38 protein-coding genes and 1 riboswitch are annotated in these 49,317 nt (G+C 61.1%); of the genes, 18 read left to right on the top strand and 20 right to left on the bottom strand.

Annotation, left to right across the window (positions count from 1 at the left end; genetic code table 11):
- Positions 1-1,842: 1,842 nt before the first annotated feature.
- Together P0D70_RS26325 and P0D70_RS26320 are read right to left on the bottom strand one after the other, a co-directional pair.
- A complete protein-coding gene (locus P0D70_RS26325; RefSeq protein WP_408186612.1) occupies positions 1,843-2,574 on the bottom strand; it encodes a CbtA family protein in 732 nt (243 codons plus the stop codon).
- An 11-nt stretch (positions 2,575-2,585) separates the two neighbouring features.
- Positions 2,586-2,840 carry a CbtB domain-containing protein gene (locus P0D70_RS26320; RefSeq protein ID WP_408186611.1) on the bottom strand — a complete coding sequence of 85 codons (255 nt, stop codon included), beginning with the start codon at positions 2,838-2,840 and terminating at the stop codon, positions 2,586-2,588.
- Between the two features lie 2 nt (positions 2,841-2,842).
- Positions 2,843-2,995: riboswitch (adenosylcobalamin (AdoCbl) riboswitch) on the bottom strand.
- A gap of 88 nt (positions 2,996-3,083) precedes the next feature.
- On the opposite strand from P0D70_RS26320, the gene P0D70_RS26315 reads away from it, so the two are divergent.
- Positions 3,084-3,677 (top strand): histidine phosphatase family protein, encoded by a 594-nt coding sequence (locus P0D70_RS26315; RefSeq protein ID WP_408186615.1) that lies wholly within the window; start codon positions 3,084-3,086, stop codon positions 3,675-3,677.
- A 23-nt stretch (positions 3,678-3,700) separates the two neighbouring features.
- Here the strand turns inward: P0D70_RS26315 and P0D70_RS26310 are convergent, their stop codons facing one another.
- The 4 genes from P0D70_RS26310 to P0D70_RS26295 form a co-directional block, all read right to left on the bottom strand.
- Complete coding sequence (locus P0D70_RS26310; RefSeq protein WP_408186610.1) at positions 3,701-4,141, bottom strand: hypothetical protein; 441 nt, start codon at positions 4,139-4,141, stop codon at positions 3,701-3,703.
- Positions 4,142-4,245: 104 nt separating this feature from the next.
- The gene (locus P0D70_RS26305) at positions 4,246-5,259 is read right to left on the bottom strand and encodes an alpha/beta hydrolase (protein WP_408186609.1); all 1,014 of its coding nucleotides are present in this window, start codon (positions 5,257-5,259) and stop codon (positions 4,246-4,248) included.
- A 19-nt stretch (positions 5,260-5,278) separates the two neighbouring features.
- Positions 5,279-6,637: an MFS transporter gene (locus tag P0D70_RS26300; protein WP_408186608.1), complete on the bottom strand. Its 1,359-nt coding sequence runs from the start codon at positions 6,635-6,637 to the stop codon at positions 5,279-5,281.
- Positions 6,634-7,710 carry an alpha/beta hydrolase gene (locus tag P0D70_RS26295; protein WP_408186607.1) on the bottom strand — a complete coding sequence of 359 codons (1,077 nt, stop codon included), beginning with the start codon at positions 7,708-7,710 and terminating at the stop codon, positions 6,634-6,636. Before P0D70_RS26295 ends, P0D70_RS26300 begins: the two co-directional genes overlap by 4 nt.
- A gap of 186 nt (positions 7,711-7,896) precedes the next feature.
- Between P0D70_RS26295 and P0D70_RS26290 the strand changes: the two genes are divergently transcribed.
- The 8 genes from P0D70_RS26290 to P0D70_RS26255 all read left to right on the top strand — a co-directional run bounded on the left by P0D70_RS26290 (position 7,897) and on the right by P0D70_RS26255 (position 17,732).
- Positions 7,897-8,799 carry a LysR family transcriptional regulator gene (locus P0D70_RS26290; RefSeq protein WP_408186606.1) on the top strand — a complete coding sequence of 301 codons (903 nt, stop codon included), beginning with the start codon at positions 7,897-7,899 and terminating at the stop codon, positions 8,797-8,799.
- Between the two features lie 85 nt (positions 8,800-8,884).
- Positions 8,885-10,402, top strand: coding sequence for an ATPase domain-containing protein (locus tag P0D70_RS26285; protein ID WP_091804312.1), 1,518 nt, complete (start codon positions 8,885-8,887; stop codon positions 10,400-10,402).
- Positions 10,403-10,406: 4 nt separating this feature from the next.
- Positions 10,407-12,065 carry an ATP-binding protein gene (locus tag P0D70_RS26280; RefSeq protein ID WP_091804316.1) on the top strand — a complete coding sequence of 553 codons (1,659 nt, stop codon included), beginning with the start codon at positions 10,407-10,409 and terminating at the stop codon, positions 12,063-12,065.
- Positions 12,066-12,150: 85 nt separating this feature from the next.
- Positions 12,151-12,771 carry a MarR family winged helix-turn-helix transcriptional regulator gene (locus tag P0D70_RS26275; RefSeq protein WP_408186605.1) on the top strand — a complete coding sequence of 207 codons (621 nt, stop codon included), beginning with the start codon at positions 12,151-12,153 and terminating at the stop codon, positions 12,769-12,771.
- A gap of 6 nt (positions 12,772-12,777) precedes the next feature.
- Positions 12,778-14,880, top strand: a complete 2,103-nt coding sequence (locus P0D70_RS26270) for an FUSC family protein (protein ID WP_408186604.1) — start codon at positions 12,778-12,780, stop codon at positions 14,878-14,880.
- A 55-nt stretch (positions 14,881-14,935) separates the two neighbouring features.
- Positions 14,936-15,145 carry a DUF1656 domain-containing protein gene (locus P0D70_RS26265; protein WP_007176114.1) on the top strand — a complete coding sequence of 70 codons (210 nt, stop codon included), beginning with the start codon at positions 14,936-14,938 and terminating at the stop codon, positions 15,143-15,145.
- Positions 15,142-16,209: an efflux RND transporter periplasmic adaptor subunit gene (locus P0D70_RS26260; RefSeq protein WP_408186603.1), complete on the top strand. Its 1,068-nt coding sequence runs from the start codon at positions 15,142-15,144 to the stop codon at positions 16,207-16,209. Before P0D70_RS26265 ends, P0D70_RS26260 begins: the two co-directional genes overlap by 4 nt.
- Positions 16,206-17,732: an efflux transporter outer membrane subunit gene (locus P0D70_RS26255; RefSeq protein WP_091804328.1), complete on the top strand. Its 1,527-nt coding sequence runs from the start codon at positions 16,206-16,208 to the stop codon at positions 17,730-17,732. The genes P0D70_RS26260 and P0D70_RS26255 overlap by 4 nt, the downstream gene beginning before the upstream one ends.
- A gap of 343 nt (positions 17,733-18,075) precedes the next feature.
- Here the strand turns inward: P0D70_RS26255 and P0D70_RS26250 are convergent, their stop codons facing one another.
- Both P0D70_RS26250 and P0D70_RS26245 read right to left on the bottom strand, forming a co-directional pair.
- Complete coding sequence (locus P0D70_RS26250; RefSeq protein ID WP_091804331.1) at positions 18,076-18,537, bottom strand: (2Fe-2S)-binding protein; 462 nt, start codon at positions 18,535-18,537, stop codon at positions 18,076-18,078.
- Between the two features lie 43 nt (positions 18,538-18,580).
- Positions 18,581-20,851, bottom strand: a complete 2,271-nt coding sequence (locus P0D70_RS26245; protein ID WP_408186602.1) for a xanthine dehydrogenase family protein molybdopterin-binding subunit — start codon at positions 20,849-20,851, stop codon at positions 18,581-18,583.
- A gap of 614 nt (positions 20,852-21,465) precedes the next feature.
- Here P0D70_RS26245 and P0D70_RS26240 point away from each other — a divergent pair.
- Both P0D70_RS26240 and P0D70_RS26235 read left to right on the top strand, forming a co-directional pair.
- Positions 21,466-23,514 carry a S8 family serine peptidase gene (locus P0D70_RS26240; protein ID WP_408186601.1) on the top strand — a complete coding sequence of 683 codons (2,049 nt, stop codon included), beginning with the start codon at positions 21,466-21,468 and terminating at the stop codon, positions 23,512-23,514.
- Between the two features lie 91 nt (positions 23,515-23,605).
- Positions 23,606-25,426: a tetratricopeptide repeat protein gene (locus tag P0D70_RS26235; protein WP_408186614.1), complete on the top strand. Its 1,821-nt coding sequence runs from the start codon at positions 23,606-23,608 to the stop codon at positions 25,424-25,426.
- A 27-nt stretch (positions 25,427-25,453) separates the two neighbouring features.
- Here the strand turns inward: P0D70_RS26235 and P0D70_RS26230 are convergent, their stop codons facing one another.
- The 4 genes from P0D70_RS26230 to xylA form a co-directional block, all read right to left on the bottom strand.
- Positions 25,454-26,653 carry a sugar ABC transporter permease gene (locus P0D70_RS26230; RefSeq protein ID WP_408186600.1) on the bottom strand — a complete coding sequence of 400 codons (1,200 nt, stop codon included), beginning with the start codon at positions 26,651-26,653 and terminating at the stop codon, positions 25,454-25,456.
- A complete protein-coding gene (gene xylG, locus P0D70_RS26225; protein ID WP_091804340.1) occupies positions 26,650-28,209 on the bottom strand; it encodes a D-xylose ABC transporter ATP-binding protein in 1,560 nt (519 codons plus the stop codon). Before xylG ends, P0D70_RS26230 begins: the two co-directional genes overlap by 4 nt.
- A gap of 79 nt (positions 28,210-28,288) precedes the next feature.
- Complete coding sequence (gene xylF / locus P0D70_RS26220) at positions 28,289-29,317, bottom strand: D-xylose ABC transporter substrate-binding protein (protein WP_091804343.1); 1,029 nt, start codon at positions 29,315-29,317, stop codon at positions 28,289-28,291.
- 169 nt (positions 29,318-29,486) lie between these two features.
- Positions 29,487-30,809: a xylose isomerase gene (gene xylA / locus P0D70_RS26215; RefSeq protein WP_408186599.1), complete on the bottom strand. Its 1,323-nt coding sequence runs from the start codon at positions 30,807-30,809 to the stop codon at positions 29,487-29,489.
- 235 nt (positions 30,810-31,044) lie between these two features.
- Here xylA and P0D70_RS26210 point away from each other — a divergent pair, with 235 nt between their 5' ends.
- The 6 genes from P0D70_RS26210 (at position 31,045) to P0D70_RS26185 (ending at position 36,174) form a co-directional block, all read left to right on the top strand.
- The gene (locus P0D70_RS26210; RefSeq protein WP_408186598.1) at positions 31,045-32,262 is read left to right on the top strand and encodes a XylR family transcriptional regulator; all 1,218 of its coding nucleotides are present in this window, start codon (positions 31,045-31,047) and stop codon (positions 32,260-32,262) included.
- A 33-nt stretch (positions 32,263-32,295) separates the two neighbouring features.
- The gene (locus tag P0D70_RS26205; protein WP_408186597.1) at positions 32,296-33,381 is read left to right on the top strand and encodes an aldose epimerase family protein; all 1,086 of its coding nucleotides are present in this window, start codon (positions 32,296-32,298) and stop codon (positions 33,379-33,381) included.
- Between the two features lie 170 nt (positions 33,382-33,551).
- The gene (locus P0D70_RS26200; RefSeq protein WP_408186596.1) at positions 33,552-33,854 is read left to right on the top strand and encodes a DUF4148 domain-containing protein; all 303 of its coding nucleotides are present in this window, start codon (positions 33,552-33,554) and stop codon (positions 33,852-33,854) included.
- A gap of 197 nt (positions 33,855-34,051) precedes the next feature.
- Complete coding sequence (locus P0D70_RS26195) at positions 34,052-34,273, top strand: hypothetical protein (protein ID WP_091808973.1); 222 nt, start codon at positions 34,052-34,054, stop codon at positions 34,271-34,273.
- A gap of 314 nt (positions 34,274-34,587) precedes the next feature.
- Positions 34,588-35,664: a polyamine ABC transporter substrate-binding protein gene (locus tag P0D70_RS26190; protein ID WP_408186613.1), complete on the top strand. Its 1,077-nt coding sequence runs from the start codon at positions 34,588-34,590 to the stop codon at positions 35,662-35,664.
- A gap of 147 nt (positions 35,665-35,811) precedes the next feature.
- Positions 35,812-36,174, top strand: a complete 363-nt coding sequence (locus P0D70_RS26185; RefSeq protein ID WP_408186595.1) for a cupin domain-containing protein — start codon at positions 35,812-35,814, stop codon at positions 36,172-36,174.
- A gap of 60 nt (positions 36,175-36,234) precedes the next feature.
- Here the strand turns inward: P0D70_RS26185 and P0D70_RS26180 are convergent, their stop codons facing one another.
- The 3 genes from P0D70_RS26180 to P0D70_RS26170 form a co-directional block, all read right to left on the bottom strand.
- A complete protein-coding gene (locus P0D70_RS26180; protein WP_408186594.1) occupies positions 36,235-38,085 on the bottom strand; it encodes a GGDEF domain-containing protein in 1,851 nt (616 codons plus the stop codon).
- 40 nt (positions 38,086-38,125) lie between these two features.
- Complete coding sequence (locus tag P0D70_RS26175) at positions 38,126-40,297, bottom strand: EAL domain-containing protein (RefSeq protein WP_408186593.1); 2,172 nt, start codon at positions 40,295-40,297, stop codon at positions 38,126-38,128.
- A gap of 161 nt (positions 40,298-40,458) precedes the next feature.
- Positions 40,459-42,006 carry a methyl-accepting chemotaxis protein gene (locus P0D70_RS26170; protein WP_408186592.1) on the bottom strand — a complete coding sequence of 516 codons (1,548 nt, stop codon included), beginning with the start codon at positions 42,004-42,006 and terminating at the stop codon, positions 40,459-40,461.
- Between the two features lie 1,107 nt (positions 42,007-43,113).
- Here P0D70_RS26170 and P0D70_RS26165 point away from each other — a divergent pair.
- Positions 43,114-43,863, top strand: coding sequence for a Crp/Fnr family transcriptional regulator (locus P0D70_RS26165; protein ID WP_408186591.1), 750 nt, complete (start codon positions 43,114-43,116; stop codon positions 43,861-43,863).
- A 38-nt stretch (positions 43,864-43,901) separates the two neighbouring features.
- Here P0D70_RS26165 and P0D70_RS26160 read toward each other — a convergent pair whose 3' ends face one another.
- From P0D70_RS26160 to P0D70_RS26140, 5 genes are all read right to left on the bottom strand, one after another.
- Entirely contained in the window at positions 43,902-44,903 is a 1,002-nt protein-coding gene (locus P0D70_RS26160; RefSeq protein WP_408186590.1) for a transketolase family protein, read from the bottom strand.
- Complete coding sequence (locus P0D70_RS26155; RefSeq protein WP_408186589.1) at positions 44,900-45,742, bottom strand: transketolase; 843 nt, start codon at positions 45,740-45,742, stop codon at positions 44,900-44,902. Before P0D70_RS26155 ends, P0D70_RS26160 begins: the two co-directional genes overlap by 4 nt.
- A gap of 45 nt (positions 45,743-45,787) precedes the next feature.
- The gene (locus tag P0D70_RS26150) at positions 45,788-47,116 is read right to left on the bottom strand and encodes an MFS transporter (protein WP_091804387.1); all 1,329 of its coding nucleotides are present in this window, start codon (positions 47,114-47,116) and stop codon (positions 45,788-45,790) included.
- 137 nt (positions 47,117-47,253) lie between these two features.
- Entirely contained in the window at positions 47,254-48,003 is a 750-nt protein-coding gene (locus P0D70_RS26145) for an SDR family NAD(P)-dependent oxidoreductase (RefSeq protein ID WP_408186588.1), read from the bottom strand.
- Between the two features lie 163 nt (positions 48,004-48,166).
- Positions 48,167-49,057, bottom strand: coding sequence for a LysR substrate-binding domain-containing protein (locus P0D70_RS26140; protein WP_091804393.1), 891 nt, complete (start codon positions 49,055-49,057; stop codon positions 48,167-48,169).
- Between the last annotated feature and the right edge of the window lie 260 nt (positions 49,058-49,317).

The following is a 49,317-nucleotide window of genomic DNA, read 5'->3' as shown; positions in this document are numbered from 1 at the left end:
GCCCGGCGTGGCGCCGGACTTTGCGTACAGTGAGAAGCAGTCGTCTGCGTTCGCGGTGAACACAAGAACCAATAACGTGAAGGCAACCACCAGGCGGCCTAAAAATCCGGTCGCCTCTCCGTACAGTCTGTGTCTTCTCATTCTTATTCCTATAGGTTATTTGCTTGACGCACAGGTAACCTATAGGGATCACGATTACCGCAGAATGCGATAACTCCTAAAATCACGCTCTCCGTGCATTCACATAAACCATGGCTTGGGAATATCGACACGAGGCGTAGGAATTTATAACGACAACCGTCAGATACCGCGAACTGCAATTAGTGAAATGGCGAACGCAAGACGAATGGAGGTACAGCGTAGTCCCTCGCACCACGAACCTCGGTAGCGATTAGCATCACTCGCGAATACGTTTCGCCCCGACAGGGACATGTCACTTCTTTGCCAGTTGACGCATAGGGCTCTAGGTCCGATTTTCCTTGATAGCCACCAACTTCAGGATATAAACGCCCCATGGGCCAGTCGCCTCATGGACACGAAGCCGGCCGTAGGCTCGATTGCCCGGAATATTCGAGGCCGGTCCGCATACCCTGATTGTGTCCCGGATGAAATCATCCCTAAACTCAACGCCAAACCGGCATCCCTTCCTGCCGCCGATTCGCTCGTATGTGACATCGAAAGTTCGTGAAGACTGCGCGGTGAAGCGTGGCAGGGCCAATATGCATTGCCATACGGCGGCACACACAAGCAGTCCCATGGCTACCGAAGTTACTGTGATGTGAGCAGCGATGTTTCTCAGCGGCTCGCGAAGTCTCTTGAATGTGTAGGCCCAAAGCAGACCAAGCACCACCGAGAAATCGCCTAGATACACGTCCCGGATTACCCACACGCCAACGTGGCAGTTGACGGACAGCACTACTCCGGTGAACCACACGAGAATAGGCAGGATAAATAGGCGCAAAGGCGTTCGAGTGGAACCGTTCTCTGATTTGCTTTCCTCACTGAATGTCATTTGCTCGCTTAGCTATGCGTCAAAGCCGTATTCTTTCACCTTGCGTCGTAGGGCTATCTCACATTTGAAATGCGGGGCGGTTTGTCGATGAGAGGGGGCAGTGCCTTGCATCGGTACTTCGGTCAGCAGTAGCGGTGGGTAATCAGTTTGACCTCCAGTCAGCGAATACCCGCACACCTTCCAGCAAGACGCGTGGGGTTAGCGCGAGCCAGTAGCTAAAGTCCGGTACCCCGCATTCGATGGGCTCCGCCTGTCGGTTCCTCGGCGATCGCGTTCGACCGCATTCCCGCGCCCATGCGGGCGGGCTCGAATCGGCTAAGCGCAAGTGGTCTGAACCTGGCAAGTACTGTCGCGGACGTGCTGAATACCATTGGAGCGGTAATTGCGAGTGTCGCCGATGCGTTGGCCCGGTTCAGGCGCAGGTGGCGGCGCCCTGGGCAAATACGACGGCCCTCCGTTGGACTCAACCAGCCCATTAGTTCTTGACCTGACCGGCTCAGGAATAAACCTGCCCCCCGAACACCAGCGCGACTTATTTCGACCTGAACAACAACGGCTTTGCCCGACAAACCGGCTGGATTGGCGCGGGCATAGGATTGCTCTGCTTTGCCCCCGACGACCGGGCCGCGAAGCTGGGACGTCTCACTGCTGGAACTTTATCCACAGATTCTGTGCTCAAGCCTGTGGATAACCACCCCACAACAGCCCCAACTCCTTGACGCACAAACCTTCTCGACCCCTGCGCGCAAACAGCGACGAGCCAGGCAGAGAACGCCGGGCACAACCACCGAGGCGGTTGCGCCCATCGCCTCCACCAACCATCAAGCCGACTACACCGCCGGCCGACCGCCCAACCGCATAAACGCGCCGCGCTCAACGAGCGCGCCGAACAGCAGTCCAATCGTCGTCCACATGATCGCCTGCATACCCAGCGCCGCCACACGGAACTTCCACAGCAGCGCCGCCGGAAAACCCTCCGGCACTTCATTGAAAGTCGGCATCGACAGTTGTACCGCCGCGATAATCACGACAAACACCAACCCCGCCACGATCGAGCCATTCCACGCGCCGAGTTTCGCGCCCACACGGCGCCGCACCTTGAGCGAAAACACCATCGCGGCCAGCGAGATCGCAATCATCAGAAAGAACAGGCCCGTGCGCGTCCCGATCGTCTCCGGGTCGCCGACCGCAGGCGGGTTCGCCGGATACTTCAGGTTGGGAACGACCGCCAGCACAATGAACGCACCGAGCGCCAGCCACGCGGACAACGCGCGTGCGCTCAATCCCCCCGCGCGCCCATACGCGTAAGCGAACACCAACGAGAACAACCCGCCAAACGCCGCGCCGTACACCACCACCCCGGTCAACAGGCCGAGTCCTTGTTGCGTCTCGCGGCTCACCATCGCGGGTTCGGGCGCCTCGTCTTTCGCGGCATCCGCCCTTTCTTCGAATGAGATCGCCTGATTGACTTGCGGCTCGCCCGCGACCCGGGCGAAGCCGAACGTGAGCAGTCCCGCGGCGATGCCTGCCAGCATCCCGCGCACCAACAATTTACCGACCATGTCCGACTCCGTTAGTGGCAGGGAAAGCCGAGCAGATGGCGACCGTCGTGCACGAACTCATGCACGTACATGCCGGGCACCAGCGATGTGGCACCCTGTTCCGCTCCCACGAAGTAAAGCGCAAGCAACAGCAGCAGCCCCCCGAACACGACCCACGGCAGCAACTCGCGCAGCGGAATCGGCGTGGGTTCAAAAACGGGCTGAGAAGCGGGCTGAGAAGCGGCCTGAGAAGCAGGCTGCGAAGCGGGATCGAAAACAGCTGTCATGATGGACATCTCCTGGGGTTACGCGCCCCGATAGTCGTTGCAGAGGAATGATGCGAAGCTCAGGTCTGGCTTTCGGCATGTGCTGCCGATTACAGTGGCGCGACCGCGCCGGGTTTTCACCGGCTTCCGTGCTTCGCAGTCCGGCTATTCTACGCGCTAAACTCCGGCACCCGGCAACGCAAAGCGGACGCACCCTTTCCGCCAACGCCAAGTTTCGGCGCAGCCTCACAGGAAATGAACAGAGTGGACATACGGCTATTACTTATCAGCCACGCATCGACCGCAGCCCAACGTGCAGGCCGTTTCCCCGCCGATGACCCGCTCGACGCCCGCGCTATCGCAGAAGCCCGCGCCCACGCCACGAACACACGGCTGGCGATCGCGGAAAGCGCGTCAGCCTATGTGAGCCCTTCCGTCTGCGCGCAAGAAACGGCGGCGGCCCTCGGCCTGGCCGCGTCGGTCGATGTCGCGCTGGCGGACATGAACTATGGCAATTGGCGAGGGCGGCGGCTTGCCGATCTCGAAGCCGAAGCGCCGCAAGATCTCGCCGCATGGACACGCGATCCCGACGCCGCGCCGCACGGCGGCGAGTCGTTCAGTCAGCTCGTAAAGCGGGTAGGAGAATGGCTCGCTGCGCTAGGCGGCACGCCCGACCTTGCATCGGCCGATATGTGCAACGTGGTCGCCGTCACGCACGCGCCGCTTCTCAGAGCAGCGATCGTGTATGCGCTGGGGGCATCGCCCGTGGTGTTTTCGCGCATTGAAATCGCACCGCTTTCGATGATCGAGTTGCGGCGCTCATCACGCGGCTGGTCGTGGTGGCCGGCGACGCATTAGCCGCTTTCACGCCGCAGCCCGATTCACTTGCCCGACACCACCAGGCGCAACTTGTTCGAACCCGTCGGCGTTACGGTAATGTCGGTCCGCTTGCCCTTCGCGCCGAGATAAAAGTGCTGCCGTCCCGGCGAATTCTGGTCGTGTGTCGCGTCGGGCAAACACGACGCGACGTCCGCCGCGACCGCTTGCAGCGCGTCCGCATTTGAACCGGCGTCGTGATGCGGCGTCCACGTGCATTGATAGCTGCCGTGGCTCGCCGAACATTGCGCGTCGTCGCCGTAGGGTTGCGCGACGCCTTTGCCATCGTCCGGCGTCAACGACGCGAGGCCGCCAGGCGCCGCCGCTACGATGCGTTTCAGTGATGCACAGGGGCTAGGCGCGTCGTCGGCATTGGCGCTGCACGGCAGCAACGCGCCGAATGATGCAGCGGCAAGCGCGGAGGCAAGCAATCGGGTTCTGTTCATGTCGGCGCGGTGCTCTAAGTGGCTCACAGGTAACATGAAGCGAAGTAGCACGCTTCGTGCCCATGCGCGCCGAGCGCCTCACGCACGCTCTCGCGCAACGCGCATCACAGACCCGCGCCGAACAAAGCAGCCAGTCCTTGAGGCGAAGAGAAAATCCCTTTGGCATCGTGCCCGACACCATCGATCACGAATGTCCGATGCGTCGCCAATCCTTCCGCATGCCGCGCCGCCATATAACGCGCATAAGCGAGTCCTCGCCCGAGACGGTGGCTTCCTTGCGTTTGCGCGGCGCATGAACGGTCGAGCGCCGGATGCTGCGGATCGCAATCCGCGCCGCCGAGCAGCACGGTGACGTCGCGTTGCGCGTAGCGCGCTTCGAGCGCCGCCGCGGAACCAGCGTCGCCGGACTCGCGCGCGTAAGCCGGCAAATCTTCGAGCCCGTACTTCCAGCGATTGAACGACGGGCACATCGCCCTATCGAACTCCGCGAACTCGCTAGAGGCTGTAGGCCGCAGCGCATCGAAATACACATACGACGAAGGATTCGCCACCACGTAGCGCAGCACAATGCCGCGTGCGGTGAGCGGTGCCTCGCTGCGCGCGACCACCGCATAGCGCTGCACGACCTGCCCGCCGCCCGAGTGCCCGGCGACCACCACCTCGGCGAGCGACGCGAACTGCTCGCGTGATGCGAGCGTGTGCACAATGGCGTCGAGTACATCGAATGAACTGATCGGCGCGGGACCTTCGGCGTTTTCGCCGCCCATCCAGCTCGTCCAGTCCCAATGCAACGTGGACGGCGGCAACGCATGCGCTTCGACATCCGCGGTCGCGAGAAACTGCGGCACGATCAGCAGCGTATCGGCCGCGCTGCCGCCGGCAAGTGCGCACGACCGCTCGGCGAGATCGAAGTAAGTGTCGCCGTTGCGCAGGCGGCCGTGAATCAGAATCACTGCGCGTCGAACTTCGCGCGTCGGCGCCAGCCAGTCGCCATTCGCGAACACGGGCACAGTGCCGCTGCCGGCTCTCGTCGCGACGCTCAGATGCCGGCTCGCGACCACCGCCACCGGACGTTCATTCGGCGCTCGCTCGTCGTCTGTCATCAAGTACTGGGTCATGCAATACGCTCGTGGTTGATCAATGAGTGGCGGGCCTCGGCGCCGCGTCACCCGCCATACGTCCGGCACGCGTGGAGTACACCATCGCGAGCGACACAAAACCGGCAAAAATCAGGTAAAACGCGGGCGTAAGACTACTGCCTGTCACGCGCGTCAAGCCGGTAATGGTGAGCGGCGCCATGCCGCCGAACAGCGTCACCGCAATGTTGTACGACAGCGCCACGCCCGCCGACCGGCTGCGCACCGGAAACAAGGTGGCGAGCATGCCGGGATGCGCACCGGACATCGCGGCGAGAAACACCGTCGCGACCATCTGCGCGATGAAGAGATGCCCCGGCGTCGGATTCGTCACGACGAAGTGATAAAGCGGGTACACGCAAACCATCCACGCAATCACGATCGGATAGAACAGCTTGTACGCGCCATAACGATCGGCGAGCTTGCCCGATAGCGGAAACAGAAACAGATTGAGCACACCCGACACGAACGCGCCGAGCAACGCGGTAGAGAGCGGCAGATGCAATTGCCGCTCGACATACACCGACAGATACGAGTGCCACACGTAATTGGTCGCCGCGCCGATGATGATCACGCCCATCGCGCAGACCGCCGCATCGCCGTTGTCACGGAAGAACTGGCGGATCGTGACGCGCGGCGGCTTGTCCTTGTGGTCGAGCAGGCGCTCGAACTCCGGCGACTCGGCCACGCGATGGCGAATATAAAACCCGAACGGCCCGGCCAACGCACCAAACAGAAACGGCAGACGCCAGCCCCACGCCACGAGTTGCTCATGCGTGAGCTGCGTGGTCAGCAGATAACCGACCCCGGAAGACAACAGCAGCGCAAACGCCTGCGCCGACATGTTGAAGCTGCCATAGAACATCTTCTTGTGCGGCGGCGCATACTCGACCAACATCGCCGATGCGGTCGCGAATTGTCCGCCCACGGAGAGCCCTTGCAGCAGGCGAGCGAGCACGACCAGCATCGGCGCCGCGACGCCGATGCGCGCATAACCCGGCGTGAGGCCCATTAGCAACGTGCTGGCCGCCATCGAAATGATCAGCAGCGACAGCGCTTTACGGCGCCCTGCCCGGTCCGCATAAATGCCTAGCAGAATGCCGCCGATCGGCCGCACGATGAAACCGACCGCGAACGTGGCAAGCGTCAGCATGATCGAGACGAAACCACTACCGCCGGGAAAGAACACTTGCGCGATGATCTTCGCGAAGTAGCCGTAAATCAGAAAGTCGAACCACTCGAGCCCGTTGCCGAGTACGGAGGCGAAGATCGCGCGCCGCACCATCGCGGGACTCAATGCGTTCGAGGCCCCGGCGCCGGACGCCCCACCTTCACGCTGATTGAAGGTCGCTTCGCTCATTGTTCGCATCCCTGAGTGTCGAACATCGCCGCCAGCGCGCACACCGAGGTCAGCATGCGCGAACCGTCGTGCCCCACGCCGGGCACGATGTGAAAGCTCTGCTTCAAGCCGTCCGGGTGGCGCGACTGGATATAGCGGTAGTACGCCTGCGCACGCGCGACGCGCTGTGGCCCTTGCGCTTCGGCCGCGCAGGTCTTGTCGAGCGCGCTCTGCTGCGGATCATCGTCCGCGCCGCCGACGAGGTAGTCGATCCGCCGCGCCGCATAGGCCGCTTCGAGTTGCGCGGGTGTACGGTTGTCGAGATACGGCGGCCGGTTGTCCATGCCGTATTTCCACTGATTGAAGTCGGGGCATTGCGCGGCATCGAACGGCGCAGCCACGCCTTGCGCGTTGGGCCGTTGCGCGTCGAAATACGCATAGGTTGAAGGACTTGCCACCACGTAGCGCACATCGATACCCTCGCCAGTCAGCGCAGCGATGTTGTGCCCCGCGACAGCGTAGCGCTGCACGACTTGTCCACCACCCGAATGCCCGGCGAACACCACGTGCCGTAAATTGGGAAACAGCTTGCGATCGGCGAGCCGCGCGACGATCGCGTCCAGCACCTCGTAGGAACTGATGGGCAGCGGCGCGCGAGCCGCCTCGCCGCCCATCCAGGCGTCGCCTGTCCAGCGCAGCAAATCGGCAGGTTCGTCGTGAACGCGCGTATCGAGCGTGGCGAGGAATTGCGGCGCGATCAGCAACGTGGCGTCGGGGTCTGCATGCGCGGCATCGCGGGCGTTCTGCGCGGTGCGAAAGTACACGTCCGCATTGCGCAGTTTGCCGTGAATCACGATCACCGCTCGCGTCACCTGCGGTTGCGCGACACGCCAGTCCTTCGACAGATACAGCGGAAATTCCGCGTGCCCTTGCGGCGTGTCGAGCGTGAAGCGCGTATCCGAGATTGTCGCCACCGGCTTCATATGCGGCTCGTAAGGATGGACCGCGAGCGCGGGTTGCGCGAGCGTCATCAGCAGTGCAGCGCCTGTCAACGCGCAGCGCATACCGAAACGTCGTGAGAGATTGACCGTCATGTAGCTTGCTCCTGATTACCGTGCACTGTCTTGAACGCGGTGCATCGTCAAATCTGTCGTTGAAAAACTCGACTACGATCGTAGGGTCGGCTGTGGCAAATGTAAAATACCTGTTTTACGCACAACCCATATTTTATGAATATGGCAGTGGGCAGGCGTTCGAATGCAGCCGGGAGACGAAACACCATGGAATTGCGGCATCTGCGTTACTTCCTGGCAGTCGCTGAAGAAGGCCAGTTCACGCGTGCGGCTGAGCGCCTTGCCATGCAGCAGCCCCCGCTCTCGCAGCAGATCCGAACGCTCGAAGAAGAGATCGGCTTCGAACTCTTCGTGCGCATGCCACGAGGCGTCACCCTGACACCGGCCGGGCAGGCCTTTGCGGAAGACGCGCAACGCTTGCTGCAGAACCTGCAGCAGTCGGTGGACAAGGCGAGCCGGATTGCGCGCGGCGAACTCGGCACGATGTCGATCGGGTTGACGAGTTCCGCGGCGTTTCATCCGTTCACGACCGAGGCGATCCGCGCGTTTCGCAAGGTGTGTCCCGAAGTCGCCGTGGAGCTTGCCGAACTCAATGCGGCGGAGATCATCGAGCGCCTGGCTGCGGGGCAGATTCAGGCGGCGTTTCTGCGCAAGCCCGTCGAAGCGCGCGAGGGCGTAGCCTTCGAGTTGCTCCTCGACGAGCCGATGGTCGTGGTGTTGCCGGTCGGCCATCCCTTGCTCAAGGGCAAGAAGCAGCCGCGCGTGTCGCTGAAGGCGCTGGCGCACGAAGATTTCATTCTGGTCCGCCGCCCGGGCGCGCCCGGCATGTATGCCGACATCCTCGCGGCCTGCCGGCAAGCGGGTTTCGTCCCGCGGATCGCGCGTGAAGTGCCGCGCATGCTGTCAGGCATCAACCTCGTTGCCGCGGGTCTCGGCGTGACGCTGGTGCCTGCTTCCATGCAACGTTACGACCCGGTAGGCACCGTGTATTGCACGCTCGCGAATCCGTCGAAACTGAGCGCGCCGTTGCATCTGGCCTATCCGGCGGCATTGCATAACAGCGCTGCCACGCGCTTCATTCAACTGGTGATGGCACGCGCCGGCGCGTAAGGCCGGCGTCGACGGGCACGCAAATTGCATTCTCGGCGTACCGGCTGGAAATGATCAGCCACTCATTCACGCGAAACGCCACGCCATGTCAAACAGACACGTCGCCAACACACCGGCCCGCCTGTCATCCGGAATCGATGGAATCGACGACATCCTCGGAGGCGGTCTGACAGCGCACCGCATGTACCTGGTGGAGGGCGCGCCCGGAACAGGTAAAACTACCCTGGCCTTGCAGTTCTTACTCAAGGGTGTAGAAGAAGGTCAGGGAGGTTTGTACATCACCCTCTCCGAAACCCGCTCCGAATTGATCGCGGTGGCCGACAGTCACGGCTGGGACATCAGCCGGTTCACGGTGCTGGAACTGCTCTCCGACGAAGGCCTCGACCCCCAGTACGAGCAGACCGTATTGCACCCGGCCGAAGTGGAACTCGGCGAAACCGTGCGCAACGTGATCCAGCAGGTCGACGAACTCAAACCCGCGCGCATCGTGCTCGACAGCCTCTCCGAGTTGCGTCTGCTGTCGCAGAACCCGCTGCGTTACCGGCGACAGATTCTGGCGCTCAAGCGCTATTTCGCCACCCGCGAATGCACGGTGCTGCTACTCGACGACAATACGTCCGACCCGGGCGACGTGCAGTTGCACAGCATCGCGCACGGCGTGATCAGCCTCGACAATCTGGTACACGACTATGGCGGCAATCGCCGCCGCGCGCGCGTCGCCAAGATGCGCGGCATCAAGTTTCGCGAGGGGTACCACGACTTTACGCTCGACACCGGCGGCATCCATGTCTATCCGCGCCTCGTCGCCGCCGAGCACCACACGGAGTTCAACGCCGAGGTGGTGAGCACCGGAACGCAAGGCCTCGACGCGCTGCTTGGCGGCGGACTGATCCCAGGCACCAACGCGCTGCTGATCGGCCCCTCGGGCGTCGGCAAGACCACCACGGTGGTGTCGTGCCTGATCGCGGCGCTCGAGCGCGGCGAACGTTGCGTCTATTACGTATTCGACGAAACGCTGACCACGCTGATGATCCGCTGTGCGGCGCTCGGCATGTATCTCGCCCCGCACGTCGAGAGCGGTTTGTTGACGTTGCGCCAGATCGATCCGGCGGAAATCTCGCCGGGCGAGTTCGCCAGCGACGTGCGCAAGTCGGTCGAACACAGAGGCGTCCGGTACGTTGCGATCGACAGCCTGAACGCCTATCTCCAGGCCATGCCCGGCGAGCGCTATCTGCTGCTGCAAATGCACGAACTGCTTGGCTATCTCAATCAGCAAGGCGTCATCACGATGCTCGTGCTGGGGCAGCACGGCATTATCGGCGAGGTGCAGAACGATATCGACATCAGCTATCTGAGCGACGTGGTCGTGCTGTTCCGCTATTTCGAGCACCACGGCGAAGTGCTCACCGCCGTGACTGCCGTGAAGAGCCGCGCCAACGCCCACGAACGCTCGATCCGCCAGTTCCGTCTCGGTAGCGGCGGCGTGGAAGTCGGCGAGGCGCTGCGCGACTTCGAAGGCGTGCTGTCCGGATTGCCGGCTTATCGTGGCAGTACCGCCCTGCTCGGGGCAACGAACCGCGTCATCGAAACGCCCGGGAAGTGAGTTCATGGAGCAACGCGTCCTTATCCTGGCACCGTTTGGCCGCGACGCCGATGTGATCGCCGAAGTACTGCAAAAGGACCACCGCATCTGCATGGCATGCCGCGATGCCGACGCGCTCACCGAGGCGCTCGACGCCGGCGCGGGCGCGGCGTTGATCGCCGAAGAAGCGCTCGCGGGCGACCACGCCATGCGCCTGTTCAACTGGCTCGAAAAACAGCCGGCCTGGTCCGACTTCCCGTTCACCCTGCTCGCCGCCTCACGCGTCGGGCATCGCTCAGAACGCGGGCTGCAAGTGCTGGAACGGCTCGGCAACGTGGTCGTGCTCGAACGTCCGCTGAACTCGGAAACACTGCGGCGCGCAGTGGCGTCGTCATTGCGGGCACGGGCGCGGCAATACGAGTCGCGCCGCCATCTGGCCGAACGGATCCAGGCGCAGGAGGCGTTGGTGCAACTGAACGACTCGCTGGAGAGTCGCATTGCCGAACGCACCCACGAACTGGCTTCCGCCAACAACCGGTTGATGATGGAGATTCACGAGCGCGCCAAAGTGCAGGCCGTGCTCGTGCAATCGCAGAAAATGGAAGCCCTCGGGCAACTCACCGGCGGCATTGCGCACGACTTCAACAATCTGTTGAACGTGATCATGGTCAACGCGGAGTTGATCGCACGCGTGAGCAGCGATGAGCGTCTTCGTGGCATGGCCGCCACCGTCAAGCGGGCGACCGAACGCGGCGCGAAACTGACGGGTCAGTTGCTCACATTCTCACGCAACAGTAACCTCGATCTGAAAGCCGTGGACGTGGTGACGTTGCTGCAAGGCATGCGCGACATCATCACGGTGTCGCTCGGGTCGAGCATCCGTTATACCAACGACTTCGACGGCGAAGAGATGTGGACCGAGGCCGACGCCAATCAGCTCGAACTGGCCATTCTCAATCTCGCCATCAACGCACGCGATGCGATGCCGGCCGGCGGCCAGCTCGGCATTCGCGTGAAAGAGCGCGAAGCGCCGGATCAGACACTCGAAGGTGGCCCCTACGTGGTCATCGAAGTAGCCGATACCGGTTCAGGCGTGCCACCCGATGTCGTGTCGCGCGTGTTCGATCCGTTCTTCACCACCAAGCCGATCGGCAAGGGAACGGGACTCGGCTTGAGCCAGGTCTACGGCATCGCGACGCAAGCCGGCGGCACTGCGCGTCTGTTCAGCGAGGAAGGCGTCGGCACCACTGTGGAGATCTGGCTGCCATTGCGCGAACGCGTGACGCCGCAGGCCGAAGCCGCAGCGAACGCGGAAGCGAACGTGGTGGGCGAAAAACGCGTGCTGGTGGTTGAAGACGATGGCGAGGTGCGCGCCATGCTGGTCGAGTCGCTGCGAATGCTCGGCTACACCGTGACCGAAGCCGCCGACGGACGCGCCGGTCTGAACCGTTTGCAGGACGACAAGCCGGACCTGCTGATGGTGGATTTCGCCATGCCCGGCATGAACGGCATCGACGTGATCGCCGAGGCGCGCAAGCTGCGCGAGGATTTACCGGTGATCCTCGCCACCGGCTATGCGGATGTGGATATTTCCGGGCTGGCGGTGAAGCGCTGCACGATCTTGCGCAAACCGTTTCAACTCGATGACCTGGCGCGTACGGTACGGCTCGGGCTCGCGGCGTGAGCGCGATTCTAATGATGAGCCCGAGTCACGAGAAGGTCGATTCAATAGTTTGCTAACGAATTTTTAAAGAAATACAATAGCGGCCATGTCGAATCTCGATACCTTGCGCCGCACGGTCAGCAGCACACTGGTCGTCGCCGCCCGAAAATGGCGGCGCACGAGCCATGGCGTGCTGGCGGCCTTCAATGTCTCCGAGGCATGCGCCACACCGCTGCTGACCGCGAGCCGGCTCGGCTCGGCGGTGCGTCAGGTCACACTCGCCGATCATATCGGCATCGAAGGGCCGTCGCTCGTGCGGCTGCTCGATCAGCTGTGCGCTGCGGGTTTGATGCGCCGCGACGAAGACCCCGAAGACCGTCGAGCAAAAACCGTGGTGCTCACCGAAGAAGGCCGCGCCGTCACCGCGAAAATGGAAGAAGAACTGGTCACGCTGCGCGCGCAGGCATTGAAAGACGTCTCGCGCAGCGATCTCGAAGCGACCTTGCGCGTGCTGGCCGCTTTCACGGGAGAGGTCAGCGAACCTGCTGATGAGAGCAGCAACCCCGGCAACGAACCAGGCAACCAAGGCCGGGAAGAACCCGATGAGCGCGCCTCGCGCGCACGGGCGCCGGCCGGCGGCCGGGTCCGTCACGCAGCCAAAGCGAACAAGTCGAACAAAGGCAAAGCGGACACCGCCGCGCCGCAAGAGGCCGGCGATCCGGCGTAACGGTCTATGGTCTACCCATCCCTTCGCGACTGGCTGTTTTCAGTCAAGACTTTTGCCGCGGCGATGATCGCGCTCTACATCGGTCTCGCGCTCGAACTGCCGAGGCCGTATTGGGCGATGGCGACCGTCTACATCGTATCGAACCCGTTTGTCGGCGCGACCCGTTCCAAGGCGCTCTATCGCGCGCTCGGCACCATGCTCGGCGCCTCGGCCGCGGTACTGCTGGTGCCGCCCTTCGTCGAATCGCCTTATCTGTTCAGCGTGATCGTGGCGCTATGGACCGGCACACTGCTGTATCTGGCTGTGTCCGACCGCACCGCGCGCAGCTACGTGTTCCTGCTGGCCGGCTATACGATGCCGATCATCGCGCTGCCTTCGGTGACCAATCCGACCGGCGTGTTCGATCTCGCGATCAGCCGCACCGAGGAGATTACGCTCGGCATCGTGTGCGCGAGCATTGTCGGCAGCGCGCTGTTTCCGAGCCGGCTTGCGCCGACCATCATCGAACGCACCGACGCATGGTTTCGCGACGCCGCGTTCTATGCGACCGAAACCTTGTCCGGCCGCATTGCCGGCTCGGCGATTTCGGGCGCGCGGCAGCGTATCGCCGCCACCATCAATGGTCTGGAATTGCTGCTGAGCCAGCTTGCGTACGATCACACGCGGCCCGACGTGCTGGCACGCGCGCATGAACTGCGCGGGCGCATGCAATTGCTGCTGCCGATCATGTCGGCGCTCGCCGATCCGCTGATCGCGCTCTATAACAGCGGCCGCCAGACGTGGCCCGACGGTCTGGAAAGCCTGCTCGCCGATCTCATCAAATGGTTCAATGAGCCGATGCCCGCCGTGAGCGAGGGCTATCATCCCGACCCGACAGCCGACGCGTTGCGAGAGCGGATCGCGGCCATGCAGCCGCCGCCGGCCGCGCTCGCGGGTTGGGACGGCGCGTTGCTCTCAAACGCGCTCTGGCGTATGAAACAGGTGATCGACGTCTGGCAGGACTGCCGCTCGCTGCGCGTCATCATCACACGCGAAGAAGGCTACTGGCGGCCGCGCTTTCGCCATTGGCGGCTGGGCGGCACCGAGCGCTTCTACGATCACGGCATCATGCTGTTCTCGACCGGCTCAGCGGCGGCGGCCGTGATTCTCGCGTGCAGTTTGTGGATCGGTTCAGGCTGGAACGACGGTGCCAGCGCGGTCACGCTCGCGGCCGTGGCGTGCTGTTTCTTCGCCGCGCTCGACGAGCCAGCGCCGTTCGTGTTCCGCTTTTTCGTGGCGACCGCGATCAGCGTGGTGGCAGCGGGCGTGTATTTGTTCGCCGTGCTGCCGCACGTGCATGACTTTCCGATGCTGGTGGTCCTGTTCGCCGCGCCGTTCATCTTTGTCGGCACGCTGATTCCGCGTCCACAGTTCAATCTGGCCACGGTACTGGTCGCCGTGAACACGGCCACCTTCATCAGCATTCAGGACGCGTACGACGCCAACTTTCTGGTGTTCATGAACAGCAATCTCGCGGGCCTCGCCGGCTTGCTCTACGCGTATGTGTGGACTCGCGTCACGCGCCCGTTCGGCGCCGAACTCGCGGCGGCCCGCCTGCTGCGTTCGAGCTGGGCCGACGTGGCGCTCACCGCGTCCACGCGGCCGATCGAGGATCCGCGCAATCTCGCCGCGCGCATGGTCGACCGCCTGATGCAGTTGATCCCGCGCCTTGGCGCGACGGACGACCATCGCCATCCGTCGATCGAGAGCTTTCGCGACCTGCGCATCGCCTTCAACGCGCTCGATCTGCGCCGCCTGACCCGCAAGCTGGGTGGCGAAGCGCCGGCCGCGATCGAGCACGTGCTCGACGACGTGCGCCAATACTACGAAAGCTGTGTCGCCCGCCGCAAGCGAGAGCCGGTACCCGCGAGCCTGATGTCGTCGATCGACGCCGCCGTGGCACGCGTGACGGCACAGGGACTCGCCAACGCCGGCGCGCCGAGCGCGACCTCGCAAACGTCGGCGCGCCAGTTGCGTGACGCGCTGCATGCGCTAGTCGGCTTGCGTCTTTCGCTGTTTCCAGCCACGTTGCTGATACCCACGCCGCCGGAGCCGGAGGCCGCTGCCTGATGCGCACCGTCCATTTCCGGTTTCAGGCCGTTTCCAACCCTTTCCACTTTCCGCGATGATCGGTGAAATCGATATTTTCGGCGTGTTCGTGCCAGCCGTGCTCGTGCTGATGTTGATCGCGTATCTGATCAACCTGGCCATTCGCACGGTGCTCGCGCGCGTCGGCTTTTACCGCTTCGTCTGGCATCGCTCCATCTTCGATCTCGGCATCTATGTGCTGGTGCTGGGCCTTGTCGTTGTCGTTTCGCACAGACTAATAACGTGAAAAAAACCTGGTTCTCCGTCGGTCAGATTCTGCTGACCCTGATCGTCGTCGCGGCCGCGGCCCTCGTGCTGTGGAAACTGGTCGACTACTACATGTTCGCCCCGTGGACGCGCGACGGACACGTACGCGCCGACGTAATCCAGGTCGCGCCGGATATCTCGGGGCTGATTTCGTCGGTCGAAGTGGTGGACAACCAGCAGGTCAAGCAAGGCCAGGTGCTGTTCGTGATCGATCAGGCGCGCTATACGCTCGCGCTGCGCCAGGCGCAGGCCACCGCGCAGCAACGCCGCGCCACGCTCGATCAGGCGCGCCGCGAAGATGCGCGCAACCGCAAGCTCGGCAACCTCGTCGCGGCGGAAGTGTCGGAAGAAAGCCGCTCGCGCGTCGAACAGGGCGAAGCCGCGCTCGCCGATGCAAACGTCGCCATCGACACCGCGCGGCTGAATCTGCAACGCGCCACGATCGTGAGCCCGGTCGACGGTTATCTGAACGACCGCGCGCCGCGCGCCGGCGAATTCGTCGCGGCGGGGCGGGCGGTGGTCGCGGTGGTCGATATGCATTCGTTCCGCGTCGATGGTTACTTCGAGGAGACCAAGCTGCGTGGCATCGACATCGGCCAGCCGGTCGATATCAAGGTGATGGGCGAGCCGAACGCGCTGCGCGGACACGTGCAAAGTATCGTCGCGGGTATCGAGGATCGTGACCGCACGCAAGGCTCGAATCTGCTGCCGAACGTGAACCCGGCGTTCAGTTGGGTGCGGCTCGCGCAACGGATTCCGGTGCGCGTCGCACTCGACGAAGTGCCCGCCGATTTCCGCATGATCGCGGGACGCACCGCGACGGTGTCGGTGCGCGATCTCGAGCCGGCAGGCAGGAAGCATCCGGATGCGGGCGCATCGGGCGCGGTGGCTGCGTCGGAGGGTACGGCTTCGGCTTCTAACTCCGCAGCGGTATCTTCTGCTTCGGTATCGTCTTCCGCTTCGTCTTCGGCTACCTCCGCTGTTCCGGCTGCTTCCGCTGCCAGGCCGGCGTCGGCCGCGGTCACCTCGGGCGCGTCGCAATGAAGCTGTCGCGCGCCCTGCCCTTATTGCCTCTGTTGCCGTTGGCTGTTGCGCTCGACGGCTGCATGAACGTCGGCCCCAACTATGCGTTGCCGCAACAGGCGCTCGTCAACGCGCCGCTGGCCAACGCGCCGATCGAAGGTGCCGACACGGCCCTGACGACGCGCCGGAACGTGCCGCCCGTGTGGTGGAAGCTCTACGACGATCCGGTGCTGAACGGACTCGTCGATCAGGCGCTGCAATCGAACACCGACTTGCGCGTCGCGGCGGCGAATCTTGCGCGCTCGCGTGAAGCGCTGGGCGTGGCGCAGGCGCAGGGCGGATTCTCCGGCAAGGCCTCGGCCGTGATCGAACGGGCCCAGGAATCCGCCGAACAATACCTCCTCACCGAGAAGCTACCGGTCGTCAATGAAGGCGACATCGGCATCAACGTCTCGTATGAAATCGATCTGTTCGGCAAGCTGCGACGCGGCGTGGAAGCGGCGCAAGCCGACAGCGAGTCCGTGCAGGCCGCCGCCGATCTCGCACGGATCACCGTGGTGGCGGACGTGGTGCGCTCTTACGTCGAACAATGTTCCGCTGCGGAAGAACTCAGGATTGCACAACAATCGCTGACCCTGCAGAAACAGCGCGTGGACGTCTCGCGCCGCCTGCGCGACGCGGGCCGTGGCAATCAGCCCGACGTGACGCGCGGGCAGACCCAGGTCGATACCTTGTCGGCGGATATTCCGCGCTATACGGCACGCCGCAAGATTGCGCAGTACCGCCTCGCGGCGCTGCTCGCCCGCGCGCCATCCGACTTGCCGCCGGCCGTGCTCGCTTGCGACAGGCTGCCGCAAATCCGCCAGCCGATTCCGATCGGCGACGGCGCCGCGCTGCTCAAGCGCCGCCCGGATGTGCGCGAGGCCGAGCGTCAACTGGCGGCGTCCACCGCGCGTATCGGCGTCGCCACCGGGGCGCTATATCCGACGGTGAGCATCGGTGCCTCGGCGGGTTTGACCGGGATTCTCGAAGATTTGGGCACCTCGCCCACGGCGCGCTGGGGCTTCGGCCCGCTGATCAGCTGGACCTTCCCGGCGAACGGCGCGCGTGGCCGCGTGCGTGAAGCGCAGGCGTCGAGCCAGGTGGCGTTGGCGAAGTTCGACGGCGTGGTGCTGACCGCGCTGCGCGAGACCGAAACCAGTCTCGCAACGTATGCGTCGGACTACGCCCGCGCCGACGCTTTGCGCGCCGCCGTGAAGTCGGCGGCCGAGTCGGCGGATGAAACGCATCGGCTCTATCTGGCCGGGCGTGAATCGTTCATTTCGGACCTGGATGCAACGCGCACACTGACCTCGACGAAATCTCAGGCAGCCGCCGCGGAAGGCCAGGTGGCGATCGATCAGGTCAACCTGTTCCTCGCGCTGGGCGGTGGATGGGAGATCGATCCGCAGAGCGCGTCCGGCGGCTCGACGCCCGCCGTTGCGGCATCGGTCAAAGCTGCGCCGGCTCCGGCGCCAACGGCGGCTGCGGCAAAAGCGCCTTGAGGCGACTTCTGATTTTGCACGTCTAAAGCGAGCCTCTCGTTGCGGCTCGCTTGCCTCAGCTTTGCGGGCCCGCCGTCGCGGCAGAGCAGCGCCACCCGCACGCTCTGCCCCTCCCCGCAAAGCTTACGAATTATTTTTGATAATCTTTCTTTTGCCTTTCATTTCGGGTTAAATACGTCCCATCAACCACTCATTACGGGGACACGTATGTCGCAATTCATGAAGAGCGCGGTCGCGCTGGGCGGCTGCATCGGCGTTTTCACGGCCGTCGTCGCCGTGGTCGAAATGCTGGCAGGTTGAACGCTCGCGGCTTCTCGCGTTGGGGCGAAAAGCGTCGGCGGCGCTAGGCGGGCCGACGTTTTGCCGCCGCCTGGTGAATCGCCGCCCGAACCCGCGGATACGTGCCGCAACGGCACACGATGTGCCACATGGCCGCGTCGATGTCGGCGTCGGTCGGCTTGGGGTTGTGCTTGAGCAGCGCGCAGGCCGCCATGAGTTGCGCGCTTTGACAATAGCCGCACTGCACCACGTCGAGATCGATCCACGCGGCTTTCAGCGCCTGCGCTTCGGGGCCCTGCAAGCCTTCGATGGTCGTAATCTTCTGCGTGTGGAGGCTCGACATGAGCGTCTGGCACGCGAAGCTTGCTTCGCCGTCCACATGGACCATGCACGCGCCGCAAATCCCCACGCCACAGCCGAACTTGGTGCCCGTCATGCCGAGTTCACAACGCAGCACCCACAGAAGCGGCATGTCGGGGTCGGCCTGCACCGCCACCGCCCGCCCGTTGATGTTCAACGATCCCATCGCCAGCCTCCGTGAGTTCCTGAGTTTTCGAATTCGCCGTGCTTCACGCGAGCCTCAACGGCAGTGAGCGCAAGCGCTGGCCCGTCAATGCGAACACGGCATTCGCCACCGCCGGTGCGACCGGTGGCACACCCGGTTCACCCACGCCTTGCGGATGCATCTGACTCGGCATGATGTCCGTGTCGATTGCCGGGCAATCGTTGATTCGCACGACCGGGAAATCCCTGAAGTTCTTCTGCTGCACCTGACCGTTGATGAGCGTGATTTCATCCTGCAACGCGGTGGAGAGACCAAACACAATCGCGCTCTCCATCTGCTGACGAATCAGATTCGGATTCACCGGCATGCCGCAATCGATCACGCAGACCACCCGATGCACGCGAATCCGCTTATCCGGCCCGATCGACACCTCCACGACCTGCGCGACCACACTGCCGAACGCCTCGTGCAACGCCACGCCGCGCGCGCGGCGCGCGCCGTCGGCGGCATGCGTCAACGGGTGTCCCCAGTCCGATAAAACCGCCGCACGCTTTAACACCGCCAGATGCCGCGGATGCTGCGCGAGCAGCGCCGCGCGAAACGCAATCGGGTCCTGGCCGGTGGCCGCGGCAAGTTCGTCGGTGAAGCCCTCGGTGAAGAACGCCTGATGTGAATGGCCCACCGAGCGCCAAAATCCGACCGGCACCGGCAGGTCGACAATCTTGTGCGCCACGCGCGCTGCGGGCCATTCGTAGGGCTGATCGAAGGCGCCTTCGCAGGTCGTCTTGTCGATCGGAATGCGCGGCACGCCGTAATAGCGCGCGAGGGACTCCGGCACGATCGCCTGACTTGCCGACGTGGCTTGCCACGCCAGCAGTTTGCCGTTGTTGTCGATACCGGCTTTGAGGCGCGACACGCATGCCGGACGATAGAAATCGTGAGTGAAGTCCTCCGCGCGCGACCAGAGGGTTTGCACCGGACGGCCGCCGCCTTGGCGCGCAATCGCCGCGGCTTGGGCGATGAAATCGAGTTCCAGACGCCGCCCGAATGCGCCGCCCAATAGAAGCGTTTGCACGTCGACCTTGTCGGGATCGATGTCCAGCACTTTTGCGACGTGATGCCGGGCGAGCGCGGGCATTTGCGTCGAGACCCAGACCGTGGCCGAGCCGTCCGTGACCTGCACGGTGCAGTTGGGCGGCTCGACCGCGCCGTGCGCCAGATACGGCGCGCGATACTCGGCGCTGATGGTGCGAGCCGCGCGACTCAACGCGGCGTCCACGTCGCCCAGATGGTAGTAGGCGTGGCCGTCGCCGTCGTCCAGTGCTTGTGCGAGGCGACGGTCCACCTCCGCGTTCGACAGCTTTGCCGCTGGGCCGTCGTGCCAATCCACGTTGATGGCGGTGACCGCGTTCATCGCCCGAAACGGGTTGTCCGCGATCACCGCGACGCCGCCGGTTCCTCCGTTGTAGGGCGCGACGGCAAACGCCTTGATGAAGCCCGGCATGCTGGCCGCCGGCGTTGCATCAAACTTCGCGACCGTGCCGCCCAGCGTCGGGCACATGACGACGCTCGCGTAGAGCAGACCGTCGGGAAGCGCGTCGATACCGAAGCGCGCCGTGCCGTTGATCTTCGACGCCGCTTCGATACGACGTAACGGTTTGCCGATCAGCTTGAAGTCGGCGGGATCTTTGAGCGCCACGTGGCGCGGCAGCGGTTGCTGCGCCGCCGTCAACGACAATTCGCCGAAGCTCGCCTTATGCCCCGAGGGGTGCAGCACCTGACCGCTTTCGACGCGACATTCGCCGGCAGGCACTTTCCATTGCGCTGCCGCGGCGCCGATCAGCATGGCGCGGGCCGAGGCGCCGGCCTCGCGCATCGGCGTCCAAAGGTCGTTGATGCTGGACGAACCACCCGTCATCATCGTGCCGGCTTCGCGCACCACCTTGCGGGTCATCCAGACGATGGTGCGTTTAATGGCGCTATCGTCGTCGGGGCGAAACGGCAGGTCGTCGATGATGTTCTGCACACTGTTGTAGATCTTGTCGATAGGCGAGTTTTCGACCCGCACCTGCGACCAGTCGGCGTCCAGTTCTTCGGCAAGCAACATGGCGAGGCCAGTGTGAATGCCCTGTCCCATTTCCGCCTTGCACATCATGATCGTCACGCTGTTGTCCGCGGCGATCTTGACCCAGCCGTTGAGCGCGACCTGCGTGCCTTGCGCCGGCAGCGGCATGGACGTAGTCAAACGCTGCCCCGGCGGCAGCACCGACCAGCCGACCAGCAGCGCGCCGACAGCGCTGGCGCCGCCGAGCAGGAAGGTTCTGCGCTTTAACATGGCATGGCTCGATCAGCTCGCACGATGGCTGGGAAGCTGTGAAGCGCGGGTCCGCGCCTGGCGTTGGTCCTCCGAATAGTAATAAGACGGGGGAGTGGATGTGGGACTTAAATGCATGCATTTAAGTCAGGAGGGCTTGGGGCGGGGGATGGGGAGGATGGCGGTGTTGGGGGGAAGCCGTGGGGTGTTTCATTAAATGAGGCGGGAACGGCTTGGTGAGGGCGGCTCGTTGCGGGCAGAAGGCCGGCGCTCGTGCGAGTATGCCATCGTGGCTGTGCCTGCGAAAACGACTCGGCGGAGGTCGCGTCAAACCGCGTTAGGACGTTTCACTCGCCGCTTAGCGCAAATTGCAATCGATGCGTAGTTATTCCTGACATCGCACGGGAATTCTCCTTCACATAAAACAGCGCTTTCCGCTGCCTCACACTTTTCCGAGCGATTACCCTTCCATTACGAACGGGCACCGGTCTTTGTATGGCTTTCCGATCGCAAGAACGAACGATCAACGAAAAATCTGCGAGATCCAAACGTTGAAAAAAGAGAGAACGAAAAGCGGCAGGATCGACTTTCAACACACAGTCAACCGGGCGGATGCGATCCGATCGAGATTACCAATGCGCCGCATCATTACCAGCGTTGCAAACCTCACTCTAGCGCTGGCCTTGGCCGCGTGTAGCGGGAACGGCGCGAGCGACACCGCATCGCGTTCGGCACCCAGCGCTCCGGAGACGGCAGAGGTGGCGGCCGCAGCGAGCGCTGCGAGTTCCAGTTCAGTTCCGCTCACCATGTCGTTGAAGATGAACACAACTGGCATGACGTCAGAGTCGCAAACCGACCGTTTCATCATCAAGTACAGACCCGGTACTGCTGAACGCGGCTCTTCCTCTGCCGTGCAAACGAAACTTGACAAGCTTGCCAGCACGCTCCCCGCGAGAGCACATCATCTGCGTCGGATGGGTATCGGCGCAGACGTGGTGACGACTGAGCGAAAACTCTCTAGCGCGCAGGCGAAAGCATTCATGCGCGCCATCGCAGCCGACCCGAACGTGCAATACGTTGAGCCGGACATTGCGGTCTCAGGTGGTGCTGTACCTAACGACCCATACTTTAACGACCAATGGGGCCTTCTTTCAAATCTCGACCCTGGGCAGCCCTATGCGGGTATCCGCGTGGCGAACGCATGGAATACAGGCACGGGCGCGGGCGTGACCATCGCGCTCGTCGACAATGGGGTAACGAGCCATAGCGATCTGAATGCAAACATATCTCCCGGTGGGTTGGACTTTACGTTTCTGCCCGGACCAAGCGACGGCACAAACCCTGGTCGTACTGTCGAGAATCCGAATTGCCAGGTGACCTGGCACGGCACTCACGTTGCCGGCATATTGAGCGCGGTGGCAAACAATGGCCTCGGCGTCGCAGGCGTCGCGCCGTCCGCGAAAGTACTTTCAGTTCGCGCGCTCAGCGCCTGCAACATCGGCACAATGTCGAGCGTCGTGGAAGCTATGGTATGGTCCGCGGGCGGATCTGTTCCAGGTTTTTCAGTCAATCCCCATCCCGCAAAGGTCATCAACGCGAGCCTTGGATCGGCTGGCCAGTGTTCGCAGGCGTATCAGGATGCAATCGACACCGTGAACAGTTTAGGCGGTACGCTCGTAGTAGCCGCAATGAACGATAACGAAGACGCATCAAACACCCAACCAGCCAACTGTCACGGCGTTATCGCTGTCGGCAACACACAACGCGATGGTTTGCGAGGGTACTTGTCCAACTACGGGCCCACGGTTGATATTTCCGCGCCGGGAACCGATATCTTATCGACCTATAACGATGGAAGCTCGGCGCTTGGCAGCGAGAGTTATGCCGCTATGACCGGAACGTCCATGGCAGCGCCAATGGTTAGCGGTGTAGTTGCTCTCGTACGTTCTGTCGCACCGAAGCCGCTAAGTACGGCCGAGATGCGCACACTAATCACACAGCACGCCCAGCAATTCCCAAAACAGCCGGATCATTCGATGGGATCGGGTATCCTCGATGCGGCGGCAACAGTTGCGGCGGCAAAGGCTGGCGAGATTCCAGCCGCAGCGGATTTCAAATGTTCCCAGAGTATGTCCGCAATGTTGGTGACGTGTACAGACCTGTCGACCGCGAGAGGCTCTGCGTCGATCAAGTCGTGGACGTGGACTCTCGGCTCCGGCAATGCGGTTGATGTGTTAAGCGCACAATCAGTCAACCCGATCTACAACTACGAATATCCGGGCACTTACAACATCACATTAACGACGACTGACAGCACAGGCGCAGTTAGCAGGGTAACTCGGCCCTTTACGGTCGCCGCCCCTGAGTCAACCGATCTGAGTTTCGACGTCAATCTCATGATTGCCGCGAAATCGAACGTCATGAAGTTCTTCAAGCTGGACGTCCCGGCTGGTGCATCGATCCTCAGGGTAGCCCTCTCAAATAGATCTAGTCTTGAATCGGGAACAATGTATCTGAGGGCCGGCTCGCCCACTACGGTAAACGCACCTTGCGTTAGAAAATTTGCATCAGGCAGCGGTGCCCAATGCATCATATCGCGCCCGGCAGCAGGCGTTTATTACGTCACGCTAAGCCCTGATACCGACCTCAATGATGATGTGATTTTCGCTACCTATATGCAGTGACGTTCATAGCGTGCGAGCAGGCCCCCTGCGTTTCCATCACGGAGCGCAGAAACACAACTTTTCGCATAAGCAAAGCCCACTATCTTTGAAAATGCAAAAGGCCATTACCCACCACTCCGATTCAATGGACGTGCACACGCTGATTGCTCGTGCAGACGCCGACTACTCCGCCTTCCGCATGAAAGACGCGGAAAGCGGATACCAACGGGCGTTGGCCTCGAACCCGTACAATGTCCATGCACTACACCGTATGGGGTTGGTATGCGTGCACCTGGAAAAAATCCCAGAAGCAGACGCGTATCTGGAACGCGCTCTAAAGGCCGACCCAGCGCGTGCCGATCTGTGGGAACACGCCGGCCTGATCGCCGCGATGAAAGGCGACTACCCACGTTCGGAAGCGTTCTACCGTCATGCGATTGATCTCTCTGGAAGCACCGCAACCTTGCATCGCAATCTGGCGGATTGCCTGCGACTCGGCGGCCGCCTCGCCGAAGCGAAAGCGCAATACAAAGCGGCTCTTTCCATAGAGACGGACCTTCATCATGCGACGCGTGCCATCGCGCGCATAAGCGCCGAACTCGGGGAGGCTGACGATGCCGCCGACTATTGGCTAGCCGCATGGGCGCTCGACTCATCTTCCCTGCAAGACGGGTTCGATTTAATCGCAGCACTAGCCAAAGCCAGGCGTACGGCACAGGCAAGCCGTGCGATCGCACAGATCAGAACACGGGAAGCGGACAATCCCGAAACATTGCAGGCGCTGTGTCTCGCGTTATATAGAGCGGATCGTTTCGCCGATATGCTGAGTGTCGCCCGCCAGGGACTCGAGATCGATCCGCGACGCGTCACGCTGCACCACTACGCGGCACATGCGCTGAGCGTCCGCGGCAGAGTTGCGGAAGCGCTGGCCTACAGCAGGGAAGCGGTCCGACTCACACCTGATGATCCTGTCATGCAGTGCCAACTTGCATGCCTCGAACTGAGTCAGGGCGATTTTAAGAGCGGATGGGCGCGTCGCAATGCCGCTTACGCCATGCCCCTAACACGTGCCACTTTGGTCTTTCCAGATTTTCAGGTGTGGAATGGCGAACCAGTTTGCGGATGTCGTTTCCTACTCGTCGGCGAACAAGGACGGGGCGACGAAATCCAGTTCATCCGGTTTGCCGAATGGCTACACCGGCAGGGTGCTATTGTCGATGTGCTGGTCAGCCAACCTGTCGCCAAAATCGCAGCAAGCATGAGGAGCGTACGGTCGGTTTTTACAACAACACCCGCCGGCCCTTACGACTATTGGAGCCATATGCTGAGAATGCCAGCGCATATGAACCTTGATCTCTCCATGTTGCCTATTGCCATGCCATACGTTTCGGCCGCGCCACTCCATATTGACCAATGGCGGCAAAAGCTCGATGTCATCTCACCATTAGCGGCGCATAAGAAACGCACGAGAATCGGTGTAGTGTGGGCGGGCGGTGCGCACACCGCTCTAGATCGGTTCCGATCGATCGGTATCGAAACGCTGAAACCCCTTCTTTCCCATCCGGGAACGACCTGGTTTTCCGTACAGAAAGGGGAGCATGAATGCGACGGCGTACCGCTGGCAGACCAATTTGATTTACACACGCTCGGACCCATCATTGAAGACTTCACCGACACGCTCGCCATTCTTGAAACGCTTGACCTGCTCATTACCGTCGATACTGCCGCTGCACATCTCGCCGGTGCGGCAAACCTTCCAGTCTGGGTACTTTTGCCCGCGTACTCGGAGTTGCGCTGGCTAACCGCCAGAACAGATAGCCCCTGGTACCCATCAATGCGGCTATTCCGCCAGCGCGAACTCGGAGATTGGAACCCCGTTATCGAAGAAATGGGGGAAGCTCTGACGGATTGGTGCGGCACCGGACCAAAGTAGCCGCCGCACCTCTCCCGCCTTTTCATCTCACCGCCTATTCGACCCCGACACCACATCGATCCAAACGGCCAGCACGAGAATGCTGCCCTTCACGATCATCTGCCAATACGCATCCACGTCCAGCATCGACATGCCGTTATCGAGGCTCGCCATGACGAGCGCGCCGATCAGCGCGCCGTAGACCGTGCCGGACCCTCCGCGCATCGACGTCCCGCCGATAAAACACGCGGCAATCGCATCGAGTTCGCCCATCGATCCGGCCGAAGGCGATCCCGCCGCAAGCCGCGCCGTATTGACGATGCCGCCGAACGCGCACATCAGCCCCATCAGCGCGAAGATCGCCAGTTTCACGCGGTTAGTGTTGACGCCTGAGAGCCGGGTCGCTTCGAGGTTCGAACCGACCGCGTAGATGCGCCGCCCGAACACCGTCTGCGTGGCGATCCACGTAAAGATGCCCAGCAGCGCGAGCAGCAACAGCACCGGCACGGGAATGCCACCGTAACGGTCAAGTGTGGCGACGAAGCCGGCGAGAATCACACCCGCGCCGACCAACTTCACGACGTCCTGCCAGAACGGCACCACCCGCAGTTGATAGCGCTCGCGGTTGCGCCGCTGGCGTATCGTCAGAAACGCCAGCAACAGAAACAGCACCACCGCAAGCGTATCGCCCGCGAGTCTCGGCAGATACCCTTGGCCGACGAACACGAAACCATCCGACACCGGTGCAATCGTCGATCCGCCTGTCACACCGAGCAGAATGCCGCGATAGGCAAGCATGCCGCCGAGCCCGACAATGAACGAAGGCACGCGCCGGTAAGTCGACCACCATCCGTTGAACATGCCGATCAGTACCCCAAGCAGCATGACCACCGGCAACGTGACGCCGAGCGGCCAGTGTCGGTTGACGTCGAGTATCGCCGCCACGCCGCCGAGCAAACCGAGCAGCGAGCCGACCGACAGATCGATCTCGCCGGCAATGATCACGAACACCATGCCGCACGCGAGCATGCCGGTAATCGACATCTGCCGCAGCAGGTTCGACAGATTGCGCGGCGTAACGAATGCGCCGTGCGTGAGCACCGAAAAGAAAATCCAGATCGCGGCCACGGCGATCAGCAGCGCGAGAATCTTGTAGCGCGCGAACAGTTGCTGAAGGCGCTGCGGACCGCCGAATGCGCCTCGCGGCACGGCTTCATCGGCGCGGTGGGAAGTAACGTCGGGCGTCATGCGGCACTCGCTACGGTTGGGTTCGGGGATCGTGGCACGGGACGGATCGCAGCGCTGAGTATGTCCTCCTGAGTCAGACCGTCATTGACGAAATCGCCGCGCAACTCGCCTTCGCCGATCACCAGCACACGATCGCTGATACCGAGCACTTCGGGCAATTCGGAGGACACCATCACGATCGACATGCCGCGCTGCGCCAGTTGAAAAATCAGTTTGTAGATTTCGTATTTCGCGCCGACATCCACGCCACGCGTGGGTTCGTCGAGAATCAGCACTTTCGGGTCGGTCAGCAGCATGCGTGTCAGCACGGCCTTCTGTTGATTGCCGCCGGACAGACTCGCAATCGATAACATGGGATGCGCGGCGCGCACCGAAAGCCGCTTCATCTCCGTGTGAATCGTATCGAGTTCGGCCGCGGAATCAATCCGGCCAGCCGAGGCAAAGCGCGCCAACACCGCGAGCGTGATGTTGTGGCCGACGCTCAGCCCAGGCACGATGCCGTGGCGTTTGCGATCTTCCGGCACCATGGCGATGCCCGCGCGAATCGCGTCAACGGGCGCGCGAATCCTGAGCGGCTTGCCGTCCATCACCACGGTCGCTTCGCTTACGCCGGGATACGCGCCGAAGATTGCCTGCATCAACTCTGTGCGGCCCGCGCCGACCAGGCCGGCCACGCCAAGAATCTCGCCACGCCGCAGCGCGAACGACACGTCGTTGACCCGCTTGCGACGCGAATTGGTCACGTCGAAACAGGTGACATGACGCGCTTCGAAGATCACCTCGCCGATCGGATGCGGCTCGCGCGGAAACAGGTTCTTGATCTCGCGGCCCACCATCAGCGAAATGATGCGGTCGGTCGTAAGCGCGCGCATCGGCTCCGTCGCGACGTGACGGCCGTCGCGAATCACGCTGATCGTGTCGCAGACGGCCGCCACTTCGTCGAGCTTGTGCGAAATGTACACACAGGCCACGCCGCGCCGCTTCAGATCGCGCACGATGTCGAGCAGAATACGGATCTCGGATGCGGTCAGCGAAGAAGACGGTTCATCGAGAATCAGCAGTTTGGCGCGCTTGTTTAGCGCCTTGGCAATCTCGATCAACTGCTGGTGCCCCCCGCCATAGTTCATCACCGGCTGTGCGGCATTGATTCCGCTGATACCGAGTTCGCGCAGCAGTTCGTCGGCGCGCTGGTACATCGCCGCGTAATTCATGCGGCCACCGGGCAGCGTAATTTCATTGCCGAGGAAGATGTTCTCCGCCACCGACAATTCCGGCACCAGCATCAACTCCTGGTGAATGATGATGATGCCGGCGCGCTCGGTGTCACGCACGCTGGCGGCTTTCAACGGCTCGCCTTCCCAGATGATCTCGCCGTCCCACGTGCCCCACGGATACACGCCGGAGAGCACTTTCATCAGCGTGGATTTGCCCGCGCCGTTCTCGCCACACAGACCCACGCACTCGCCCGGCGCGATCGTGAGGTCGATACCGTCGAGCGCCTTCACGCCGGAAAACGCCTTGACGATGCCGCGCATCGTCATGAGAGGTTGCGTCATTCGCTATGCCTCGCTGCAAGGCGCGCGGCGGCGCCGATACGCACCACGCGCATCGCCGTCCGCCGCGCACACGTTACGCTCATTGGCTCGCGAGCTGGGCCTGGCTATAGAAGCCGTCCTTGACGACTACGTCGACATTGCTCTTGGTGAGCAACGTGGGTTGCAGGAGCACCGTGTCGACTTTCTTCTTGCCGTTGTCGTATTGCGCGTTATAGGCGGGCTTCTGGCCCTTCGCGAGAGCCACCGAGAGCTTGGCGGCTTCGCCGGCAATCAGCTTCAGCGGCTTGTAGACGGTCATGGTTTGCGTGCCGGCAATCACACGCTTGACGGCCGCGAGGTCCGCGTCCTGCCCGGAGACCGGCACCTTGCCCGCCAGGTGCTGCGCGGCGAGCGCCTGAATCGCGCCACCTGCGGTGCCGTCGTTCGATGCGACGATCGCATCGATCTTGTTGTTGTTGGCCGTCAGCGCATCTTCGACAATGCGCAGCGCCGTGGAAGCACTCCATTCCGGCACCCACTGCTGACCGACTACTTTAATGTCGCCCCGGTCCATGGCGGGCTTCAGGATTTTGAGCTGGCCTTCGCGCAGCATCTTGGCGTTGTTGTCCGTCGGCGCACCGCCGAGCAGGAAGTAGTTGCCCTTTGGCTGCGCGTTGTAGACGCCTTGCGCCTGCAATTCGCCGACTTTCTCGTTATCGAACGAGATATAGGCGTCCACATCGGCATCGAGAATCAGGCGGTCATACGAGACGACCTTGATGCCGGCTTTCCTTGCTTCCGCAACCACATTGCCGAGCGTCTTCGAATTGAACGGCACGATTACGATGACGTCGACGCCGCGCGAAATCAGGTTTTCGATCTGCGAGATCTGCCGCTCTTCGCTCGCGTCGGCGGATTGCACCGACACTTTCGCACCGAGCTTTTCTGCCGCGGCAACGAAATAGTCACGATCGCGTGACCAGCGCTCCACGCGCAGATCGTCGATACAGAAGCCGATTTCCGGATGATCCTTGCTTGCATGCGCGAGCGGCGCGACAAGCGACAGGCTGGCGAGCACCGCTCCACACACGAGCGAACTCAACACGGTACGACGCGTTGCGAATTTCATGTCTCTCTCCTTCTTCTGATAGCCGGAATACCGGATTGGACGGCCTGCGCTGCGAGCCGCAGGACCGGACAAGCGACAACCCAAAGCTTCCTGTTTCGCGCGGTCGACGTGGCCGCGCGATTTTTATGAGGTGCTACGACTTCTCAGCCACGTCTTCCTACGATCCGGATCAGCGTCCGCTGTAAATAGCCTGATTCACGATGTTTTCCATCAGCTCCTGATGGCCGCTGGCATGCTGCGGATTCAGACCGCGCGCCAACGCATCCGTCGCCAGCGTGGAGAGCGAATAGTCGCCGGACAGGATCTTGCGGCCGAACTCCGCTTCCCAGCCTGCATATCGTTGACGCTTGAATTGATCCAGGCGATCGTTTTCGATCAGCACCGCGGCGCGTTCGACAGCGAGCGCGAGGTTATCGATTGCCCCAATGTGGCCGTAGAACAGGTCTTCCGGATCGACACTTTGCCGCCGTACTTTCGAGTCGAAGTTCATGCCGCCCGTTGTGAAGCCGCCATGTTTGAGAATTTCGTAGAAGGCGAGCGTCAGCTCTTCCACACTATTTGGGAACTGATCGGTATCCCAGCCGTTTTGCGGGTCGCCGCGATTCGCGTCGACGCTGCCGAAAATATCCAGCGCATAGGCCGTCGCGATCTCGTGATGAAACGAATGACCCGCGAGCGTCGCATGATTAGCCTCGATGTTTACCCGAATCTCTTTCTCGAGTCCGTGTTGCAGCAGGAAGCCGTGTACGGTCGCGACATCGTAATCGTATTGATGCTTGGTCGGCTCCTGTGGCTTGGGTTCAATCAGCAGCGAGCCTTTGAAGCCGATCTTGTGCGCGTGATCGACGACCATATGCAGAAAACGGGCGAGCTGATCACGTTCGCGCACCAGATCGGTATTGAGCAACGTATCGTAACCTTCACGTCCACCCCACAAGACATAGTTGTCGCCGCCGAGTCTTTGCGTCGCATCGAGAGCATGGCGCACCTGCGTCGCCGCAAATGCGAACACCTCTGGATCAGGATTGGTGGCCGCGCCCGCCGCGTAACGGGGATGCGAGAATAGATTGGCGGTGCCCCACAGCAACTTGATGCCGCTGTCCTCCTGCTTGCGCGCCAGATAGTCGGCAATATGCAGGAAGTTTTCGCTGTATTCCTTCAGGTTCGACCCTTCGGGTGCGACGTCGGTGTCGTGAAACGTGTAGTACGGCGTGCCGAGCTTCGAGAAGAACTCGAATGCGGAATCCGCCTTTTGCCGTGCCCGCTCCATGGCATCGCCGGCTTGCTGCCAAGGGCGGCGAAACGTTCCGTGCCCGAAAATATCCACGCCCGGCCAGACGAACGTGTGCCAGTAGCACACGGCAATACGCAGATGTTCTTCGAGGGTTTTGCCGAGTACCTTTTTACTTTTATCGTAGTGGCGGTACGCAAGCGGATTATCCGATTGCGGGCCCTCGTAGCGGATCTCGGGAATGTGTTCGAAGTAAGACATCTGCGTCTCCAGTTATGTTGCACCGCAACCCGTGCGACGTCGTCGCGCCGGTCGACAAGGTGACGCCATGCTGCCGCTTGCAAGATGCATCGGCAATTGCGAAATTGCGCAGCGTGCTTGATGTTTCTTACCGCCCGCCATTTTGTTTCGCACCAGGGCGTGATTCGAGGCCTAGAATAACCAGACGCTTAAAACCGGTGCCGCGCTAAACGGGCACCCAACGCCGCTTACCGCCATGACCCGTCCGCAAACACCACAGACGACCCATCGGATCGCACTGCTGTTCAACGCGAACAAGGTCTACGATCGCGAGATCATCACCGGCATTGGTAATTACCTGCTGTCCACGCGTGTGGCGTGGGACCTCTTTCTCGAAGAAGACTTTCGCTGCCGGCTAACGGGCATTGAACGCTTCGACGGCGACGGCATCATTGCGGATTTCGACGATCCCGCCGTGGGCGAAGCGTTGCGCGATTGTCCATTGCCCGTGGTTGCCGTGGGTTCGTCGTTCGAAGATCCTGCGCACTACCCTCCGGATTTACCCTATATCGCCACCGACAACAGCAAGCTCATCTCGCTCGCCTATACGCATCTGATCGGCGCGGGTCTCCAGCACTTCGCGTTGTACAGCCTGCCGCAGGCACAGGAAAACCGCTGGGCGCAACAGCGCGAACTCGCGTTTGCTCATTTGCGCAGTGCGGATGGCCGCAGCGCCGCGCAGATCGCCAGCGAGATGTATCGCGGCCTGTCGACCAGCGCGCCGTCATGGAATCAGGCGACCGAGCAGCTCACCGCATGGCTGCGGGATCTACCGAAGCCGGTCGGCATCATTGCCGTGACCGATGCTCGTGCTAGGCATCTGCTCCAGGCGTGTTTGATTGCCGGAATTCCCGTGCCGGAGGAAGTCGCGATCATCGGCATCGACAACGATCCGTTGACACGCACGTTGACGCGAATTCCATTGTCTTCGGTGATTCAGGGCACTGAGGAAATGGGCCGCACCGCGGCTCACCTGTTGCATCAAATGCTGCATGGCGCGCGCTTTCCGGGGCGGCGCATTCTCGTGCCGCCGGTCGGCATCAACGTGCTCGAGTCGACCAGGCACCAACCGCTTGCAAGTCCTTACGTGATGCGGGCTCGCCACTTTATTCGCCAATACGCGTGCCAGGGTATTCGCACCGAACAGGTCGCCGACTATGTGGGCGTGTCGCGTTCGTCGCTCGAAGAGTACTTCAGGCGCGAGCGGCAGTGCACCGTGCATCAGGAAATCCTGCGCCATAAACTCGATGTGGCGAAGGCGCTATTGGCGAAGCGCGATGCGTCGAGCGCGGAAGTGGCGATCCGTTGCGGCTTCACGTCACTGCAATACATGTATGCGGTGTTTCGCCGTGAACTCGGTTGCACACCGCGCGAGTACCAGGAGCGGGTGAATTCGACACCGGCGCCGGGCTGAGCATGCCTATTCTCTTTTCTTCTCACCAACGACATGATCAGCATTGCACAACTTTCTTCTGAGCCGTGGGGCACATTGCGCGGCGGCGACGCCGTCCGTCTCTTCACGCTGCGTAACGCGCACGGCATGAAAGTCGCCATCAGCGATCTTGGCGCGACGCTGGTGTCCTGGCATGCGCCGGATCGTGCCGGCGTACTCGGCGATATCCTGCTCGGTCACGACACGCCCGCCGAGTATGTAGCGGCCAACACCTATATGGGCGGACTGATAGGACGCTGGGCGAACCGCATCGCCAATGCGCGCTTCACGCTCGACGGTATCGAATACACGCTCGACCGGAATAACGGCACGAACCTGTTACATGGTGGCACGAGCGGGTTTCATCGCGCGCTATGGGATGTGAGCGAGGACAACGGCGCGCTGCTCATGCGTCTGGAGTCGCCCGAAGGCGACGCCGGTTTTCCGGGCAATGTGACAACGCAAGTGCGCTACTCGCTCGACGACGACGGCACGCTGACCATCGCCTATGAAGCCGTCACGGATGCGGCTACGCCGCTCAATCTGACGAGCCATCCGTACTTCAACCTCACAGGCCGCGCGGGCGCGGACATTCGTGGTCATATGCTGTCGATCGATGCCGACCGGTTCTTCGAAGTCGACACCGACTTGATTCCGTGCAAGCTGGCCGAGGTGGCGGGCAACGCCTTCGATTTTCGGCAGAGCGCACCGATCGGTGCGCGGCTCGAATGGCCGCACGCACAGTTGGCGACGGCCGGCGGATTCGATCATTGCTACGTGCTGCGCGATACGCGTGAGTTCGGCACGAATAGCGGCACGCCGGCCATGCGCCAGGTTGCCCGCGCCTACGACCCTGCCAGCGGACGTGAATTGACCGTGTCGACCGATCAACGCGGCTTACAGTTCTATAGCGGCAATTCGCTGAATGGCGATGTGGGACGCGGCGGCATTGCGTATCAACCGCACGCGGGCTTTTGTCTCGAAGCAGGCGGATTTCCGAATCAGGTCAACATGGCCGAACAGGACGAGGTGATCGTGCGCGCAGGCGACACCTATCGGCAGGTCACCGCCTACCGAGTGGATGTACGCCAGGGCGTGTAAAAACGTTTACTCAAATATTACGGCGGACATTACATCACGCCGACTTGTTGTTTGCCGCAACACTGAATTACCGCGTTAGTGGTTTCCCCTGGAGCACTCGCTTCCTAGAATCCGTGCATGGTGCCGAAGATTGGTGCGGCGCCCCAAAAAAATTCTCGGAGGGAAGCATCATGAAATCGCTCATCAAGGCAGTGGCGCTAGTCGTCGTGCTGGCCGCCCCGCTGGCGTCGTTCGCGCAATCCGAGCAACCGCTCACGCGTGCCGAGGTCAAGGCGCAATTGAAGCAGCTCGAACAGGCCGGCTACAACCCCGCGGTCGCAACCGACTCCACCTATCCCGCCGACATTCAGGCGGCCGAAGCCCGCGTTTCCGCGCAGAACAATGCGGCTACCGGATACGGTCCCTCCACGACAGGCTCGTCCGAAACCGGCTCTGGCGTTCCCGCCGGCAATCCGAATCTGCAGGGTCAATAGCGCTTCATCGTCGCGCATTCGATGCGAGGCATGCTTCATGTCATGCGCTCGCATTAGTACGTTCACCAGCGTATTGTCAGAAAATCCTTTGACGAAAATAATGGCTCGGCTATCCTAGGACGGCAGTTCGGTGGTTCTCACCGTGCATGCATGTGCATTATCGAGAACTTCTACTCAACGTCGCTTCGGGTTCAATCGTGAAAGTCCGTGGTCCATTGGTGAGATACCAGCGCGGTCGGGAAAGAACGATCCTGTTCGGCTGTCCGATCGCTCATCAGGGAAGTCACTGCGCTTCGCCATCCCGCCCCCTGTCTATCGACACGGTATTGTCGCGTCGCTCCGTACGCCGGCATAACGTCGTTGCAGCACCCTCCGCCATTCCTGTGCGCACCGACGAGATCGCGTCGCTTCTGCCCTAGTCCCCTTCTCCTTTCGCGGACCCGTGTTGCGTGCGAGGGGCCGTTCGTTTAGCGCTCGCGCCTGCAACGTCGTCCGTTCATGCCCGGCAAGCTCGCTTGCCGGCGCTTATCCGCTTTCTTTTTAGCTCTGCTGTGCGCTTGCGCCGCGGCAGGCGACGCCACGTCTCTTGTCGTCGTTAGCATTCGTTGCGGATTGCGCGAATCGAGAAGGAAGGCACGCGCACGCCCGTACCGCGGTGAAAACTGAAGATCGATATCAAGGAGATTGCAGAATGAAGACTCGTCACGCCACGCTGCTTTCGCTTGCCGGCACGATGCTGTGCTCGCTGACCGCTTTGACCGCAATGAACGCCGCGCGCGCTGCGGACACATCGCTGAATGTCTATAACTGGTCGGACTACATTGGCAAGGACACGATTGCCAACTTCGAAAAGCAATCCGGCATTAACGTGAAATACGACAGTTACGACAGCGACGACACGTTGCAGGCCAAACTGCTTGCGGGCAGTTCCGGCTATGACATCGTGGTGCCGACATCGAGTTATATGGCGCGGCAGATCGAAGCCGGCATCTATCAGAAGATCGACAAGTCGAAGATGCCGAACCTCGCCCACCTCGATCCTGGCTTGATGAAACTGATTGCCGACGCGGACCCCGGCAATCAATACGGCGTGCCGTGGGCGTGGGGCACCGACGGTATCGGCTACAACGTGCAAGCGGTGAAGAAAGCGCTTGGAGGCGAAGCGCCTGTGGATAGCTGGTCGCTGTTATTCGACCCGGCGAATCTCGCGAAGGTGAAAAGCTGCGGGGTGTCGTTTCTCGACTCGGCCGCCGACGTCTTCCCCGCCGTGCTGCAGTACATGCATAAGGATCCGAATAGCACTAATCCCGGCGACTACCAGGCCGCATATGAGGTGCTGAAGAAAGTCCGGCCTTATATCACCCAATTCAATTCGTCCGGCTATATCAACGATCTGGCAAACAACGACATCTGCGTGGCGTTCGGCTTTTCCGGCGACGTGGGGATTGCACGGCGACGCGCATCGGAAGCCAGACGCTCGTATGAGGTGCGGTTCTCGAACATCAAGGACGCGGGCCTCGTCTGGATGGACGTGATGGTGATACCCAAAGATGCACCGCACCCCGAAGCGGCGATGAAGTGGATGAACTACATCGAAGATCCGAAAGTGAGTGCGGAGATTACGAACGAAGTGTTCTATCCGACTGCGAATCGCGCAGCGCGGCAGTACGTGACGCCGGCGATCGAGCAGGATGCGAATGTGTATCCGCCTGAAGCCGTGCTGAACAAGATGACGTTGATGCGGCCACAGCCTGCGCCGATCATGCGGCTCGAGAACCGGCTTTGGGCCCAATTGAAGTCAGGCAGTTGAGTGACTGAGTGCCTGGCGATTGTGTTTTGAATCGCTCTTTGCGCTATTGCTATCGGGCGACATTCTTTTGGGCGTGGCGCGGGCAGTGGGTGCCCGCGCTGCGCTTCTTTTCCGTTGCGTTCTCTTTATTCCTCCATTCGAGACTTTATGAGTATTCTGAACATCGTGGATTTTTCAGCGCCTGCCAAGGAAAGCACCGAGTACATGCCGAAGGCAGAAACTGTGCTGGCCGGTGATCCTTGCCAGACCGTTCATACGCATTTCGCCAGCCCGTGCGGACAGCTTGCGGCGGGAATATGGGAAGGGGCTTGCGGTCAGTGGGCCGTGAATTTCACCGAAAGCGAGTACTGCGAGATTCTCGAAGGCGTGTCGGTCATTCGGGACGCGAATGGAACCGCGAAAACCGTGCGAGCGGGGGACCGGTTTCTGATTACCGCAGGATTTCAGGGAACCTGGGAGGTTGTCGAGACGTGCAAGAAGGTCTTTGTTTCGGTCGAGTTCAAAGGCTAGATTGTATGGCCGCTTCGAGGCGGCTGATGAAGGAGGCGCGCTCGCCACTAAGCCATGTTGTCAGGCGTTGCCGATTGGCACGCCGAGCGGATCGGCAACGATCCGATCACGCCCAGCCTCTTTTGCCTGATACAACAGACGATCGGCGTGCCTGAAAAGACGGCCCACGTCGCGCGATTCGCAGGCTGACGCGAGCGCGACGCCAAAGCTTGCGGTGATAGTGAAAGCATCGCCGCCGTTGCAAGGGATTCGGGTCTCGCTGATCTTGCGACGCAAGCGATCCGCTATCGCAAGCGCCTCTGCTGCATCGTGCACGCGGCTGAGTACCGCAAACTCTTCCCCACCCCATCTCGCGACGACATCCGAATCCCGGCAGGTTTCACGGCAAAGACGGGCGACGAGTTGCAACGCGTGATCGCCTGTGGCGTGACCGTAAGTATCGTTGATCCTCTTGAAGTGGTCGATGTCGAACATGATCAGCGCGAGTTCCGGTTCGGCCGCATTCCGTTCGGCACAGCTCACGCGCGCCCTGCTTTCGAACGCGCGGCGATTGAGCAGGTGGGTCAGGAAATCGGTTTCCGCCATGGCTTTCAGTTCATGGATCAGACGGCCTCGCTCGCGTTCGAGCTGCTGCCGCTCGACGCTGTTCGCTTTCAGCACGCCGATTGCATTGAACATGGCCTTGATCTCACCCCGATAGCGCGCTGCCGGGATTTCCGCGGTGAGGTCGCCGTTTGCTATCGCGCCAATTACATGCGTTGCGTCGAGGAGCGGTCGAATCACGCGTCTTCTGAATAACGTCGCGATCGAAAGCAGTATCGCCAACAGCAGAAATACGGAGAGGGCGCTGGCCGCGAGTAGCATCAAGGCATTGCTACGGTGTTGACGGATCTCCGTGTCAGCAAGATCCAACACCTGGTCGCGGAACGCCGTAACCGGCCGCATCAGCGGCACGTAGTGATCCGCCAGCTGCGCGGGAGATATGCCGGCGCCGCCCGGCCGGCTCGCGAGGCGGCGAACCTCTGCGATATAGGCAATGCCCTCCCCGAAATACTGCTGATTCATTTTGTCGAACGCCGTTGATTCCAGCGCCGACCGGTCCCGGACATGCGCATCGATCAGTTCACGCAACTGGTCGACTCTCCCCTGCGTCCGCTCGATGGCGAGCTGATCGTCTTCACCGAGCGCTCTGCGCGCCGTCAGGGTCGCCGTAAAGTGTGAGCCGAGTTGGCCAGCCGCTTCCCGCAGATCCGCGGTCAGCGTGGCAAGGATCAGGCAATTCAACGCACGCGTATCGCCCTTGACCACATTTGCGGCCAACGCGTCGATCGCGGGCGCAAACTGTGGAATGACCTTGATCATCCCGTCCACTGCACTCGACACCGCACGCTCCCGCCGTTGTGCCAACGGCAGACGGATGAGCGCATCGACATTCACCCGTGCGGCTGCGAGCTCGTCGCGTGCTTCCCTGATATGCGCAAGCTCCACGGCACATGCTGGACAGTGGCCGGACTGAAGCATCTCGATCAACTTCTCGATCGCGGCATCACTCTCCTCGCGCGCGAGACGCAGCTTCGCACTTCTCGCGTCAGGAGTCGGTAAGTCTTCGCCCAGCACGCTGTTCGTCGGGCCGCGCTCAGCCGAGACGCGCTCGATTGCCTGCAATCCGGCGCGATAGCTCTGGAACGCGTAGAGGGCGTCGTCAGCGACAATATACGAGTGCCACTCGTGCACAACCAGCCTGCCACACAAAACCAGGACCGGAAGGAGTGCGACTGCGACACTGAGACTAAAACGCCTGTCTATGGACATGGCGGAGAATGCATTCCTGATCATGGAAACTTGCGCAAGACGTCGCGCGTCAAAAAGAAGAGAGATACCCCAAGAGCCGGCGCACACGTATGCGGTCACCTCCACGTACGTTGCAGCCGCCTGCGCGAAGCGACATTGCTCAGTATTCCACCGCTTCGCTCATGATGGCGGTCACCAACCGCTGGCGTGCCGACCGATAGGCCACACTGTCCGGTCCGTGACTCACCGCCGCCGCAATCAGGGCTCGCTGCGCGGTCGGATCCGACAGTTCCCTCGGCAGAATGGACTCCGTTTCACTAAAGAACCTGGAGAATGGACAAACCTGACACGCCGAGTCGAGCGGCGCCGGCGCAGCCGCTGCAACGACTCCGATCGCGGGCGGCGTCGTCACGATGTCAAACAGCCTGCCAAAAGCGCGCGGGTCCTCGCAGATCAGATGCAGGCGTTCTTCCCAGATCAACAACGTAGCCAGTTTCCCCAACGCACTTTTCGCGCTCAGAGAGCGCGGCAACTGGGGCCGGTTATGCATCCATGCCGTCAACTGCTGCGGGGGCATGGGGCGCGCAATCGCATAGCCTTGAGCGACGTCGGCACCGAGAATGACGATGGCTTCCAGCATGCCCGCATCTTCAATCCCTTCCACGACCACCGATTTACCCAACGAGCGGCCAAGCCTTGTCAACTGATAGACGAAACGCAACACGTTAGAAGCATCCTGACCCGCAACACTCACGATACTGCGGTCGATCTTGATCCAGTCAAAGGGCAATTCACGCAACCGATTCAGGCTGCTGTGCCCGGACCCCAGATCGTCTTCGGCCAGGTTGATGCCGAGCAACTTGAATTTCGCCAGTTCGCCGCACACATCCATACCGGATGGAAGTGCATCCGTTTCCAGAATTTCGAGGGTTAGCATGTCCGGGCAGCAAACGTATTCCGTCAAGGCCTGCCGGGTGGCTTCGAAATAGCGGTTGTCACCCAACGCACTGGACGGCAGATTCACCGACACCTTCAACTCGAAACCCGCCTGGAGCCAGCGATTGCGCTGCGACAGCACCTGTGCCAAGCCCCGGACGTAAAGATCGAGGAAATCATCCGAGGACAGCGCCGGGAAAAACTCACCAGGCGTCAGAACCTTATCACCGTCGCGCAGTCGAGCCAGCGCTTCGACTTTGGTCACCTGCCCGGTTTTGAGGTCCAATAGCGGCTGATAGTACATTTCCAGCGCATCCGATCTGAGCAGCGCCGCCCAATGCTGTCGCGTCGCATAAGGGACCGCCTGGGTCCGCCCTTCCTGATTCTCGATCCGCGCAATCGCGAGCCCCAAAAGAGTTTGCAATGGCGTGATGAAGGCCATCTGGTCCGCTGCCGAATACCCGCCGGGAAACGCGCTATAGAGCAAAAGAATGGCTTTAGGAGCATGCCCGGGTTGACGTAAAGGAATCGCCACGCTGGAGCGGAAATTCTCCTGCATTGCCAGTGTCTTCCACGGCGCCATCAGGGGATCCGTCGCAAAGTTGATGCTTCGCTCCACGTTCCCGCTACGCCAGGCGCGCCCGACTGGGCCCTGGCCTTGAGGCAGGTCGCCATTCGAGATCGGCCGTTGGGTCGAGTTCTCCATATCGGCAAGGTACCGCTCCATGGTTTTGCCTGACACCGACTCGAAGCGAAAAATTCCCTGACTATCGGGTCGCCCAACGGAGCAGCCCGCGACCTCGTCGTGTTCGCCGAGGATCTGAACAACCCGGCCGATTAGATCCGTGTAACTCTCCACTTCCCACGCCAGCCGGGTCACGCGTAACAGCACGTCCTGACGCGAAGTCTGCAGACGCTGGTAGGCCTCCGTTTGCCAGGCCAGATCCTGCGTCAATCGCCTTCCCAGTACCGCCAGCGCCCTGCCGTGCAGTGTCGTATCGAGTGTGTCGTGAATCGCAGCGGAAAGAATGCCCCGGCTGCGAATCAGGTCTTCCCACTCCAACCCGACAATGGCGTGGATACGTCCGACTCGCAACGCCATTGCACGATGATCGATTGCGGTCAGCTCCGGTGACGCGAGCGCGTACAGATTCTGGATCTGTTGCGTCTTGAGATGCTGAAGTTCCCGCTCCGACAGCGCCGCAAGCGTGTGCTCCGACTTGGGCAGGCGAATCAGTCCATCATAGAATCGCTTGACGATATCGGCGGCATTGTGCCGCAACACCTCCGTCAGCGAGGTGAGCGACGACGCCCATGCCTGGCTGTACAGATGTGAACCGTCGTCCATCAGGTCGTTCTCAGGCGTTGCGTCGGAAACCTCTTTCGACATGGCCATGGAAGCTCCGGGGTGTAGGCTTTCTTGCATATTGTTTGCAGCGCGTCGCGCAGTCCGTGCGGGCATGAGTGCCGGTGGCATCAAGGCGGGCTTCGCGATGCATCGAGATGCGCCGGAACCCCACTGCGCGCCTGAGCGGCGAAGCACACGCCGGCACCACGCTATGCATCCAGCCGGAACATGGAAACGGCAGCCTTCAGATCGTCTGCCTGCATCTCCAGCGAACTGGCTGCCGCCGCGGCTTCTTCGACCAGTGCCGCGTTCTGCTGCGTAACCTGATCCATCTGCGTAACAGCCTCATTGACCTCGCCGATGCCCTTGCTCTGTTCCTGCGAAGAAGCTGCGATTTCACTCATGAGATCCGTCACACGCTTCACCTCCTGCGTAATCCTGTCCATGGCTTCGCCGGCTTCCTGCGCGTAGCCGGCACCGGTGCGCACCCGCTGCACGGAATCAAGAATGAGTTCCCTGATCTCTTTCGACGCGGTCGACGAACGCTGCGCGAGCGAGCGCACCTCGGAGGCGACCACCGCAAAGCCTCTGCCCTGCTCGCCGGCACGCGCCGCCTCCACCGCCGCGTTCAAGGCGAGGATATTCGTCTGGAATGCGATGCTTTCGATCATGCCGACAATATCGGCAATCTTGTCGGAACTGGCGTTGATCCCGTCCATGGTTTCCACCACGCGCGTTACCACGACACCGCCCTGTTCGGCCACCTTGACCGCCTGAGCAGCGAGATGATTAGCCTCGCTCGCATTCTCGGCGTTCTGAGTAACCGTGGAAATGAGTTGTTCCATGCTGGCTGCTGTTTGCTCCAGGGCCGCGGCCTGCTCCTCTGTGCGCTGCGACAGGTCCTGATTACCGACTGCAATCTGATGCGAAGCCGTCGCGATCGAATCGGCAGAAACCTTGATCGCGCCGATCGTTCGCGTGAGTTGCTCCTGCATGCTCTTCATCGAAAATAGCAGGCTCGATTGATCATCCCGATTCGTTTTGACCACTGCGGTCAGGTCATTGCTCGCAATCTGGTTAGCGAGTTCGGCCGCGTAGGATGGTTCTCCGCCCATCGCGCGCAGGATGCCGCGATTGAACAGCACCACGACAGTCGACAAAGCGCCGACTAGCACCAGCATGATTCCAAGGCTGCGATACAACATTGAACGGAACGCCGCGTCGATGTCGTCGACATAGACTCCTGTCGTGAGAATCCAGCCCCACGGCTGATAGCTCACGTTGTACGAAATTTTAGGAGAGGCCGCGGTCGAGCCCGGCCGCGGAAATGCGTACTCGTTGAACCCTTTGCCGTCGCGCTTGACGGCATCCACCGCGGCGCGAAAAACATACACGCCGTTCGGGTCCCTGTAGTTGCTCGCGTCCTTGCCGTTCAACTCTGGCCGTGTCGGATGCATCAGCACTGTTGCTTGCGAATTGATGATCGCGAAATAGCCTTCGTCGCCATACCGGATAGCACGGACCTTATCCATGGCCTGTTTCCTGGCTTCCGTCTCGGACAATGATCCCGCCGCTACCGCATCACCATATGTCTTGACGATGCTAAGGGCGATATCCGAAGCGTGGACCAGATCCATTTTTCGATCATCCAACTGCCCCTCCCTCTCTTCGTAGGCGTTGTAGATCGACATGCCGGCAAGACATGACAGGCTCAGAACGAGCGGGAGCCAGAGCTTCTGGGAGAAGGACAACTTCATACGTTAACAAACCTCTCAAATTGACCACGACGATCAGACAGTGCGGCATCCCCACAGCTTGCTAACGGCCTCAGGATCGATATCTTTAGAGAAATTCAACTTAAATATAATGTTCGGTCTACCAATTATTATCGACAAGACTGATTGACGTTTATTCAATCTCCCGCCGCAAACTGCACCAGCACTCACGGAACAATTCAATCCCGGCTAGCAGGCGCACCGCTGCACGATAGGCAACTCGCAACGCCGGTGCGAACACACTTCGCATAGCACGTTCGCAACCTCGTCAGCCGAGCCCTCGATATGGATGCATCTGTTCCGCAGAATCATGTTGATTGTCTTACGCTCGCTTTCGCGCAGTCCTGCAGACTCGTCAGCCAGTAGTTCATCTAACAGCGCGTAAAGGCGATTGATCGCTGAACCCAACGCGGACGTGATGGGCCATGCATTCATCAAGTAGCACAGCGGCAGCACCGCGCGTCTCTCGCACCACTTGTCGAACAACGTCAGACAATGGTCATCCGCTGACCGCATGCACAAACACCATCGATCACGCATAAGAAAGTGCGCCTGCAAGTGGGCGGGTCATATGAGTTGAAATAGCAAAAGTCTGATGAATGCACGCCCGTTCATGCGATGCTTTAGATCGTTGGTTTAAGGTCCCTACCAAGATACCGGTTCATATCGCCACACTTGGCCCATTGGCGGCCCGGCAAACCTTCTCGTTTGACTTTAGTCAACTTCATGCGCTGTACCGGTAAGCGCTTAAAGTCGAGCGGGGAATATGATCGGTTCAGGACACAGTTTTGCCAGCATGTCAGGTTCACGGAGAAACCTGCGCGGATGGGACATGCAGCCGTGAGCCGAATCGGCGTTTTCGGCTCGCCCTTGCAACGTTGGCTAATGACTACATTTAGATTGAGACAGCCAATCGACGCGACGTAGGCCACGGTGTGGATGGCCAGGCATCGCCGGCACGACTGACGCAAACGCGCTGGCGCATCCAACTGCGAATAAACACCCCCCTCGCCATTTCGTTGACGAAAGGGTCATGCACCGCCAATCAAAACTACGCCACGCGCGCGGCTCACCCGGTACTCATCATTCATGGACCACGAACTCCTCATCGCCCTTGGCAAGCAATCTTTCGCTAGCGAGCGCCCCAATCATTGTGCTCAATGCGGAATCCGCGACCTGTGTCTTGGGAGTGGGCTTGACTCGCATCAGATGTCGAGTCTCGCCGACGTGGTCGTCGAAAGAAGGCGCGTACAACAAGGCAAGGTTCTCTATGAGCAAGGATCCCCGTTCACGCATGTCTTCGCGATTGCGAGCGGTTCGTCAAAAGCCGTGGTGCGATCCGTCGACGGGCGTCTTCAGATCGCGGCGCTTGCACTGAGAGGTGATGTGGTTGGTTTTCTCGGCGCTGCCTCCGGGGCACAACCCGTTACGGTGGTTGCCCTTGAGAATTCGGTCTTCTGTGTTATCCCTTACCGGCACCTGTTGCGGCGTATCTCCCAGAACCAGCTGGTTGGCACCCAGTTTCAACGTCTCGTCGCGCGCGTCATGCAACAACGGCAGGCGGCGTTCCTGTCCACCGCGAGCGCCAATGCCGAACGGCGTGTGTGTGGTTTCCTCCTCTGGTTCTCGGACCAGCTTGCCGCGCGCAAACAGCATTTCACCGAGTTTTCGCTTCCCCTCAGTCGGACCGATATTGCTGATTTTGTCGGCCTGCGACTGGAAACCGTGAGCAGGGCATTCACCCGCCTTTGCGATCTGAATCTCATCGAGGCCAAGGGCCGGCATATCCGCATCCCGGACGTGCAGCTTTTGCGGAGATGGTTTTCAGAGTCGCGTTGAATGCCTGCGCACGATCGTACAACGGCCCTATGGTGGGCTTATCCAAGCCAGCCCTTGATGGTTGCTGTCATGACATGGGTCGAGATGCCGTAGCGATCATGCAAGGTCGGCAACGCGCCGGCAGCGAGAAACTCGTCGGGCAGCGCGATCTGACGGTACATCGGCGTGACGCCGGCCGTGAGCAGCGTGGTCGCGACCGCCTCTCCGAGACCGCCGATTACCGAGTGATTTTCGGCGACCACCACCATGCGCCCCGTACGCCGGGCTTCGCGCAAGATCGTCTCAGTATCGAGCGGCTTGATGGTCGGCACATGCAACACCGCGACGCCGACATTGTCCACTTCCAGCGCCTTCGCGACTTCCAGCGAGCGCATGGTCATAATGCCCGAAGAAATAATCAGCACCTCCGCGCCGTCGCGAAGCAGCTTCGCCTTGCCCAGCTCGAACTGATAGTCGTACTCATCGAGCACGGCCGGAACGTTGCCACGCAGCAGGCGCGCATACACCGGGCCGTTATGCGCCGCGATCGCCGGCACCATCTGTTCGGTATCGAGCGCGTCGCACGGGTCGATGACCGTCATGTTCGGCATCGCACGCATCAGGGCGAGATCCTCTGCCGCCTGATGGCTCGGTCCATAGCCGGTCGTGAGGCCAGGCAGCGCGCAGATGATCTTTACGTCGAGGTTGTCCTCAGCAATGGCCTGGTGCATGAAGTCATACGCGCGACGGGTCGCGAATACGGCATACGTCGTCACGAACGGCTGGGCGCCCTCATGTGCCATACCGGCGGCCGCACCCATCAGCAACTGCTCGGCCATGCCCATCTGGTAGTAACGTTCAGGGAATTCCTTGCCGAAGATGTGCAAGTCCGTGTACTTGCCGAGGTCGGCAGTCATGCCAACGACATTCTTCTTCTCCCGAGCCAACTGGGCTAATGCATGGCCAAACGGAGCGGAACGCGTGACCTGTCCCTCGCCGGCGATCGATGCAATCATCGCCGAAGTCTTCAGACGCGGTTTTTGGGTAGTGGTGTCGCTCATGCTTGTCTCCCTGCTTCGAGTGCTGCGAGCGCCAGTTGCCACTCGTGGGCATCGACGCGGATAAAGTGGTTCTTTTCCCGTTCTTCGAGGAACGGCACTCCGCAGCCCATGCGGGTATCGCAAACGATAATCCGCGGCTGCTCTTTCGGATGATTGCGTGCAGCATCGAAGGCCGCCTTCACTGCGTCGATGTCGTTGCCGTCCACCCGCTGCGTGAACCAGCCAAATGCTTCGAGCTTCTCGACGAGCGGCTCGAATGCCATGATCTTCGAAGAAGGACCGTCGGCTTGCTGGTTGTTGACGTCGACCATGGCGATCAGGTTGTCCAGCTTCCAGTGAGCGGCCGACATCAAGCCCTCCCAGATCGCGCCTTCGTCGAGTTCGCCGTCGGAGAAAAGCGTGTAGACGAAGGCGTTGGAGCCTTTGCGCTTCAAGCCCAGGCAGCGGCCCACCGCGATCGTGAGACCGTGGCCGAGCGAACCGCCTGACATCTCCATGCCGGGTGTGTAGCTCGCCATTCCGGACATGGGCAACCGGCTGTCGTCGCTACCGTAGGTTTCGAGTTCTTCCGGTGGCAGGAAGCCGGCTTCGAAAAGCGCGGCGTAAAGCGCGATTGCATAGTGCCCATTGGACAAGAGGAAGCGATCGCGGCCCTCCCAGTCGGGGTTGTCGGGCTGGTAGCGCATCGCGCCAAAGTAGGCAACCGCGAGTACATCGGCGATATCGAGCGCCTGGCCGATATAGCCCTGGCCCTGTACTTCGCCCATCAGCAAGGCGTTTCTGCGAATCCGGTAGGCGCGCTCGGTGAGCGTCACCCCATCTGATGACGAACTGTTCATGGTGTCTCCTTGATTCAAAAAAGTGAGTCTTTGCAGCGGCCGGTGTCAGCGATTGACGGTTTTGGCTGGCACGAGGAAAACAAGCCCGGCACCGATGACGATGGCGACGGAGATGAAGATGAGCCCAGCCGTCGATTTACCGGTCAGATCGTTCAACCAGCCCACGATGGCCGGCGAGAAGAAGCCGGCGAGATTGGCGAAACAGTTCACTGCCGCGATACCCGCCGCGGCGGACATGCCACCAAGGAGCGCGGTCGGCAGTGACCAGAACTGTGAAGACGAAGCGAGAATGCCGGCTGCGGCAACACTGACACACACCAGCGATGCGCCGACTCCGCCCAGCATCGGAAGCGTTGCAAAGCCAGCTGCCGATACGAGCATCGGGATCGCAAGATGCAGACGGCGCTCGCGATGGCGGTCAGCACTCGCTCCCACCAGCGGCAGCGCAATGATGGCGCACAGGTACGGAATGGCTGTAAAGACGCCCACCCACAGCGGATCGGCTACGCCGGATTTGCGGATGATCGTCGGCAGCCAGAATGTGAGCCCATATTGACCGAGCACTACGCAGAAGTAGATGGAGGCCATCAACCACAGACGACGATCGCCGATGAATGACCTGATCGACACATGCGCGATCTTGTGTGCGTTGTCGTTGGCCACGTTTCGTGCAAGGAGTGCTTTCTCCGCATCGGTGAGCCACTTCGCGGCGGCGATACCGTTGTCGAGGTAGAGCAGAATGGCGACGCCAAGGAGCAGCGACGGCAGGGCTTCGAGGATGAACAGCCACTTCCAGCCAGCCAGTCCATGCACCCCCTGGAACGCATGCAGGATGTAACCGGACAGCGGCCCGCCGACAATGCCGGCCAGCGGAATCGCCATGAAAAAGAGTGAGAGTGCCTTTGCGCGCCGTGCCGAAGGAAACCAGTACGTCAGATACAGAATGACGCCTGGCGCGAACCCCGCCTCGGCCACGCCCAACATGAAGCGGAGAACATAGAACGTGGTGGGCGATTTGACGAAGACGAACGAGGCGGAGATCACAGCCCAGGTCAGCATGATGCGGGCGAGCCAGTTTCGTGCGCCCACTTTGTGCAACATGAGATTACTCGGTACTTCGAAGAGAAAATAGCCGAGAAAGAAAATACCGGCGCCAAGGCCGTACACGGTTTCGCTAAATCGCAGGTCGTTGAGCATCTGCAGTTTTGCAAAGCCCACGTTGACACGATCGAGATAAGCGCCCAGATAGCAGAGCATCAGGAACGGTATCAGGCGCCGTCCGACTTTCGCATACGTTTTTGATTCGAAGCTCGCCGAGTCGGCGAGCGTCGTGACATCGCCCGCCATTGACGGCGCGGTTGCCTTCGTTTTCATGGTTGTCTCCTGTCGGCCAGAGTTAGCGCTTTAGCGCTTACTTCTGGCCCCATGCAAGATGTTTGCGGACATATCGCCCCGGGTTTTTACCGCCGGGTGCATTGACCCATCTGCCGCAGTCGCGACAGATGTCGTACTCAATGGATCAGCATTCCGCCGTTGACGTCGAGCGTGATGCCAGTGAGGTAAGTCGACAAGCCGCTTGAGAGGAACAGGCAGGCGTTCGCGACGTCCGCGGCATCGCCGAGCCGGCCGAGCGGAATGCCCTTGATGACGTCGGCGCGCATCTCCGTCGTAAGCTTGTCGCCGGTGATGTCGGTCTGAATGAGACCTGGCGTGATCGAGTTGACGCGGATGTTGTCCGGGCCGAGTTCACGTGCCATCGCGCGAGCGAGACCGAGCACGCCGGCTTTGGCCGCGCTGTAGTGCGGCCCGCCGAAGATGCCACCGCCGCGTTGCGCGGAAACGGATGACATGCAGACGATGCTGCCGCTCTTTTGCGCCCGCATTTGCGGGATGACCGCTTGCGACATATAGAGTGTGCCGCGCAGGTTCACGTCGATGACGGCATCGAAATTGTCAGCGCCGATGTCCATCGTCTTCAAAGGCTGCGTGATGCCTGCGTTATTGATCAATCCATCTACACGACCGTACTTCTCGATGACGGCCGTGGCGGCAGCAACACATGCGGCTTTGTCGGTCACGTCACAGGCGAGGCCGAGGTGGTCCTCGCCGAGTTCACGCGCGGCACTCTCGGCGTCTTCCTTGCGAAGGTCCAGAATCACCACGCGCGCGCCTTGGGCAGCAAGCGCTTTTGCGGTCGCCTTGCCAATACCGCGCGGCGAGGCTGCACCGGTTACGATTACTACTTTGCTGTCGAGCAACATGTTTGTCTCCATCGATCACGTTAGTTGGTAGACGCAGTTTCAGTGCTTCGACCATCTCGATCAATGCAGTTCGGCTCAACTATTGCTGAAGAATTTTCAGGTGTCGCTGCGACCCTCTGGCATCACGCTGGGGTGCCGCCGCCCCGCTTGGCGTCGCCTGGCGCTACACGGCGGCGCGGCTGGTCTCCTGCTCGACCCAGGCCAAAAATTTGGCCACGCGCGGCAAATCCACGCTCCGAGCAGGGTAAACGAGGTGATGAGCTCCGACTTCGACTGCATACGTGCGATCGAAGACCGGTATGAGCGAACCTCGTTTGAGATGGACGGACGCGAGCATCGTGCTTTCGAGCGCGATGCCGTGTCCCAATGCCGCGGCCTCAAGGGACATGTACGAGCGGTCGAACGCGAAATCGTATGCCTTGTGCGACACCGCGACGCCGAATTTGCCGAACCATTGCTTCCACTGCACGAGAGGCGTTTCCGAGAAGATCAGGCGCCGTTCGAGCAGATCCTCAGGGGTACGCACAGGGTGTCGTTTGAGGTACTCCTCCGAGGCAAGCGGCGCGATGAACTCGTTACGTAGCGTTTTGATCTCGCCATCGGTCCAATGCGCGTAGCCATGCCTTATGTCGAGATCATAGTGGCCCGAGGTGAACGACACGTCCTCGTACGAGCACGCGAGATTCAACTGAATGTCGCCGTTCGCTTCCTGAAACAAGGCCAGCCGCGGCAGCAGCCACATCAGCCCGAAGCTGGGACTCGAGTGAATGCGAAGAATCTCGACACCCGATTGACTCGATGCCCGCTCGGTTGCGCGGCTCAGGTCGGCGAGCGATCCGGTGACATCCGCCAGATATTGCTGCCCCGTTGGCGTCAGCACCAGTCCTCGCCCCAGTCTTGTGAACAAGGGCCTTCCCACAATGGATTCGAGGTTGGCAATTTGATGGCTCACTGCCGACGGTGTTAACCCTAGTTCGTCAGCCGCCCGATTGACGCTCTTTGTTCGAGCGACACTCTCGAACGCGACGATAGCTTTTAGTGGAGGGATGCGCATTGTTTTTGGGTGAAGGGGTGCAAACCGTCTTGCTTCAGCATATTCTGCCGCGCTTCTGGCGATTCCAGAAATCTCGCGCATTCGAGAGGTAAAGGCAAGCAGTGGTTCGGCTGACTGGCGATCGTCGATGGGCGCAGTCTTTTCGCGTGGATTCGCCCAGGGCCGGGTTTATCTCAGGATATCAAGCGTGCGCGGTCGCTCGCTGAACGCTGACCCGCTTCTTCATGTTTTTTTGCCCGCCATTTCGACCTTCAGAAGCC

The organism is Paraburkholderia sp. RL17-381-BIF-C (genome assembly GCF_046026435.1).
Classification (GTDB): Bacteria; Pseudomonadota; Gammaproteobacteria; order Burkholderiales; family Burkholderiaceae; genus Paraburkholderia.
The sequence above is the reverse complement of the archived record's forward strand: the minus strand, read 5'-3'. Positions and strand labels throughout refer to the sequence as shown.

Excerpts from the sequence above, each read along its gene's own strand:
- P0D70_RS26205 (WP_408186597.1), top strand. The coding sequence starts at position 32,296 with ATGATCAGCATTGCACAACTTTCTTCTGAGCCGTGGGGCACATTGCGC.
- xylG (WP_091804340.1), bottom strand. The coding sequence starts at position 28,209 with ATGACGCAACCTCTCATGACGATGCGCGGCATCGTCAAGGCGTTTTCC.
- P0D70_RS26275 (WP_408186605.1), top strand. The coding sequence starts at position 12,151 with ATGTCGAATCTCGATACCTTGCGCCGCACGGTCAGCAGCACACTGGTC.
- P0D70_RS26150 (WP_091804387.1), bottom strand. The coding sequence starts at position 47,116 with ATGAAAACGAAGGCAACCGCGCCGTCAATGGCGGGCGATGTCACGACG.
- P0D70_RS26190 (WP_408186613.1), top strand. The coding sequence starts at position 34,588 with ATGCTGTGCTCGCTGACCGCTTTGACCGCAATGAACGCCGCGCGCGCT.
- P0D70_RS26310 (WP_408186610.1), bottom strand. The coding sequence starts at position 4,141 with ATGAACAGAACCCGATTGCTTGCCTCCGCGCTTGCCGCTGCATCATTC.
- P0D70_RS26320 (WP_408186611.1), bottom strand. The coding sequence starts at position 2,840 with ATGACAGCTGTTTTCGATCCCGCTTCGCAGCCTGCTTCTCAGGCCGCT.
- P0D70_RS26245 (WP_408186602.1), bottom strand. The coding sequence starts at position 20,851 with ATGTTAAAGCGCAGAACCTTCCTGCTCGGCGGCGCCAGCGCTGTCGGC.
- xylA (WP_408186599.1), bottom strand. The coding sequence starts at position 30,809 with ATGTCTTACTTCGAACACATTCCCGAGATCCGCTACGAGGGCCCGCAA.
- P0D70_RS26140 (WP_091804393.1), bottom strand. The coding sequence starts at position 49,057 with ATGCGCATCCCTCCACTAAAAGCTATCGTCGCGTTCGAGAGTGTCGCT.
- P0D70_RS26185 (WP_408186595.1), top strand. The coding sequence starts at position 35,812 with ATGAGTATTCTGAACATCGTGGATTTTTCAGCGCCTGCCAAGGAAAGC.
- P0D70_RS26285 (WP_091804312.1), top strand. The coding sequence starts at position 8,885 with ATGTCAAACAGACACGTCGCCAACACACCGGCCCGCCTGTCATCCGGA.
- P0D70_RS26175 (WP_408186593.1), bottom strand. The coding sequence starts at position 40,297 with ATGGCCATGTCGAAAGAGGTTTCCGACGCAACGCCTGAGAACGACCTG.
- P0D70_RS26230 (WP_408186600.1), bottom strand. The coding sequence starts at position 26,653 with ATGACGCCCGACGTTACTTCCCACCGCGCCGATGAAGCCGTGCCGCGA.
- P0D70_RS26250 (WP_091804331.1), bottom strand. The coding sequence starts at position 18,537 with ATGGGATCGTTGAACATCAACGGGCGGGCGGTGGCGGTGCAGGCCGAC.
- P0D70_RS26235 (WP_408186614.1), top strand. The coding sequence starts at position 23,606 with ATGCAAAAGGCCATTACCCACCACTCCGATTCAATGGACGTGCACACG.
- P0D70_RS26200 (WP_408186596.1), top strand. The coding sequence starts at position 33,552 with ATGAAATCGCTCATCAAGGCAGTGGCGCTAGTCGTCGTGCTGGCCGCC.
- P0D70_RS26155 (WP_408186589.1), bottom strand. The coding sequence starts at position 45,742 with ATGAACAGTTCGTCATCAGATGGGGTGACGCTCACCGAGCGCGCCTAC.
- P0D70_RS26270 (WP_408186604.1), top strand. The coding sequence starts at position 12,778 with ATGGTCTACCCATCCCTTCGCGACTGGCTGTTTTCAGTCAAGACTTTT.
- P0D70_RS26160 (WP_408186590.1), bottom strand. The coding sequence starts at position 44,903 with ATGAGCGACACCACTACCCAAAAACCGCGTCTGAAGACTTCGGCGATG.
- P0D70_RS26305 (WP_408186609.1), bottom strand. The coding sequence starts at position 5,259 with ATGACCCAGTACTTGATGACAGACGACGAGCGAGCGCCGAATGAACGT.
- P0D70_RS26145 (WP_408186588.1), bottom strand. The coding sequence starts at position 48,003 with ATGTTGCTCGACAGCAAAGTAGTAATCGTAACCGGTGCAGCCTCGCCG.
- P0D70_RS26255 (WP_091804328.1), top strand. The coding sequence starts at position 16,206 with ATGAAGCTGTCGCGCGCCCTGCCCTTATTGCCTCTGTTGCCGTTGGCT.
- P0D70_RS26280 (WP_091804316.1), top strand. The coding sequence starts at position 10,407 with ATGGAGCAACGCGTCCTTATCCTGGCACCGTTTGGCCGCGACGCCGAT.
- xylF (WP_091804343.1), bottom strand. The coding sequence starts at position 29,317 with ATGAAATTCGCAACGCGTCGTACCGTGTTGAGTTCGCTCGTGTGTGGA.
- P0D70_RS26170 (WP_408186592.1), bottom strand. The coding sequence starts at position 42,006 with ATGAAGTTGTCCTTCTCCCAGAAGCTCTGGCTCCCGCTCGTTCTGAGC.
- P0D70_RS26265 (WP_007176114.1), top strand. The coding sequence starts at position 14,936 with ATGATCGGTGAAATCGATATTTTCGGCGTGTTCGTGCCAGCCGTGCTC.
- P0D70_RS26240 (WP_408186601.1), top strand. The coding sequence starts at position 21,466 with ATGCGCCGCATCATTACCAGCGTTGCAAACCTCACTCTAGCGCTGGCC.
- P0D70_RS26290 (WP_408186606.1), top strand. The coding sequence starts at position 7,897 with ATGGAATTGCGGCATCTGCGTTACTTCCTGGCAGTCGCTGAAGAAGGC.
- P0D70_RS26295 (WP_408186607.1), bottom strand. The coding sequence starts at position 7,710 with ATGACGGTCAATCTCTCACGACGTTTCGGTATGCGCTGCGCGTTGACA.
- P0D70_RS26210 (WP_408186598.1), top strand. The coding sequence starts at position 31,045 with ATGACCCGTCCGCAAACACCACAGACGACCCATCGGATCGCACTGCTG.
- P0D70_RS26300 (WP_408186608.1), bottom strand. The coding sequence starts at position 6,637 with ATGAGCGAAGCGACCTTCAATCAGCGTGAAGGTGGGGCGTCCGGCGCC.
- P0D70_RS26325 (WP_408186612.1), bottom strand. The coding sequence starts at position 2,574 with ATGGTCGGTAAATTGTTGGTGCGCGGGATGCTGGCAGGCATCGCCGCG.
- P0D70_RS26165 (WP_408186591.1), top strand. The coding sequence starts at position 43,114 with ATGGACCACGAACTCCTCATCGCCCTTGGCAAGCAATCTTTCGCTAGC.